General features: G+C 71.1%; 57 protein-coding genes (2 of these 57 only partly in view). 34 read left to right on the forward strand and 23 right to left on the reverse strand.

The genetic code is table 11. The features are described 5' to 3' along the window. The 3 genes in view from KOI35_RS10280 to KOI35_RS48845 are tightly spaced (at most 33 nt apart) and all read right to left on the reverse strand, a layout consistent with a single transcriptional unit that may run on beyond the window. Positions 1–251, reverse strand: partial view of a Dyp-type peroxidase gene (locus KOI35_RS10280; protein WP_215785925.1) — the start only. Its footprint begins 1,126 nt before the window's first position; only the first 251 of its 1,377 coding nucleotides appear in the window; it begins with the start codon at positions 249–251; the stop codon falls past the left edge of the window. Positions 252–256: 5 nt separating this feature from the next. Continuing rightward, positions 257–928, reverse strand: coding sequence for a hypothetical protein (locus KOI35_RS10285; protein WP_215785927.1), 672 nt, complete (start codon positions 926–928; stop codon positions 257–259). A 33-nt stretch (positions 929–961) separates the two neighbouring features. After that, positions 962–2,179 carry a PucR family transcriptional regulator gene (locus KOI35_RS48845; protein ID WP_215785928.1) on the reverse strand — a complete coding sequence of 406 codons (1,218 nt, stop codon included), beginning with the start codon at positions 2,177–2,179 and terminating at the stop codon, positions 962–964. A gap of 342 nt (positions 2,180–2,521) precedes the next feature. Here KOI35_RS48845 and KOI35_RS10295 point away from each other — a divergent pair, with 342 nt between their 5' ends. Together KOI35_RS10295 and KOI35_RS10300 are read left to right on the forward strand one after the other, a co-directional pair. Next, the gene (locus tag KOI35_RS10295; protein ID WP_215785930.1) at positions 2,522–2,716 is read left to right on the forward strand and encodes a hypothetical protein; all 195 of its coding nucleotides are present in this window, start codon (positions 2,522–2,524) and stop codon (positions 2,714–2,716) included. Then, positions 2,683–5,412 (forward strand): AAA family ATPase, encoded by a 2,730-nt coding sequence (locus tag KOI35_RS10300; RefSeq protein ID WP_308120890.1) that lies wholly within the window; start codon positions 2,683–2,685, stop codon positions 5,410–5,412. Before KOI35_RS10295 ends, KOI35_RS10300 begins: the two co-directional genes overlap by 34 nt. Here the strand turns inward: KOI35_RS10300 and KOI35_RS10305 are convergent. Both KOI35_RS10305 and KOI35_RS10310 read right to left on the reverse strand, forming a co-directional pair. Further along, positions 5,396–6,412, reverse strand: a complete 1,017-nt coding sequence (locus KOI35_RS10305) for an acetamidase/formamidase family protein (RefSeq protein ID WP_215785934.1) — start codon at positions 6,410–6,412, stop codon at positions 5,396–5,398. The two genes, KOI35_RS10300 and KOI35_RS10305, sit on opposite strands and share 17 nt — an antisense overlap. Next, positions 6,409–7,785 (reverse strand): APC family permease, encoded by a 1,377-nt coding sequence (locus KOI35_RS10310; protein WP_215785935.1) that lies wholly within the window; start codon positions 7,783–7,785, stop codon positions 6,409–6,411. The genes KOI35_RS10305 and KOI35_RS10310 overlap by 4 nt, the downstream gene beginning before the upstream one ends. Before the next feature lie 180 nt (positions 7,786–7,965). On the opposite strand from KOI35_RS10310, the gene KOI35_RS10315 reads away from it, so the two are divergent. Next, positions 7,966–11,784, forward strand: a complete 3,819-nt coding sequence (locus tag KOI35_RS10315; RefSeq protein WP_215785937.1) for a Pls/PosA family non-ribosomal peptide synthetase — start codon at positions 7,966–7,968, stop codon at positions 11,782–11,784. Beyond that, complete coding sequence (locus tag KOI35_RS10320) at positions 11,781–13,085, forward strand: M1 family metallopeptidase (RefSeq protein WP_215785940.1); 1,305 nt, start codon at positions 11,781–11,783, stop codon at positions 13,083–13,085. The genes KOI35_RS10315 and KOI35_RS10320 overlap by 4 nt, the downstream gene beginning before the upstream one ends. A 15-nt stretch (positions 13,086–13,100) precedes the next feature. Here the strand turns inward: KOI35_RS10320 and KOI35_RS10325 are convergent, their stop codons facing one another. The 3 genes from KOI35_RS10325 to KOI35_RS48850 are packed head-to-tail and all read right to left on the reverse strand — an operon-like array spanning position 13,101 to position 15,355. Beyond that, positions 13,101–13,565 carry an SRPBCC domain-containing protein gene (locus KOI35_RS10325; RefSeq protein ID WP_215785942.1) on the reverse strand — a complete coding sequence of 155 codons (465 nt, stop codon included), beginning with the start codon at positions 13,563–13,565 and terminating at the stop codon, positions 13,101–13,103. Next, complete coding sequence (locus tag KOI35_RS10330; protein ID WP_308120891.1) at positions 13,562–13,888, reverse strand: ArsR/SmtB family transcription factor; 327 nt, start codon at positions 13,886–13,888, stop codon at positions 13,562–13,564. Before KOI35_RS10330 ends, KOI35_RS10325 begins: the two co-directional genes overlap by 4 nt. Positions 13,889–13,927: 39 nt before the next feature. Then, positions 13,928–15,355: a GGDEF domain-containing protein gene (locus KOI35_RS48850; RefSeq protein ID WP_215785944.1), complete on the reverse strand. Its 1,428-nt coding sequence runs from the start codon at positions 15,353–15,355 to the stop codon at positions 13,928–13,930. Between the two features lie 104 nt (positions 15,356–15,459). Here KOI35_RS48850 and KOI35_RS10340 point away from each other — a divergent pair, with 104 nt between their 5' ends. Together KOI35_RS10340 and KOI35_RS10345 are read left to right on the forward strand one after the other, a co-directional pair. Further along, a complete protein-coding gene (locus tag KOI35_RS10340; protein WP_215785946.1) occupies positions 15,460–15,930 on the forward strand; it encodes a nucleoside deaminase in 471 nt (156 codons plus the stop codon). After that, the gene (locus tag KOI35_RS10345; RefSeq protein ID WP_246612871.1) at positions 15,927–16,325 is read left to right on the forward strand and encodes a VOC family protein; all 399 of its coding nucleotides are present in this window, start codon (positions 15,927–15,929) and stop codon (positions 16,323–16,325) included. Before KOI35_RS10340 ends, KOI35_RS10345 begins: the two co-directional genes overlap by 4 nt. On the opposite strand, the gene KOI35_RS10350 is transcribed toward KOI35_RS10345, so the two are convergent. The 4 genes from KOI35_RS10350 to KOI35_RS10365 all read right to left on the reverse strand — a co-directional run bounded on the left by KOI35_RS10350 (position 16,322) and on the right by KOI35_RS10365 (position 20,216). Next, positions 16,322–16,723, reverse strand: coding sequence for a hypothetical protein (locus KOI35_RS10350; protein ID WP_215785949.1), 402 nt, complete (start codon positions 16,721–16,723; stop codon positions 16,322–16,324). The genes KOI35_RS10345 and KOI35_RS10350 overlap by 4 nt on opposite strands. Before the next feature lie 65 nt (positions 16,724–16,788). Next, positions 16,789–17,292, reverse strand: a complete 504-nt coding sequence (locus KOI35_RS10355; protein ID WP_215785951.1) for an NUDIX domain-containing protein — start codon at positions 17,290–17,292, stop codon at positions 16,789–16,791. Between the two features lie 63 nt (positions 17,293–17,355). Next, the gene (locus tag KOI35_RS10360) at positions 17,356–19,512 is read right to left on the reverse strand and encodes a M36 family metallopeptidase (RefSeq protein ID WP_215785952.1); all 2,157 of its coding nucleotides are present in this window, start codon (positions 19,510–19,512) and stop codon (positions 17,356–17,358) included. A gap of 56 nt (positions 19,513–19,568) precedes the next feature. Beyond that, positions 19,569–20,216: a hypothetical protein gene (locus KOI35_RS10365; protein WP_215785954.1), complete on the reverse strand. Its 648-nt coding sequence runs from the start codon at positions 20,214–20,216 to the stop codon at positions 19,569–19,571. A gap of 241 nt (positions 20,217–20,457) precedes the next feature. Here KOI35_RS10365 and KOI35_RS10370 point away from each other — a divergent pair, with 241 nt between their 5' ends. Beyond that, positions 20,458–20,688 (forward strand): hypothetical protein, encoded by a 231-nt coding sequence (locus KOI35_RS10370; protein WP_215785956.1) that lies wholly within the window; start codon positions 20,458–20,460, stop codon positions 20,686–20,688. Here the strand turns inward: KOI35_RS10370 and KOI35_RS10375 are convergent. Continuing rightward, positions 20,685–21,458 (reverse strand): AfsR/SARP family transcriptional regulator, encoded by a 774-nt coding sequence (locus tag KOI35_RS10375; protein WP_215785958.1) that lies wholly within the window; start codon positions 21,456–21,458, stop codon positions 20,685–20,687. The two genes, KOI35_RS10370 and KOI35_RS10375, sit on opposite strands and share 4 nt — an antisense overlap. A 67-nt stretch (positions 21,459–21,525) precedes the next feature. On the opposite strand from KOI35_RS10375, the gene KOI35_RS10380 reads away from it, so the two are divergent. The 3 genes from KOI35_RS10380 (at position 21,526) to KOI35_RS10390 (ending at position 24,659) form a co-directional block, all read left to right on the forward strand. Continuing rightward, positions 21,526–22,461 carry a nucleoside hydrolase gene (locus KOI35_RS10380; RefSeq protein WP_215785959.1) on the forward strand — a complete coding sequence of 312 codons (936 nt, stop codon included), beginning with the start codon at positions 21,526–21,528 and terminating at the stop codon, positions 22,459–22,461. Beyond that, positions 22,458–23,171, forward strand: a complete 714-nt coding sequence (locus KOI35_RS10385; RefSeq protein ID WP_215785961.1) for an ElyC/SanA/YdcF family protein — start codon at positions 22,458–22,460, stop codon at positions 23,169–23,171. The genes KOI35_RS10380 and KOI35_RS10385 overlap by 4 nt, the downstream gene beginning before the upstream one ends. Positions 23,172–23,396: 225 nt before the next feature. Then, a complete protein-coding gene (locus tag KOI35_RS10390) occupies positions 23,397–24,659 on the forward strand; it encodes a sensor histidine kinase (RefSeq protein WP_215785962.1) in 1,263 nt (420 codons plus the stop codon). Here KOI35_RS10390 and KOI35_RS10395 read toward each other — a convergent pair. Beyond that, a complete protein-coding gene (locus KOI35_RS10395; RefSeq protein ID WP_215785964.1) occupies positions 24,595–25,389 on the reverse strand; it encodes an ABC transporter permease in 795 nt (264 codons plus the stop codon). The two genes, KOI35_RS10390 and KOI35_RS10395, sit on opposite strands and share 65 nt — an antisense overlap. A gap of 235 nt (positions 25,390–25,624) precedes the next feature. After that, complete coding sequence (locus KOI35_RS10400) at positions 25,625–27,928, reverse strand: putative bifunctional diguanylate cyclase/phosphodiesterase (RefSeq protein ID WP_215785966.1); 2,304 nt, start codon at positions 27,926–27,928, stop codon at positions 25,625–25,627. An 82-nt stretch (positions 27,929–28,010) separates the two neighbouring features. Here KOI35_RS10400 and KOI35_RS10405 point away from each other — a divergent pair, with 82 nt between their 5' ends. Continuing rightward, positions 28,011–29,147 carry a glutamate--cysteine ligase gene (locus KOI35_RS10405; protein WP_215785967.1) on the forward strand — a complete coding sequence of 379 codons (1,137 nt, stop codon included), beginning with the start codon at positions 28,011–28,013 and terminating at the stop codon, positions 29,145–29,147. Between the two features lie 92 nt (positions 29,148–29,239). Here the strand turns inward: KOI35_RS10405 and KOI35_RS10410 are convergent, their stop codons facing one another. From KOI35_RS10410 to KOI35_RS10420, 3 genes are read right to left on the reverse strand one after another with little or no spacing between them, the layout of a single operon-like run. Continuing rightward, complete coding sequence (locus tag KOI35_RS10410; RefSeq protein ID WP_215785968.1) at positions 29,240–30,874, reverse strand: DUF2334 domain-containing protein; 1,635 nt, start codon at positions 30,872–30,874, stop codon at positions 29,240–29,242. Beyond that, positions 30,874–32,034: a non-hydrolyzing UDP-N-acetylglucosamine 2-epimerase gene (gene wecB / locus KOI35_RS10415; protein WP_215785972.1), complete on the reverse strand. Its 1,161-nt coding sequence runs from the start codon at positions 32,032–32,034 to the stop codon at positions 30,874–30,876. The genes KOI35_RS10410 and wecB overlap by 1 nt, the downstream gene beginning before the upstream one ends. A gap of 18 nt (positions 32,035–32,052) precedes the next feature. Continuing rightward, positions 32,053–33,396, reverse strand: a complete 1,344-nt coding sequence (locus KOI35_RS10420; RefSeq protein WP_215785973.1) for a glycosyltransferase — start codon at positions 33,394–33,396, stop codon at positions 32,053–32,055. Positions 33,397–33,687: 291 nt separating this feature from the next. Between KOI35_RS10420 and KOI35_RS10425 the strand changes: the two genes are divergently transcribed. Both KOI35_RS10425 and KOI35_RS48855 read left to right on the forward strand, forming a co-directional pair. Further along, complete coding sequence (locus KOI35_RS10425; protein ID WP_215785974.1) at positions 33,688–34,563, forward strand: hypothetical protein; 876 nt, start codon at positions 33,688–33,690, stop codon at positions 34,561–34,563. Positions 34,564–34,682: 119 nt separating this feature from the next. Continuing rightward, positions 34,683–35,657, forward strand: a complete 975-nt coding sequence (locus KOI35_RS48855; protein WP_308120892.1) for an AraC family transcriptional regulator — start codon at positions 34,683–34,685, stop codon at positions 35,655–35,657. A 2-nt stretch (positions 35,658–35,659) separates the two neighbouring features. Here KOI35_RS48855 and KOI35_RS10435 read toward each other — a convergent pair whose 3' ends face one another. Next, on the reverse strand, positions 35,660–36,547 hold the full coding sequence (locus KOI35_RS10435; protein WP_215785976.1) for an NADP-dependent oxidoreductase: 888 nt from the start codon (positions 36,545–36,547) through the stop codon (positions 35,660–35,662). 48 nt (positions 36,548–36,595) lie between these two features. Between KOI35_RS10435 and KOI35_RS10440 the strand changes: the two genes are divergently transcribed. Beyond that, entirely contained in the window at positions 36,596–37,546 is a 951-nt protein-coding gene (locus tag KOI35_RS10440) for a PfkB family carbohydrate kinase (protein ID WP_215785979.1), read from the forward strand. A 45-nt stretch (positions 37,547–37,591) separates the two neighbouring features. Here KOI35_RS10440 and KOI35_RS10445 read toward each other — a convergent pair whose 3' ends face one another. Continuing rightward, positions 37,592–37,966, reverse strand: coding sequence for a DUF2255 family protein (locus KOI35_RS10445; protein ID WP_215785980.1), 375 nt, complete (start codon positions 37,964–37,966; stop codon positions 37,592–37,594). A gap of 128 nt (positions 37,967–38,094) precedes the next feature. Between KOI35_RS10445 and KOI35_RS10450 the strand changes: the two genes are divergently transcribed. Further along, the gene (locus KOI35_RS10450; protein ID WP_215785983.1) at positions 38,095–39,117 is read left to right on the forward strand and encodes a zinc-dependent alcohol dehydrogenase family protein; all 1,023 of its coding nucleotides are present in this window, start codon (positions 38,095–38,097) and stop codon (positions 39,115–39,117) included. Positions 39,118–39,153: 36 nt separating this feature from the next. Next, positions 39,154–40,194: an NAD(P)-dependent alcohol dehydrogenase gene (locus tag KOI35_RS10455; protein ID WP_215786551.1), complete on the forward strand. Its 1,041-nt coding sequence runs from the start codon at positions 39,154–39,156 to the stop codon at positions 40,192–40,194. Here KOI35_RS10455 and KOI35_RS10460 read toward each other — a convergent pair. Further along, on the reverse strand, positions 40,191–40,841 hold the full coding sequence (locus KOI35_RS10460) for an SDR family NAD(P)-dependent oxidoreductase (RefSeq protein ID WP_215785985.1): 651 nt from the start codon (positions 40,839–40,841) through the stop codon (positions 40,191–40,193). The two genes, KOI35_RS10455 and KOI35_RS10460, sit on opposite strands and share 4 nt — an antisense overlap. Positions 40,842–40,890: 49 nt before the next feature. Here KOI35_RS10460 and KOI35_RS10465 point away from each other — a divergent pair, with 49 nt between their 5' ends. The 4 genes from KOI35_RS10465 (at position 40,891) to KOI35_RS10480 (ending at position 44,182) form a co-directional block, all read left to right on the forward strand. Then, entirely contained in the window at positions 40,891–41,616 is a 726-nt protein-coding gene (locus tag KOI35_RS10465) for an SDR family NAD(P)-dependent oxidoreductase (protein WP_215785987.1), read from the forward strand. Positions 41,617–41,659: 43 nt separating this feature from the next. Continuing rightward, positions 41,660–42,550 carry a helix-turn-helix transcriptional regulator gene (locus tag KOI35_RS10470; RefSeq protein WP_246612872.1) on the forward strand — a complete coding sequence of 297 codons (891 nt, stop codon included), beginning with the start codon at positions 41,660–41,662 and terminating at the stop codon, positions 42,548–42,550. A gap of 91 nt (positions 42,551–42,641) precedes the next feature. Then, complete coding sequence (locus tag KOI35_RS10475) at positions 42,642–43,256, forward strand: hypothetical protein (RefSeq protein ID WP_215785988.1); 615 nt, start codon at positions 42,642–42,644, stop codon at positions 43,254–43,256. A gap of 50 nt (positions 43,257–43,306) precedes the next feature. After that, the gene (locus tag KOI35_RS10480; RefSeq protein ID WP_215785990.1) at positions 43,307–44,182 is read left to right on the forward strand and encodes a hypothetical protein; all 876 of its coding nucleotides are present in this window, start codon (positions 43,307–43,309) and stop codon (positions 44,180–44,182) included. Positions 44,183–44,197: 15 nt separating this feature from the next. On the opposite strand, the gene KOI35_RS10485 is transcribed toward KOI35_RS10480, so the two are convergent. Together KOI35_RS10485 and KOI35_RS10490 are read right to left on the reverse strand one after the other, a co-directional pair. Beyond that, a complete protein-coding gene (locus tag KOI35_RS10485; protein ID WP_215785992.1) occupies positions 44,198–44,776 on the reverse strand; it encodes a malonic semialdehyde reductase in 579 nt (192 codons plus the stop codon). Beyond that, positions 44,773–44,955: a 3-hydroxyacyl-CoA dehydrogenase NAD-binding domain-containing protein gene (locus KOI35_RS10490; RefSeq protein ID WP_215785994.1), complete on the reverse strand. Its 183-nt coding sequence runs from the start codon at positions 44,953–44,955 to the stop codon at positions 44,773–44,775. Before KOI35_RS10490 ends, KOI35_RS10485 begins: the two co-directional genes overlap by 4 nt. A gap of 86 nt (positions 44,956–45,041) precedes the next feature. Between KOI35_RS10490 and KOI35_RS10495 the strand changes: the two genes are divergently transcribed. From KOI35_RS10495 to KOI35_RS10555, 14 genes are all read left to right on the forward strand, one after another. Then, complete coding sequence (locus KOI35_RS10495; RefSeq protein ID WP_215785996.1) at positions 45,042–45,533, forward strand: MarR family winged helix-turn-helix transcriptional regulator; 492 nt, start codon at positions 45,042–45,044, stop codon at positions 45,531–45,533. A gap of 52 nt (positions 45,534–45,585) precedes the next feature. Further along, positions 45,586–46,095: a SigE family RNA polymerase sigma factor gene (locus tag KOI35_RS10500; protein WP_215785999.1), complete on the forward strand. Its 510-nt coding sequence runs from the start codon at positions 45,586–45,588 to the stop codon at positions 46,093–46,095. A gap of 17 nt (positions 46,096–46,112) precedes the next feature. Further along, a complete protein-coding gene (locus tag KOI35_RS10505; RefSeq protein ID WP_215786001.1) occupies positions 46,113–47,336 on the forward strand; it encodes a hypothetical protein in 1,224 nt (407 codons plus the stop codon). A gap of 24 nt (positions 47,337–47,360) precedes the next feature. Next, positions 47,361–47,537 (forward strand): hypothetical protein, encoded by a 177-nt coding sequence (locus tag KOI35_RS47240; RefSeq protein WP_246612873.1) that lies wholly within the window; start codon positions 47,361–47,363, stop codon positions 47,535–47,537. Then, positions 47,480–47,911, forward strand: coding sequence for a histidine kinase (locus KOI35_RS48340; RefSeq protein WP_308120894.1), 432 nt, complete (start codon positions 47,480–47,482; stop codon positions 47,909–47,911). Before KOI35_RS47240 ends, KOI35_RS48340 begins: the two co-directional genes overlap by 58 nt. Continuing rightward, complete coding sequence (locus KOI35_RS10515) at positions 47,874–48,152, forward strand: hypothetical protein (protein WP_215786004.1); 279 nt, start codon at positions 47,874–47,876, stop codon at positions 48,150–48,152. Before KOI35_RS48340 ends, KOI35_RS10515 begins: the two co-directional genes overlap by 38 nt. Positions 48,153–48,439: 287 nt before the next feature. After that, the gene (locus KOI35_RS10520) at positions 48,440–49,603 is read left to right on the forward strand and encodes a substrate-binding domain-containing protein (protein ID WP_215786006.1); all 1,164 of its coding nucleotides are present in this window, start codon (positions 48,440–48,442) and stop codon (positions 49,601–49,603) included. Then, the gene (locus tag KOI35_RS10525) at positions 49,600–50,352 is read left to right on the forward strand and encodes an ATP-binding cassette domain-containing protein (RefSeq protein ID WP_215786008.1); all 753 of its coding nucleotides are present in this window, start codon (positions 49,600–49,602) and stop codon (positions 50,350–50,352) included. The genes KOI35_RS10520 and KOI35_RS10525 overlap by 4 nt, the downstream gene beginning before the upstream one ends. Beyond that, entirely contained in the window at positions 50,349–51,422 is a 1,074-nt protein-coding gene (locus KOI35_RS10530; RefSeq protein ID WP_215786010.1) for an ABC transporter permease, read from the forward strand. The genes KOI35_RS10525 and KOI35_RS10530 overlap by 4 nt, the downstream gene beginning before the upstream one ends. Beyond that, positions 51,419–52,468 (forward strand): amidohydrolase family protein, encoded by a 1,050-nt coding sequence (locus KOI35_RS10535; RefSeq protein WP_215786012.1) that lies wholly within the window; start codon positions 51,419–51,421, stop codon positions 52,466–52,468. Before KOI35_RS10530 ends, KOI35_RS10535 begins: the two co-directional genes overlap by 4 nt. Continuing rightward, positions 52,458–52,766, forward strand: coding sequence for a NifU family protein (locus KOI35_RS10540; protein ID WP_215786014.1), 309 nt, complete (start codon positions 52,458–52,460; stop codon positions 52,764–52,766). The genes KOI35_RS10535 and KOI35_RS10540 overlap by 11 nt, the downstream gene beginning before the upstream one ends. Then, positions 52,763–53,971 carry a CaiB/BaiF CoA transferase family protein gene (locus KOI35_RS10545; protein WP_215786016.1) on the forward strand — a complete coding sequence of 403 codons (1,209 nt, stop codon included), beginning with the start codon at positions 52,763–52,765 and terminating at the stop codon, positions 53,969–53,971. The genes KOI35_RS10540 and KOI35_RS10545 overlap by 4 nt, the downstream gene beginning before the upstream one ends. A 13-nt stretch (positions 53,972–53,984) precedes the next feature. After that, a complete protein-coding gene (locus tag KOI35_RS10550) occupies positions 53,985–54,410 on the forward strand; it encodes a GlcG/HbpS family heme-binding protein (RefSeq protein WP_215786019.1) in 426 nt (141 codons plus the stop codon). Then, positions 54,407–54,883, forward strand: partial view of a hydroxymethylglutaryl-CoA lyase gene (locus tag KOI35_RS10555; protein WP_215786021.1) — the 5' end (the start) only. The gene runs 516 nt beyond the window's last position; 477 of the gene's 993 nt are visible here — the first part of the coding sequence; its start codon is at positions 54,407–54,409; its stop codon lies off the right edge, out of view. Before KOI35_RS10550 ends, KOI35_RS10555 begins: the two co-directional genes overlap by 4 nt.

Genomic DNA, 54,883 nt, shown 5'->3' on the forward strand with positions numbered 1-54,883 from the left:
GCCTGCGGGAACGAGTCGAGCGCCTCCCGCGACATGCCGAGAGCGGTCAGTCCCGCGTACGTGAGACCGAGGTTGATCGTGAAATGCTCGGGCCGGCGGGCCGCCTCGAGCATCGCGGCCAGCCACCGGCGCGCGGCCTCGCCGTCGTCGAAATGCACGAAGATGTGCCGCCCGCAGCGCATCTTGATCGGGGTGACCACGTTGGGCTGGATGTCGTCGAGCTCGCCCTTCAGGTCGGCGGCCGTCAGCATCCGGCTCAGCCCTTCGGCAGCCGGTCGGCGACATCCTCGTACTGCCAGTTGCCGGTGCCGGCCGCGGTGTCGATCGACGCGGCGTTGGCCAGGAACGGGGCCGGCTCGGCGAGGGCGGCCAGATAGGCGTCGACGGTCTCCTGCAGCGGGGCGTCGGCCTTGCTGACCGCCCGCTGGAAGTCCTGAGCCTTGCGGTACCAGTCGGCCAGCCGGCTGACCTGCGTGTAGCTGACCTCGGGGAAGCCGTCGTAGATGGCCAGCGTGCGGATCTGCCCGGCGGCGATGAAGCGCACGATGTCGCGGGCGGTGTCCTCGGGCCCGTCCGGGCAGCCCTGGCACTGACCCCAGACCTTGAGCAGGTTGTCGCGCCCGTTGTAGACGAAGTCGTCGAAGTACTTCTGCAGGTCGCCGTCGAACTGGGAGATGAAGAACAGCGCATAGCCGTCGAAGTCGGAGACCCGGGCCACGAACCAGCGGGCCGTACGGATCAGGCCCAGCTTGGCCGTGGTCGGCAGGAACCAGTCCTCGGTGAACTTCGAGGCCATCAGGGCCAGATCGGTCTCGGGCTTCAGCGGCCACATGCCGGTGAACTCGTGCACCTCGTTGGGACCGTCGCCGGTCATGGTCAGGCCCGGGTCGCGCAGGCCCCAGGTGTTTCCGGTGGCGTTCTCAGTCATGCCTCCAGGCTTGTCGCCGCACCGGACCATGGTCTACGTGCCGGTGCCCCGTGTGCCGTCGCGTTGACCGGGCACCGGACCATTGCGCCGGTCGGCCCACAGCGCGATGGTCAGCTCGGTGACGTCCTGCGGTGACGACAGCGACCGCCCGACCAGCTGCTCGAAGCGGGCCAGCCGCTGCCGCACCGAGTTGCGGTGCAGGAACAGCACCCGGGCGGTCTCGGCGGTCGACCCGTCGGCGTCGAGCCAGGCCTGGAAGGTGTCCAGCAGCATCCGGCGGTGGGCCGGCTCGAGCTCGTCCAGCCCGGCCAGCACGTGGCGGGCCACCCGGGCGGTGACCTCGGGGGCCGCGGCCGAGGCGACCGCGAGCGGATGCCGGTCGAACACGGTCACCGCCGCCGAGCCGGCCGAGGCCACGGCGGCGATCCGGGCGTAGTCGACGGCTCGCGCGGTCTCGTCCAGGCGCTCGAACACGGGGCTCATCCCGAAGCGGCCCCAGCTCTCGATGGCCTTCACGACGTCGTCGATGTTGTCGTCGCCGAGCGGCAGGGCGACGATCCCGGTGCTGGTGTCGGGCCGTTCGCGCCAGGCCGACCGGAATCCGGCCGTGTCCAGGGCCCGCTCGACCGCGGCCGGATCGCCGCCGCCGGCCGCGACCACCACCACGTACGGTCCGGTCCGGGGCAACCGGAGGAGCTCCGCCGCCTCCCACCGCGTGATCATGCCGAGCTCGGCCCCGCCGAACAGCGCTTCGATCAGGGCGGCCCGGGTCTCCCCGCGCTCGGCCGCCCGGAAGCTGCTCTCGGCCAGCCAGGCCGCCTTCTTGACCGCGACCTCCCGCTCGACGAACGCGAACATGTCGGACGCCAGGGCCACCAGCACGGTCGGCTCGAGCCCGCGGGTCGTCGCCAACTTCAACATCTGTTCCCACACGTACGCGGGCCGCGCCGTCTCCGCGAGCAGGGCGGCCGCCAGCGGCACCCCGTGCCGGGCCAGGGCCGCCCCCTCGGCCTGAGCGGCCGACTCGTCGACCTCGGTATCCGCGTCACCGGTGACGTGCCGCCGGTGCAGCGCGATCATCATCGCCTTGTGCCGGGCGGTGACGAGCGCGACGAGCTCCTCCTCGGTCAGGCCGCTCGCCCGCATCGTGCCGTCCGAGTCCATGACCAGCCGGGCGAGGTGCCGGACGATCGGCCCCTCCAGTTCGTAGAGTTCGTCGGAGAACAGGTGCAACGATTCGTCGAGCGTCACCCTGCCGATCCTACGGGCGTGAACAGGCCTTCTCGATGTGCGAGAGCACGACGAAAGCGCCGTCCTCGGCCCGGATCCTGGCGCCGAGCCCAACGGCGCGGTCGCGATACTCCGTTTTGCTGGTGCACGAGCCCAGCGCGGCGGCCAGCGACCCGGCGGTCAGGTCAGGGCCGCTCCGGCACCCCCTGCACCGGCCAGGGAACCCGCCGTCACGATAAGGATCCGAGCCATCTCCTAGGTATACCTAGGCCGTGTCACAGGCGCCGCCTAAACGTCTCTGAGCTGCGGAAATAGGTGGGTGCGACCGATGTGCCGAGGCGCCCGCCGACCGAGGATGAAGACATGTTGATGCACCCGGATTTCCTTCTGACCATGGCCAACGACCACCACCGCGAACTGATCGCCGAGCAGGACCGGCACCGTCTGCTCACCAGCGCCCGCGCCGCCCGCAAGGCCCGCAAAGCGCAGAACGGTCGCGGACAACCCACCGGTACCCTGGCGTCGTGCGAGCCACTCGCGGCGGTGCCGGCCCGGTGATGATCGGGCGTGAGGGCGAGCTGCGCCGGTTGGTGCGGCTCGCCTCTTCGCGTGAGCCGGCCGTCGCGATCGTCGCGGGCGAACCCGGCATCGGCAAGACCCGGCTGGTGCAGGAGCTGCTGGCCACTGTGCCGGCCGACACCGTGGTGCTGGTCGGTCAGGCCGAGCCGGGGTCGTTGTCCCGGCCCTACGAGGTGCTGCTCGACGCGATCGACGGCCGGCCGGTCGACGGCGATCAACTGGCGGCCGTCACCGACGCGCGGCGCAGCCCGGTCGAACGGCTGCACGCGGGCCTGGATCTGCTGGCCGGCCTGATCGGCGAGGCGCCCGCCGTCATCGTGTTCGAGGATCTGCACTGGGCCGACTCCGAGAGCGCGGCCCTGTTCGAGCGGATCGCCGACCAGCGCGGTCCGCGCCTGCTGATCGGCACCTACCGGCCCGACGAGGTGACCCACCGCCAGCCGGCCGCGGCCCTGCTGGCCCGCATGGAGCGCCGGCACGCGGTCACCCACGTCCGGCTGGACCGGTTCACCGCCGCGCAGACCGCCGCGTTCCTGGCCGCGGCGACCGGTGCTCCGGCGCCGTTACGGGCGGTGGCCGCGCTGCACCACCGTACGGGCGGAAATCCGTTCTTTCTCGAGGAGCTCCTGCGCGCCCTGCCCGGCCACGACCTCGAGCGGCTGGTCGACGAGCCCCTGCCGTGGAGCCTGGCCGACGTGCTGCGCCGCCAGGTCGACGACCTCGGCCCGGCCGTCCACCGCGTCGTCGAGGCGGCCGCCGTGCTCGGCCAGAGCATCCCGTTCGACCTGCTCGCCGACGTCACCGGCACCGGCGAGGACGAACTGATCGCCGCGCTGCGCGAGCTGGTGACGCGGGGCGTGCTGGTCGAGACCGGCGAGGACGAGTTCGCGTTCCGGCACGCGCTGCTGCGCGAGGCGATCGGCGCCCAGATGCTCGGCCGGCAGCGCCGCCGGCTGCACGAGGCCGCGCTCGACGTGCTGTTGCGCAGCGGCGGCTCCGATCCGGCGATGGTGGCCCACCACGCCCAGGGCGCCGGCCGCTATGACGATCTGGTCGCCGCGGCCCGTCGCGGCACTGCGCTCTACCTGTCGATCGGTTCCGCCTACCAGGCCCTGCAGCTGGCCGAGACGGGGCTGGGTGAGGCGCCGGACGACGGCGAGCTACTGGCCGGCGCGGCCCGCGCGGCGTGGCTGGGCGGCCTGCTCGACGACGCCCTGCGCTACGGCCGCCGGTGGCGTGACCTGGCCACCACCGCGACCGACCGGGCCGAGTCGCTCTATCTGCTGATCCGGCTGGCCTGGGAGTCTCGGCTGTACGACGAGATGCGCCCCCTGACCGCCGAGATCGAGACGTTGATCGCGCAGCTCCCGCCGGGCGCCGACCAGGCCCGGGCGATGACCGCGATCGCCCAGTCGACCTATCTGCGCGACGACCTCGACGCCGCCGTCCTGTGGTCCGATCGCGCGCTCGCCCTGGCCGCCGAGTTCGACCTGCCCGACGTGCGCCTGGCCGCGCTGCTGGAGAAGGGCTCGGCCCTCAGCGAGCGGCCGCTCGACTCGGCCGCGGGTCACGAGATCCTCTCCGGCCTGGTCGACGAGGCCGAGAAGGCGGGGGAGTGGGTGCTGGCCGCCCGGGCCCTCAACACGCTGGTCCAGGGTGTGCCGCCGACCTCGCCGACCGACTACGCCGAGATCCTGGAGCGGATGCGGGTCGACGCCGAACGCGCCGGGTTCGAGTCGATGTCGGTCGCCGCCTACTACCAGGGCCGGGCCCGGCTGGCCATGCGGGCCGGGGATCTGCGAGCGGCCATCGCGGCGCTCGAGGAGGGCCGCGACCTCGACCTGCACTACCGGCGCCGCGGCCGCTGGGCCGATTTCCACGGTGTCTTCCTGGCCGGGCTCTATCTCGAGGCAGGCGAGCTCGACCGGGTCGGGCCGGTCATCGCCGACCTGGCGGCGCTGCCCAACAACCCGCCGAACACGATCTCGGGCCTGGTGTTCCACCTCGCCTGCCGGCGCGGCGACCGGACCGGCGCCGAGGCGGCCCTCGACGACCTGGTCGCCGACCTGGCCCAGCTGACCTGGCGCAGCGGGGAACAGGCGCACGACCTGGTCTCGGCCGCACTCGAACTCGGCCTGCCGGTGTCCCGGCTCGACGAGATCGCCGCCGATCTGCTCGACGCCGAGGTGTGGGACGCCTACCGCACGCTGGTCGAGGCGCAGGTCGCGGAGGCGCACGGGCGGCACGCCGAGGCGCTCGAGGGCTACCTGTCCATCGTGGAGGCGCACATCCTGAGCCCGCCCCGGCGGGGCACCGTGCGGATCGGTGCCGCCCGCTGCCTGCTGGCGGCGGGCCGGGTCGAGGAGGCCACCGCGCAGGTCGAGGCGGCCGCCGGTCTGCTGGCCGACTGGGGCGGCTGGCGGGTGGCCCAGCTGGCGCAGATCCGCACCCGGCTCGGCCTCACCGACGCGCCGCCCGCGGTCACCGGTCCGGCCGCGCTGACCCCGCGCGAGCGCGAGGTGGCCGTGCTGATCAGTGACGGCCTGACCAACACGGAGCTGGCCCGCCGGCTCTACATCTCTCCGAAGACGGCCGCCGTGCACGTCTCCAACATCCTGCGCAAGCTCGGCATCGCCTCCCGCACCGAGGTCGGCGACATCATCGGCCGCGGCTGAACTCCGCAGCCGCCGTGCGCAGGCGGGAGTGCATTCCCTCGTACGCCTCGGCGCCGCCCAGATACCTTTTCCCGACCTTGGCCAGCATCGTGTAGTTCGGGTCGCACACGTTGCCCACCGGCGCCTCGCCGGCCTGGCTGATCAGCTGGTACGCGTCGAGCACGTCCAGCCCGACCAGCCCGGCGGTCCAGGTCACCAGGTCGTGCTGGCTCATCCGGTACGCGTCCTCGAGCGGCCGGGCCGACCCGGCCGACATGAGCGCCGTGTCGGTCTCGAACCGCGGTGTCGGCGTCGCCACGCCCTTGATCACGTCGAGGATCACCGTCGTGTTCATGGCCGCCTCGACGCCCGTACCGCAGACCTCGCCGTCTCCTTGCCGGCAGTGCCCGTCACCCAGCGCGAACAGCGCTCCCGGCACGTTCACCCCGAAGTACGCCGTCACCCCGGCCCGCAGCTCCGGCGTGTCCAGGTTGCCACCGTGCGCGTCCGGCACGATCGTCATGCGGCTCTCGAACGCGGCCGGGGCCACGCCCGCGGTGCCGTGCATGGGGTCCAGCGGCAGCTCGACCGTGTAGTCGCTGCGCCGCGCCCGGTAGCGCACTGTGCCCTTCGTGCGATCCACGTCGTAGCGCCAGACCAGCTCGTCCAGCGGCGCGTGCAGCATGGCCGTGGTGTGGGTGCCGGTCAGTGCCCCGAAGTGCGGAAACGTCGACGAGACGGCCCAGTCGCGGGCGGGCACGATCTCGACGAAGTGCACGGCCAGGGTGTCGCCCGGCTCGGCCCCCTCGACGTGGATCGGCCCGGTCACCGGGTTGAGATAGGGGAACTCGCACACCACCGAGGGCAGGTCGTCCACGTTCTGTACCCGCCCGCCGAAGCAGTCCTCGGTGTAGAGCTCGAGCACGGTTCCGGGTTTGACCCTCCGTACGGGCTCCCGCCCACCGAAGGTGTAGGACAGCTCGTCGGGCGCAGGGCGGTAGCTGACGACATCCACTTTCACTCCTCGGGCTCGTCCAGGCCGGCCAGTACCGGACGGCGGCCCGTGACGTAGAAGACGATAAGCACGATCACACCAACCCCGAGCCACGCGAACCCGAGAACCTGGGCGGCGATGTTCGCGTTGATCACTACGTAGAGCAGGATCAGGAACCCGATCACCGGTACGACCAGGTGCCGCCACCAGTCCCGGCTGCGCCGCCGCACGACGTAGTGCACGACGACGGCGACGTGCAACGCCAGGAACGCGGTCATCGCGCCGAAGTTGACCAGCGTCGAGAGCAGCGAGATCCCGTCGTCGCGGCTCGCCATGTAGAGGCCGAGAACGAGCGAGACCGCCGCCACGAGCAGGGTGGCGTTGGCCGGCACGCGGTGCCGCTCGTTGATCCGGCTCAGGAACCGCGGCATCTGCCGGTCGCGGGCCATCGCGTAGAGCAGCCGGCTGGTCGCGGCCTGAGCCACCAGCGAGTTCGCGAAGCCCCAGGCGATCGCGGTGGCCAGCGCGGTCAGACTGGCCAGCCAGCCGCCCCCGGCCACCCGGGCCGCGTCGTAGAACGCGGTGCCGTCGGGATCGCCGTCGGCCAGCAGCCCCGGCGCGTCCGGCACGAGCAGCGCGGCCACCCAGGTCTGCACCACGAACAGCGACCCGGCCAGCAGCAGCGCGCCGACCATGGCCCGGCCGATCTGGCGGGCCTCCTCGCGGCTCTCCTCGGCCAGCATCGAGATGCCGTCGAACCCGAGGAACGACAGCACGGCGATCGACACCGCCCCGAAGACGACCGACCACGAGAACGTGTCCGCGTCGAACAGTGGCCGCCACGAGAAGCCGTCGCCCTTGCCGTCGGCGAGCGCCACCACCCCGACGACCAGGAAGATCACCAGAATGACCAGTTCGGCGGCCAGCATGACCCGGTTGACCCGGGCCGTCATCTTGATGCCGAGATAGTTGACCGCCGTGTTGAGCAGGACGAAGACGACCAGCCAGAGCCAGACCGGCACGCCCGGCACGAGCGAGTGCATGGCGACGCTCGCCACCAGATAGAGCAGCCCCGGCACCAGCACGTAGTCGAGCAGAATCACCCACCCGGCCAGGAATCCGACCGGCGGGGCGATGCCGCGGCCGGCGTAGCTGTAGACCGAGCCGGCCATCGGAAAGGCGCGGACCATCTGGGCGTACGAGAGCGCGGTGAACATCATCGCGACCATGCCGACGACGTAGGCCAGGGCGACCATTCCGCCCGAACCGCTGTAGACGCTGCCGAAGATCCCGAACGGGGCGATCGGCACCATGAAGATGAGCCCGTAGATCAGCAGATCGGTGAAGCTCAGCGACCGGCTGAGCTCCTGCCGATACCCGAACTTCTCGAGGTCAGCCATAAGCACGAACGCTAATCGAAATACTTCGATCTCGTCACGGTCGGGTGTGTCAGTGGACACGTATTCGTCATCTGGGCGTCATTTTGCGTCCGCAACCCGTAGTTTTGATGGCTGCCCCGGGCGGCCGTATTGCCGTGCGCTTGGCGACGTTGGATTTAGTAGGGAGAGGGTGCACGCCCGGTGACGGTCACGACTGACCTGCAACTGATCGACCTGCCCGCGATCGACCTGACGCTGGAAGCGCCCGAGGCGGTGTTCCGCTCCCCGTCAGCGCCGGTCCGCCGCACACTCGTCGACGTTCTGGACGCCACCGTCGAGGCCCACCCGACCGCTCGTGCGCTCGACGCCGGCGGCCGCGTGCTCACCTACCGTGAGCTGGCCGACGAGGTCGAGGCGCTGCGGGTCGAGCTCACCGGGCACGGTATCGGGGCGGGCGACCGGGTCGGCATCCGGGTCCCGTCCGGCACCGCCGACCTCTACCTGGCCATCCTCGGCGTGATCGCGGCCGGTGCCGCCTACGTCCCGGTCGACGCCGACGACCCCGACGAGCGGGCCGAGCTGGTCTTCGCCGAGGCCGCGGTCTGTGCCGTGATCAGCGCCGACGGCGTCACGATGCGCGGCGAGCCGGCTGGCCGCCCCGAACGTCCGACCCCGACCGACGACGCCTGGATCATCTTCACCTCCGGTTCCACCGGCACCCCCAAGGGTGTGGCCGTCTCGCACGGCTCGGCCGCCGCTTTCGTCGACGCCGAGGCCCAGCTCTTCCTGGCCGACGAGACCCCGCTCGGCCCGGACGACCGGGTGCTGGCCGGGCTGTCCGTGGCGTTCGACGCCTCCTGTGAAGAGATGTGGCTGGCCTGGCGCCACGGGGCCTGCCTGGTGCCGGCCGCCCGGTCGCTGGTCCGCAGTGGCGTCGACCTCGGCCCGTGGCTGGCCGAGCAGCGCATCACCGTCGTCTCCACCGTGCCCACGCTGGCCGCCCTGTGGCCGGTCGAGGCGCTCGACGACGTGCGGCTGCTCATCTTCGGCGGCGAGGCCTGCCCGCCCGAGCTGGCCGAGCGGCTGGCCGTCGAGGGCCGCGAGGTCTGGAACACGTACGGGCCGACCGAGGCCACCGTCGTCGCCTGCGCGGCCCGGATGACCGGCGAGGGCCCGGTCCGGATCGGTCTGCCGCTGGCCGGCTGGGAGCTCGCCGTGGTCGACTCCACCGGCACCCCGGTCGCCATGGGCGAGACCGGCGAACTGGTCATCGGCGGGGTCGGCCTGGCCCGCTATCTGGACGCGGCCAAGGACGCCGAGAAGTTCGCGCCGCTGCCCTCGCTCGACTGGTCGCGCGCCTACCGCAGCGGCGACATCGTGCGCGCCGAGCCCGAGGGCCTGCTGTTCCTGGGTCGGGGCGACGAGCAGATCAAGCTGGGCGGCCGCCGGATCGAGCTGGGTGAGGTCGACGCGGCGCTGCAGGCCCTGCCCGGCGTGGCCGGTGCGGCCGCCGCCATCAAGAAGACCGCGGCCGGCAACCAGCTGCTGGTCGGCTATGTCGTGCCGCGCGAGGGCTACGACGCCGAGACGGCCGCGCTGCGCATCCGTGAGCAGCTGCCCGCCGCGCTGGTCCCGCTGCTGGCCGAGGTCGACGAGCTGCCCACCCGGACGTCGGGCAAGGTCGACCGGGCCGCGCTGCCCTGGCCGCTGGCCTCGAAGCACGGCGGCGACGTCGAGCTGTCGGCGACCCAGGAGTGGCTGGCCGGCGGCTGGGAGGAGATCCTCGGCCTGCGTCCGACCGCCCCCGACGCCGACTTCTTCTCGCACGGCGGCAGCAGTCTCAACGCGGCCCAGCTGGTGGCCTGGATCCGCCGCGAGCACCCGCAGGTGTCGGTGGCCGACGTCTATCAGAACCCCCGGCTGTCGCAGATGGCCGCGAAGCTCGAGGCGCTGCTCGGCACGACCGCCGTGGTCCGCCGCGAGGTCGTGCCCACGCCGTTGCGCGCCGGCTTCGTCCAGGCCCTGATGATGCTGCCGATGCTGGCCCTGGTCGGCCTGCGCTGGCTCACCGTGCTGGCCGCGCTGGGCAACGTGCTCGCCCCGTGGGCCCCGCACGTCTCGTGGTGGTGGATCGCCGCGTCCTGGCTGGTGCTGTTCAGCCCGCCCGGCCGCATCGCGGTGGCCGCGGCCGGAGCCCGGCTGTTGCTGCGCGGCGTCCGCCCGGGCAAGTATCCGCGCGGCGGCGGCGTGCACCTGCGTCTGTGGGCGGCCGAGCGGCTGGCCGAGCTGACCGGTGCGACCACGGTGGCCGGCGCGGGCTGGATGATCACGTACGCGAAGCTTCTCGGTGCCCAGATCAGCCCCGACGTCGACCTGCACTCCGCGCCGCCGGTGACCGGCCTGCTCAAGGTCGGCCGGGGTGCCGCCATCGAGCCCGAGGTCGACCTGTCCGGCCACTGGGTCGACGGCGACATCGTCCGCGTCGGCAAGGTCCGGGTCGGCGCGGGCAGCCGGATCGGTTCCCGCAGCACGCTCATGCCCGGCGCCCGGGTGGCCAAGGGCGCCCGGGTCGACGCGGGCACCACGGTCACCGGCGCCGTGCGGGCCAAGCGCAAGACGGACGGCGTGGCCTGGCCCGAGGCTCGTCCGCCGCGCCGGTCCCGGCTCTGGGTGGCCGTGTACAGCGTGACCGCCCAGTTGCTCGGCCTGATGCCGGTCGTGGCCGTGCTGCCCGCTCTGGCCCTGCTGGCCGGGCGCCCGACCGTCGCCTCGGCGCTGGTCATGGCGCCGCTGGCCGCCATCGCCTACTTCGTGACGTACGCGGTGCTCGTGCTGGCCGGTGTCCGACTGCTCAGTGTCGGGCTGCGGGCCGGTTTCCACCCCGTACGGGGAAGGGTGGCCTGGCAGGTCTGGACCACCGAGCGCCTGATGGGGATGGCCCGCATCGCCCTCTTCCCGATGTACGCGAGCCTGTTCACGCCGGTCTGGCTGCGCCTGCTCGGGGCCAAGATCGGCCGCGACGCCGAGGTGTCGACGGTGCTGGCCCTCCCGGCCATGACCACGGTCGACGACGGCGCGTTCCTGGCCGACGACACCATGGTCGCGACCTACGAGCTGAGCCACGGCTGGCTGCGGGTGGCCCCGGCCCGGATCGGCAAGCAGGCCTTCCTCGGCAACTCGGGCATCGCCGCCCCCGGCCGCTCGGTGCCCAAGCGCGGCCTGATCGGCGTGCTCTCGTCGGCCCCGCGCAAGGCCAAGAAGGGCTCGTCGTGGATGGGCTCGCCGCCGATGCCGCTGCGCCGCACGGTCGAGACGTCCGACGCCGCCCGCACCTACGCCCCGCCGCTGCGGCTCAAGCTGGCCCGGGCCGCGATCGAGCTGTGCCGCATCGTCCCGGTCATGCTGGCCGGTGCGCTGGCCGTCCTCGTGCTGGGCGCGCTGGCCCTGGTCTGGGAGTCGTTCGGGGCGTGGGCGGCCGTGCTCGCCGCGGGTCCGGTGCTGTTCGGTGCCGCGATCGTCGCCGCGCTGACCGCCACCGCCGCCAAGTGGCTGCTGGTCGGCCGGTTCCGGGTCACCGAGCACGCCCTGTGGACGTCGTTCGTCTGGCGCAACGAGCTCGCCGACACGTTCGTCGAGGTCCTCGCGGCGCCCCAGCTGCTGCGCTTCGCCAGCGGTACGCCCCTGCTGACCATGTGGCTGCGGACGCTCGGTGCGAAGATCGGCCGCGGTGTCTGGCTGGAGACCTTCTGGCTTCCCGAGTACGACCTCGTCCGGCTCGGGGCCGGTGCGACGGTCAACCGGGGGTGCGTTGTGCAGACCCACCTGTTCCATGATCGGATCATGGCCATGGACGAGGTGAAGTTGGACGCGGGCGCCACGCTCGGGCCGCACGGCATCGTGCTGCCCGGTGCGAGCATCGGGGCGCGCACCACGGTCGGACCGGGCTCGCTGGTCACCCGCGGCGATGCCGTGCCCGCCGACAGCCGGTGGATCGGCAACCCGATCGCGAACTGGACATGACCCCACCCGGGGCCGACCATTCGACCGACTCGTACCTCCCACGGAACGGGAACGGCGGCTACCGGGTTCTGCACTACGACCTCGAGCTCGACTACCGGGTCGTGTCGAACCGCCTGGCCGGCCGCGCGAACATCACCGCGCAGGCCGGCCAGACCCTGTCCCGCTTCAGCCTCGACCTCGGCCAGTTCCGGGTGTCCGAGGTCCGCGTCGACGGGCGGCGGGCCACCTTCACCCACCGGGCCGGCAAACTCCGGATCAAACCCGAGAAGGCCATCCCGTACGGGGCCACGTTCAAGACCGAGGTCCGGTACGGCGGTACGCCCGTCCCGATCTCCGGTCCGTGGGGCGACATCGGGTGGGACGAGCTGACCGACGGCGTTCTCGTGGCCAGCCAGCCCAACGGGGCGCCGTCCTGGTTCCCGTGCAACGACCGGCTCGAGAAGGCCACCTTCCTGGTCAAGCTCACCGCCGCCACGCCGTACACGGTGCTGGTGACCGGCGACCTCGTCGCGCGGCGGCGCGGGGCCGGGGCCACCACCTGGACGTACGAGCGGAACGAACCCACCGCGCCCTACCTGATGAGCGTCCAGATCGGACGGTACGAGCAGGTCGAGCTGGCCATGGGCGGGATCACCCAGCGGGCCGCCATCCCGCCCCGGCTGCGCACGGTGTTCCGGCACGACTTCGGCCGGCACGCGCAGATCATGAGCACCTTCGAGCGGCTGTTCGGGCCCTATCCGTTCCGTGAGTACGTCGTGGTGGTGGCCGACGACGATCTCGACGACCCGGTCGAGGCGCAGGGCATGGCCGTGTTCGGCCGCAACCATCTCGACGGCCGGCGCACCCACGAGCGGCTGGTCGCGCACGAGCTGGCCCACCAGTGGTTCGGCAACAGCCTGACGGTCGCGGACTGGCGCCACATCTGGCTCAACGAGGGCTTCGCCACGTACGCGGAATGGTTGTGGTCCGAGGCCTCCGGCGGCCCGTCGGCGCGCGCCTGTGCGATCAACTGGCACGGCCGGCTGCGGGCCCAGCCCGCCCATCTCACCGTGGCCAACCCGGGGGTGGGCCGCATGTTCGACCCGGCGGTCTACAAGCGGGGCGCCCTCACGCTGCACGCCCTGCGCGACCGGATCGGCGACGAGCCGTTCTTCGGCCTGGTGCGCGCGTGGACCGGCGAGCACCGGCACAGCACGGTCACCGGCGGCCAGTTCCGGGCCGAGGCCCAGCGCTGGTCGGCCACCCCGCTGGACGACCTGTTCACCGCCTGGCTCGACCGGACGGCGCTGCCGCCGCTCTAGGGCGCGTCTGGCGGACTAGGCTTGGGCGACCCGGGCCAGCTGGGTCGTCACCAGGCCCCAGCCGTCGGCGAAGCCCATCTCCTCGTGGCGCTTGCGGGCGGCCGGGTCGCCGTGCCGCACCAGGATGCGGTAGTCGGTGCCGTCCGGGTGGTCGGCCAGGGTGATCTCCGCGGTCAGGGCCACCGGCTCGGGGTTCGACGGCCGCCAGTCGCCGTCGAGCGTGTTGGTGAAGACAATCCGCTCGAGCTCCTCGGCCACCAGGAAGACCGACTGCAGGTGCGGAACGAATTCGACGCCGTCGTCGCTCATCCGGGTCACGATCGCACCGCCCGGCCGTACCTCGAGGCGGTCGACCCGGCACACCGCCGGGGCCGGGAGGAACCACCGGGCGAACCGGGCCGGGTCGGTCCAGGCGGCCCACACGGCGGCGCGCGGGGCGCGGATGACGCGTTCGAGGGTGAGGTCGAGATCGGGGTTCACGGGTTCTCCTCCAGGAATTGTTCGAGGCGGTCGGTGCGCTGCGACCAGACGGTGTGCTGTTCGGCCAGCCAGTCCTCGACCACGGCGAGGCGCTCGCGGTTGAGCACGCAGGTGCGCACCCGGCCCGCCTTGGTGGTGCGGATCAGGCCGGCCGATTCGAGCGTGCGCACATGTTTCATGAACGAGGGCAGCGTCATCGGGAACGCGCTCGCCAGGTCGCCGACGCTGGCCGGCCCCGATCCGAGGCGCCGGACGACGCCACGCCGGGTCGGGTCGGCCAAGGCGACGAACACGTCGTCGAGCTGCTCCGAATACTGTGCCACGCGGCTAAGTATTGCTCGCGTCAATACTTAGCGCAAGAGCTAAGTATTGACGACCACCCGGTCGCGGCCGCCCCGCTTGGCCGCGTACAGCGCCTGGTCGGCATCGTGGATCAGGGTGTCGGTGGCCGACGTGGAGGCCAGCCCGACCGAGACGGTCACCCGGTGATGGCGGCCGTCGCCGACCGGGATCGGCTGGTCGGCGACGCTGAGCCGGATGCGCTCGGCCACCCCGTACGCCTCCCCGGGGTCGCTCTGCGGCAGCAGGACGGCGAACTCCTCACCGCCGTAGCGGGCGACCAGGTCGCCTTCCCGCACCGCGCGGGCCAGTCGCCGGGCCACCTCGACCAGCACCCGGTCGCCCCCGTCGTGCCCGTACGTGTCGTTGACGAGCTTGAAGTGGTCGATGTCGAGCAGCAGCACGCTCAGCCCGTCCCCGCTCCGCTCGTGCCGGGCCGTCTCCGATTGCAGGGCCTGCACGAAGTAGCGCCGGCTGCGCAGCCCGGTCAGCTCGTCGGTGATGGCGGTCTGCCGGTGCGCGCCGACCAGGCCCGCCATCCGGCCCAGCACGAGCAGGATGACCACGATGCATGCGGTCGCGCCGACGACGATGTGCGGGGAATCGCCGCGATAGTGCTGCACGATCATGCTGATGGGCGCCAGAACGGCGGCCCCCGCGAGCAGCGCGAGGCGCCCCCACGTGGCGTCCGGGGTGACGGTGGCCGAGCGTTCCGCCATCCGGGGCAGGTCGGGGTGCAGCAGCGCCGCCGCGAACAGGAAACACCCGCACATCCAGATGGCGTCCAGGTAGTTGCCGGTGTGGTAGGTCCCGGCCAGCGCCTGGATGCTGTACGTGCAGTCCGCGTAGAGCAGGGTGCCCAGATAGCCGCCGATCAGCTTGAGCGGCAGCGTGCGCGGGCCGGCCCCGAGCATGAGCCGGGCGCCCACGGTGATCAGCATGAGGTCGCCGACCGGATAGGCGACGGCCACCGCCCACGAGAAATTGTCGGTCTGGATCCGTGCGGTCGGGACGATCACGAACTCGTACGTGAGGTAGGCGGCGCTGACCGCGACGATGGCGGCGTCGATCACGCTGGCCAGGTCCCACCCGGGGGTGCGCCGGCGGATGACGACCAGGAACGCCCCGGCGATGAACGGGAAGAGCGCCAGGTAGAAGAAGTCGGCGATGCTCGGGTAGGGCGCCGAGCCCTCGAGCAGCGAGATCGTATAGAAGATCAGGTCGCCGGTGACCGAGGACAGCCCGCCCGCGGCCACCAGCAGCAGCATGGTCCGCAGGTGCGGGTACCGCCGCGCGGCGATCAGCGCGGTCACCCCGAGGGTGCCGTTGGCGCTGGCGTAGACGACCACCGCGACGCCGTCCGACCACTGGCCCGGCAGCTGCAGGAGCCCGTAGTAGAGCAGCACGATGAGCGGCGCTACGCCGATGATCAGCCGCCAGGCCCTGGTCACCCTGTGATCGTCTCTTCTCAAGGGGGCGTTCAGGGCGGAAATCCGCACCTACCTCACGAAGGGCGGTGCTTGCTCCGGGGCCTCCGGGACGCCAGGGTGGCGGGATGACAACGGACGAGCATCTGCGGCGCTGTGTGGAACTCGCGGCCGAGGCCCTCGAAGCCGGCGACCATCCGTTCGGCTCGCTGCTGACCGGCCCGGACGGGACCGTGCTGGCCGAGGACCGCAACCGCGAGGTCAGCGCGAACGACCCGACCGCCCACCCCGAGTTCGCGCTGGCGCAGTGGGCCGCGGCCAACCTGACCGCCGGCGACCGTGCGGCCAGCATCGTCTACACCTCGGGCGAGCACTGCCCGATGTGCGCGGCCGCCCACGGCTGGGTCGGGCTCGGCCCGATCGTCTACGCCGGATCGAGCACCCAGCTCGCCGCCTGGCGGGCCGGCTGGGGTCAGGAACCGTCGCCGGTCGCGGTGCTGCCGATCGAGCGGATCGTCCCCGGCCTGCACGTCACCGGCCCGGTCGCGCCGTTCGACGAGCAGATGCGCGTCCTGCACGAGCGGGCGGCGAAGCGATGAGCGGCGAGGTGAAGCAGATGCGGCTGATCGTCGAGGTCGAGGACTTCGACGCCGCGGTGGCCTACTTCCGCGACGTGCTGGGGCTGGGGGAGGAGGCGGCGTTCAGCGGCGACGGCGACGAGCGGGTGATGATCCTGCAGGCCGGCCGGGCCACCCTCGAACTGGCCAACCCGGCCCACCGCCGCTATGTCGACGAGGTCGAGGTCGGCCGCCCGGTCGCGCCGCGCTTCCGGATCGCGTTCGAGGTCGCCGACGCTTCCTCCGGTACTGCGGCTGCTGCGGCGGCGGGAGCCGAGATCGTCGCGCCGCCCACCGAGACGCCGTGGCGATCACTCAACTCCCGCCTGGAGGTGCCCGGCGACCTGCAGATCACCCTCTTCCAGGAGTTGTCCTAAGCAGTGATCAGCCCGATCCCGGCTGCCACCAGCCCGATGGTCAGGCAGGCCGCGCCCGCCCAGAGCAGCGCGATCAGGCCGTTGGGCTGTTTCGGGTCCTTGCCGGCCACCGACAGGAAGAACCCGGCCGGCATCAGGATCGCGGCGAACAGCACGCCCGACGAGAGGGCCGACCAGGGCTGACCGACGTCGTTGGCGTCGGTCAGGATCAGGACGAGCAGACCGAGGATGACCAGCACGCCGGCGTGCGCGTGCCCGGCCCGGAAGAACGAGGTCTGCAGCGCGTTGGCCGGAGCCTGACCGCGCACCACACGCAGCAGGAACGTGCCACCGTAGGCGATACCGACGACCGTCAGGAGCACGACCCCGGCGGTGATCCGATGAGCGTCATCGAGCATGCCTTCACTGTGGACCCGCCCCGCCCGGTCCACAACCTACGGCCCCGCCGTGCCGGCATTCGCCTTTACAGCCCGAGTGCGACCGGGTCGGCGGGCGTCCCCGAGGTGAGCAGCTCGGTCAACGGCGTGACCAGGTCACGCGGCGAGAACAGGTCGGATCCGGTGTAGGCGGCGATCTCCGCCGGCGGCCACCAGCGAAACTCTGCGATGAACTCGGCGGCCAGCTGGTCGTCGCTGAACTCGCCCCGCGGCTCGAAACGCCCGGTCCGCACGAGGAAGTAGTCGTTGACGATGCCGTCGTACCCGCGCGCCACATCGGCCCCGACAACCACCTGATGCCAGACGTGCGGCGGATCGCCGGGGATCACCAGGCCGGTTTCCTCCAGCAGTTCCCGGCGCAGCGCGGTCATCCGGTCCTCGCCGGCTTCGACGCCACCACCCGGCGCGGCCCAGACGGCCAGTGCCCCGCCCGGAACCGCCGGATGCGGAAACACGAACCGGCACAACAGCACCCGTTCTTCCTCGTCGAGAATGATCGCGCGAACGGAGCTCCGAAGATTGAGCGGCATGCCCCGCATCCTGATCCCGGACGCGGGACGCCGCAAGCGTTGCTGGACTCGTCGCGGGCCGGGTCAGGGGACCACTTGCAGGGGCGGTCCGGACTCGAGGCCGAGCACCGTGCCTTGGATCAGGATGACCGCGGCAAGCAGCCGATAGTGCCCCGGCGCGGGCGCGGTGAACTCGAGCGTGGCGTGATGAACCGGCTCGCCCGGCCCCATCCGGTCGACGGTCGCGGTGAGAACCTGAGCACCGGTCTCGGTGGTGGCCACCACGTGAGCGAGAAAGGCCGGCCCGGCAGCCATCGTGCGGGCCGCACCCGCCCCGGCGAGCCCGAACGTCATCCGCGCCGACAGCCGGTCAGGTTCCGTGGGTGAGCGCCTCTCGAGCATGGCAAACCGCAGATCAAGAATCTCCACCCGTACGTCATCCACAGGCTCACCCGCCACGACGGTGTCCGGTGCGGGGCAGTCCACGAAATACTGGTGGCCGCCCTCCTCACCGAGCCCCGGATCGTGGTCCCCGTTGGTCGGCACCACGCTGCCCCGAACCTCGCCGTCCTCCCCCGGAAACACCGTGACGATGTACGCGGGATACGCCGTCCGCCGCGCGGGCGGCTCGAAGTCAGCGTGGATGTCATCCAGGCCGGTGCCCACACTGCTCGCCCGAGGTCCCATCCCAAACCGAGCAAACGCCGCCCACAGAACCTCTTCGTCGCCATCCCCACCCGCGCCGGCCGTGTCACCCGCGTTGCCCGCGCCGGCCGAGTTGCCCGCGCCGGCCGAGTTGCCCGCGCCGGCCGCGGTGCCGCTCGTGCCCGCCGTGCTGCGCATGTCACCCGCGCTGCTTGAGTCGCGTGTGCCGGCTGCTCTGCGTTCGTCGCTCAAGGCGGCCAGCATCGCGTCCCGCATGTCGAGGAATCCGGGGTTGGCGGGGGCGAGCTTGAGTGAGTCGACGACCAGTTGCATCGTGCGCTGGTCCGAGCCGAGCCTGTGCGCGATCTCGAGCAGCGTGGCGCACCAGATCTCGCCGATCGCATGGGCGTCGGTGTAGCGGCCCTGCCCGAGTTGGCCGAAGTCGCCGGGATGGTCGCCGTCGTAGCGGTGGCCGCGGATGCCGTCGGGCCGGTTCGTGGCCCAGGCCGCGATGACACCGGTGTCCAGCAGTCGGCAGGCGAAGAAGTCGCTCCAGCCCTCGGCCAGTCCGGCGCTCTGCGGCTCGTCCAAGGCGTGGCTGTTGCCGGCCCCGCCGACCAGCCGGCTCGTGACGACGTGGGTGTACTCGTGGAACATGATCGAGGCGTCCAGCGCGGTGTGCCGCCCGGTAGCGGCGACCGGGCCCAGGCGCAGCACCGGGCCGCTTCCGTCGGCCGTGGCGGGGTCGAGCGAGACATCGCCCGGCAGCGGGTCGGGATGGACCCGGACGTCCAGCGGGCCGAGGTCGGGGACGCCGAGCGCGGCGAACACGTCGCGGGCACTGGAGGCGAGCGCGAAAGCGTTGACGACCCACTGTTCCTCGCTGTCCGGATGCGGGTCGAAGGTGAGCGTGCCGTCGACGTGCCGTCCCAGCACCGGGACGCCGGAGTCACCGAACCGGGCGGTGACACCGGTGCCATTGGTGTCCTCGCCCAGGAGCCAGGGGCTGGGGGAGAGCGGACCCAGTCCGTACGCGGAAAGGGGCCTCGGGAAGGTGATCTGCTCGCGCGGGATGTCACCGTTGACAAGGAAGACCTTGCCGGTCGCCGTCACCGACAGCGCGGTCGGCCGCGCGTACAGGATGTCACCGGTGTCAGCGTCGACCAGGACGGTGGATCGGGGCAGGTCGACCAGCCACGCCAGGGTCAGGTCGCCGGTCGCGCGCGGGAACCAGGTCAGGCGCGCGATGACCGGGCCGGGCGTCAAAACCGTCGGGCGCTCAGCACCGTCGAGCCGCGCGACCACAACAGCCGGGCCGGGCCGCGCGTTGTCCCAGGCGGCGACAACGGCCGCCTCGGCCCGGAGCCGCGGGGTGACGGTCGCCGCGTCGTCGATCGGGATCGTGCGTCCGGCGGTGGACGTCGCGCCGGCCGGGTCGAAGCGTACGGCCAGGTCGGCGTGGAAGACCCGGACACCGAGGTGGTGCTGGTGCAGGTGGACCGTACGGGAGCCGGAACTTGTCGTTTCGACGGTCGGGTCGGCGAGGAGCTCACATGCCGGATGCAGGGCGAGAGCGCGGCCGATGATGCCGGTCATGGGGATCCTCCCGGGCGGAAGGCGGCCACCGATGACACCGGTGACCGCCTGGGCGCCTACTCGGCGTAGACGAGGTACCGGACGGGGACGTTCTCCAGCACCTTGAACGAGTCGAAATCGACGATCGTGCTGGCGAAGGCCGCGTACGGCTGGGACGCCCCGACGATGTCGGCCGTGAAGTTGGCCTCGAAGAGAATCGGGTCGGGACCCGGCTGCGGGGCCGTGAACCAGAACGGCAGCACGGTCAGCGTCGCGGCCGGCGCCCCGAACACGTCCTGGATGTGCGCGTCCGGGCCGTTGCTCACCGCGGTGAGGTTGATCTGCTCCATGCTGACCCGGTACGTCCGGTTGCTCAGCTGCTTGGTCGGCGGGACCGCGAAACCGTGCGGGACGTCCACCGTCGAGTTGACGAACAGGAACGCCAGGATGAGCGCCGGTTCGCCGCCGGCCAGGATGCGGCTGGGCTGGTACGGCGGCGGGCCACCGAACTGGATCGGCGTGGTGGCCAGCAGGTCGAAGGCCACGTACGGCCCGACCGTCGGCTGCCCGATGTCGACGCTGCCCGTAGCCGCCCGGTTCTCCAGGGCGGCTACGACCTGTCCGGCGTACTTCTCGCCGAGCTCGGCCGCTTTCTGCACCATGTCATCGGTGACCTGCGGCATTGACGTGCCTGAGTGAGCCAGGAGCTGCTCTTGTGTGGTCATGGTCCGGGACCCTCCGTCCTCGAAGTCCGTGCGGGAGCACGGCTGCTCGTGGACAGTTCCAACCCGTGCTTAGCCGCGCTGGTCACAGCGCTTAACCGCGGGCCCGGTCGGATTTAAGCGCCCGCCGCACGTTTGGCACATCCAAGGCGTTTTGCCTGTACGCGGTGGGGGAACCCACTCAGCCCCGTCGAAGTCGCCGTGGGGATGTCAGCCTCCCGACACGACATTCGAGGAGCGCGCCATGGCACGACCGCACGAGATGGTGGTGACCGGGTCGAGCGAGTCCGGAGCCGAGGAGTGGAGTTGCCACAGCTGCGGACGGCGGGTGCTGCTGCGCTGGCCGCCGCATCACGAACGTGTCGTCCTCGACCCCGGTGACGAGGGTGTCGTCCACGTCGGCGGCCGGGTCGGCGGATGGCTCAACGCCCGCGAGCTGCGCTGGCTGAGCGACAACGGTATCGCCTGGGCCTAGACGGTCTCGTGGCGCCGGATCCGCTCGTAGAGCTCCTGCGTGGCCGGGCTGGGTGACACGCCGAGTTCGGCCCGCAGCGCGGCCGTGCACGCGCGGTGCTGCAGGAGCGCCAGGTGCGGATAGCCTTGCCGGCTGTGGCAGCGCATCAGCCGCCGGTGCACCCGCTCGCGGCACGGATCCTGATGCAGCAACCGGGTGCACAGCTCGGCCGCGGCGGCGTACCGACCGGCCTCGAAATAGCGGTCGCCGAGCCGGTCGAGCACCTCGAGATTGGTCAGCCGTAATCGTTCCCGCAGCAGCACGGGCCACTCCTCGTGCCGTACGTCGGCCAGGAACCCGCCGCGATAGAGCCACGCGGCCGTCTCGTACCGCCGGGTCGCGTTCTCGAAATCGCCCGCCGTCTCGAGCCGCTGGCCGTCGCCGACCAGTTGCTCGAACTCGTCGGCGTCGAGCCAGAGCCGCAGGGCCGGGTTCAGCCGGTACGCGTTCGCCCCGAACTCGATCACCGGCCGGTCGGTCGCCGCCCGGAACGCCCGGCGCAGGGTGTGCACGGCGACGTTCAGGCTGTTGCGGGCCGCCTGCGGGGTGGCCCCCGGCCAGAACAGGTCCATCAGCATGTCCCGGGTCGGCCACGGCTGCCGGTGAGTGAGCAGGTAGGCGAAAAACGAACGCGTTCGTCCACCCCGCCACGGCTCGATCGGCACGTCGTCGACCGCCGCGCGGAACGTGCCGAGCAGGTGGACGGCGAGAACCGGCCCGTCTTGGCCCATGCCTCATGATGCGGCCGGTCCGGCGCGTTCGGCCGGGTCGGATCAACGACCGCTCTACCATCCACGGATGGCCATCCCCGTCATCCTCGACTGCGACCCCGGTCACGACGACGCGCTCGCGCTGATGTTGGCGACAGGCGATTCCCGCGTACGCCTCCTCGGCATGACCACCGTGGCCGGCAACCAGACGCTCGACAAGACCACCCGTAACGCGCAGCGGATCCTCGCCCTGGCCGGCGCCACCGACGTCCCGGTCGCCGCGGGCAGCGCCCGTCCGCTGGTCGGCGAGCTGACCGTGGCCGCCGACATCCACGGCGCGTCCGGGCTCGACGGTCCCGACCTCTCCCTGCCCGTGGCCGACCTGGCCGACGTGACCGCCGTCGAGCTGATGCGGCGGCTCATCACGGCGTCGCCCGAGCCGGTCACGCTGATCGCCACCGGCCCGCTGACCAATGTGGCGCTGCTGCTGCGCACCCATCCCGAGGTCGCCGCGCGCCTGCACCGCATCGTCTTCATGGGCGGCTCGACCGAACGGGGCAACACCACGCCGTACGGGGAATTCAATATCCTGACCGATCCCGAGGCGGCCGACATCGTGCTGCGCTCGGGCCTGCCGCTGACCATGGTCGGCCTCAACGTGACCCATCGGGCCCTGGCCACCACCGAGATCATCGAGGCGTTCCGGGCCCTGGGCACCACGCCCGGGCGGGTCAGTGCCGAGCTGATGACCTTTTTTGCCGGGGCCTACCGCCGTACGTTCGGCTTCGAGCACCCGCCCGTGCACGATCCGGTGGCGGTCGCGCTCGTCCTCGACCCGACCATCGTCACCACCGTCGCCGCGCCGGTCGCGATCGAGCTCACCGGCACCCACACCCGCGGCGCGACGGTCGTCGACCTGCACGGCCGTACGGGCGCCGCGGCCAACGTCGACGTAGCCGTGGACATCGACGTCGACGCCTTCTGGCGGCTCCTGCTGAGCGCGGTCGCTACGCTCCAACCATGATCGTCTCGGCCGCGAACACGCTGGTGGACTTCTGCGCGCTGCGCGACATCGACACACCGGACGACGGCCGCTACGACGTGGCCATCCTCTTCGGCGGCAGCATCCTGGCCGGCGCCGAGGCCTTCGCCCGGACAAACGCCGACTGCCGCATGATCGTCGGCGGCCAGGGCCACTCCACCGACGCCCTGTGCCGGAGCACCGGCTGGCCCGACGCGGACGGCTTGACCGAGGCGGCCATCTTCGACCGATACCTGCGCACCGAGTACGGCTTCCGGGCCGACCTGCTGGAACACGAGTCGACCAACTGCGGCAACAACGTGCGCAACGCCCTGTCCCTGCTCACCACCGAGGGCGTCCCGCACACCCGAATCCTGATCATCCAGGACGCCTCGATGCAGCGCCGCATGGACGCCGGCTTCCGCCTGCACGCCCCCGACACGCAGGTGGTCAACTACGCCGCCCACCGCACCCATTTCGACGCGGCGGGCGCTTTCACCGACCCACCGCGCGGTATGTGGCCTCCCGCCCGCTACCTGTCCCTGCTGATGGGCGAGATCCCACGCCTGACGGACGACACGAACGGCTACGGCCCCGTGGGCCGCGGTTTCATCGCCCACGTAGACGTGCCACCCACTGTCGCCGACGCTTACACAGCCCTGCTCAACGCCGGCGCCGGCGCCCCTCGCTCCGCCGACCAACGCTGGGCGTGACCTAGCCAGGCCCACCCGCACGTCAGAAGGCCACCCCGTCCGCGGCGCCGTCCGCACGGTGCCCGTTTGTTGGTTGCGTGTTCGCACGCTGCGCGTTTGCGCGTTGACCGTGCGGTTGGCCGCGCGATTGTCCGTGGCGGACGGGCGACGGTGGACGTAGCACCACTGTTGGTTGTCAGGTCTGCCGGATCGAATGGAGGGTGTCGCCGGGCGGAGCATGGCCGCATGCCTAATGTGCGGGCGCTTGGGAGCGGGCTTCTGGTCGCGGTGTTGGGGCGGGATCGGGTTCGGCCTGGTCATGCTGCCGTTCTGAGCTGGGCGTTTGTCTTGGCGGGGCTGGGCTGCGCGGTGGTTGTCTGGCACGGGCTCGGCGGGGTTGCGCTGGACGATCCGACTACGTTGGTTCGGCTGGCACTCGTAGTCGGCGTGGCCGGTCCGCTCATGCTGTTGCCGCGGTGGCCGCTTGTTGCCTGGCGGATTGCTGTTGTGGGCACGCTGCTCAACCTGCCGGGCCAAGTTGCGCCGGATGGGCTGTCGTGGCCGTGGCATCCGGTGCAGCCGGTGATTCTTGGTGGGCTGGTGCTTGTTGTTGCGCTGGTTCATCGGTCGGCCACGGTGTTCTGGATTGCGATGCTGAGTGTGGCGACCACGATCGCTCATCTTCCCGCGGAGCGGGCGCGCGTTCTGGTTGCCGCGATCATCGTGGTTGCGGTGGCCGGCGATCAGGTGCGGCGGCGGTTCGAGGTGTATCGCCGCCGGGCGGTGCGGCTTGATGCCCAGCTCGTTGCCGAGCGCGAACGGGCCGAAGTTGCGCAGGAGCGGCATGCCGTGCTCGCGGAACGGCAGCGGATTGCCCGTGAGATGCACGATGTGGTCGCTCACCACATGTCCATGATTGCTGTGCGGGCCGAGACTGCGCCCTACCGGCTGGGCGATGAGCCGGACGACCGGGATGCCGAGTTCGTTGCGATTGCCGGTGCCTCGCGGTCGGCTCTGCAGGACATGCGGCGTCTGCTCAGCGTCCTGCGTAGCGACTCGGCCGACACCGCATCGCCGCCGTCACCGGGGATGGCCGACATTCTCGCCATGACCGAGGCGGCACGCGCGTCTGGCCTGGATGTCGCGCTCGACCAGGACTCGGGGACGGTTCCGCCGCTGGTCGGCCGGACCGCCTATCGCATCGTGCAGGAAGGGCTGTCCAACGCCACTCGCCACGCGCCCGGTGCGGCCATCCGGGTCCGGCTGTCCGTAGATGAGCGAGCACTGCACATAGTTGTCCGCAACGCCCCTGGCGAATCGCTGACGAACGAGCGTTCGCGTACCGCCGACGGCCTGGGCAAAGCTGCGGCCGGACCGTCGAGAAGTGAGAGCGGCGGCCACGGAATCGTCGGGATGCGGGAGCGTGTCCGCGCGCTTGGCGGGACTATTTCGGCTGGGCGGTGCGACGACGGCGGCTTCGAGGTTCGGGCTGAGCTGCCGCTCGCGTGATCAGGCCGGCCGCGACCAGCTCGACCGTTACGGCGGCGGCAATCGCCTCTACGGCCAGCAGGGCTAGCAGCACCAGCAACTGGGTCGCGCCGGCCTGGATGGCGGAACCGCCGCCCAGCATCACGCCGACGAACGCGCCGGGCAGTGTGACTAGGCCGACCGTCCGGGTCTGGTCGAGCGCGGGCACCAGCGCTTGACCCGCGGTCGGGCGGACGACCTCCAAGGCGGCGTCGCGGGGCAGGAAGCCCAGGGCCAGGGCCGCCTCGTACTCGCCGTGCCGGTCGCGCAGTTCGTCGAGGGCGCGGCGGCCGGCCAGCGACGTCGCGGTCATCGCCCCGCCGATCAGGATGCCTGCGATCGGCAGCACCGCGACCTCGGTCAGCGGCATGGCGCCGGTGGCCACGATGAGCGCCCCGGCCGGTAGCGCCCCGGCGGCGATCGGGAGGATGACCATCCACCCGAGCCGGAGTGTGCTGACCCGGCGGGCCGAGGTCAGCGCGGCGACCAGCACCATCAGCACGATGAACCCGGCCGTGGCCCACCATGACCGCAGCACCGCGGCGATGAGCAGCGAGACCAGCCCGAGCTGCGCGACCGCCCTGAGCGAGGCCGTGACGACGGCCCGGCTGACACCGAGCCGCCCGATCACCGCGGCCGCCACTGCTACCAGCACCAGCGCCGCCAGCACCACACCGAGCACCGGCCCGACCGATACCGTTCCTTGATTCACTACGCCACCCTGGCACCTCCGCGACGCAACGGCGAGCGCCGGGAGTGGCTGAGCGCCGGGAGTGGCTGAGCGCCGGGAGTGGCTGAGCGCCGGGAGTGGCTGAGCGCCGGGAGTGGCTGAGCGCCGGGAGTGGCTGAGCGCCGGGAGTGGCTGAGCGCCGAGAGCGGCCGACCGCCGAGAGCGGCCGACCGCCGACCGCGACGAAGAGGCGACCGCCGAGCGCGGCCGAACCGAGCTATGCGTCAGCGGAGGCGGAGGCGGAGGCAGAGGTGGAAGCGGAAGCGGAGCTGGTCGCCGCCGCCGTGTGGTGGGTCACGTATTCGAGGACGTCGGGCGCGGCCAGCGGTTTTGCGTACAGGAAACCCTGCCCGGTGTGACAGCCCAGCCGCTGCAGTTCGGCCGCCTGGTCGGCCGTTTCGATGCCCTCGGCCACCGTGGTCAGGTCGAGGATCCGGGCCAGGCTGATCACCGCCTCGGTGATGGCCGAGCCCTTGCTGGTGTTGTCGAGCTCGGCGACGAAGCTGCGGTCGATCTTCAGGATGTCGACCGGTAGGCGGCTCAGGTATTGCAGGGACGAGTATCCGGTGCCGAAGTCGTCGATTGCGATGCGGATGCCGTGGGCGCGCAGGGTTTCCAGGGCGGGGATCGCGACGCGGTCGTCCACGATGGCCGACTCGGTGATCTCCAGGACCAGGCGGTGCGGGGGCAGGCCGGTGCGGTCGAGCACGCCGAGGACCGCGGCGACCAGGCCGGTGTCCTGCAGTTGCCGGGCCGAGAGGTTGACGCTCGCGTACGCGTCGCCGGGCCAGCCGTGCGCCTCGCGGCAGGCCTGTTCGAGCACGTACAGGCCGACGCCGTTGATCGTGCCGGTGCGTTCGGCGATCGGGATGAAGTCGAGCGGGGCGACGATGCCGCGCAGCGGGTGGTGCCAGCGGACCAGGGCCTCGGCGCCGATCGGGTGGCCCGTGGCCAGGTCGATCATCGGCTGGTAGAGGACCCGCAGCTGGCCGCTGGCGACCGCGTTCTCCAGGTCCTGGCCCAGCGCGTCGTCGTCGGCCCGGCGGTCGAGCATGCCGGGCCGGTAGATGACCAGGTCGTGCTGGCCGGCCCGCTTGGCCTGATACATCGCGACGTCGGCGCGGTGGCGGAGGTCGTCGGCGGTTTCACCGACATCGGCGAGAGCGAGAGCCGCGCCGATGCTGGCCCGGGCGGTGACGGTGCTCTCGCCGACCCGGACCGGGTTGTCGGCCGCCGTGGCCAGGATGCGGCGGGCCAGGGCCACCGTGTCGGCTTCGGTGGTCACGTCGTGCTGCAGCACCACGAACTCGTCCCCGCCGATCCGGCAGGCCACGTCGGTGCTGCGGATGCTGCTGCGCAGCGTGGCCGCGAACTCGAGCAGCAGCAGGTCGCCGGTGTTGTGGCCGTAGGTGTCGTTGACCGCCTTGAACCCGTCGAGGTCGATCAGCAGCAGCGCCACCGGCTCGCCCCGGCGCAGCGCCTGGCTGAGCCGCCGGTGCAGGCCGACCCGGTTGGTCAGGCCGGTCAGCGGGTCGGCGGTCTCGTGCTGGCGGCTGTCGTGCAGCGAGACGATCTGGCGGACGGCGACGCCCGCGGTGACCACGGCCAGGCCGAGCACCAGGCCGCCCCAGGTGGTGATCTGGCCGTCCCGGACGGTGACCGCGACCAGCAGGGCCAGGCCCGCGGCGACCGCGCCGTACGGCAGGTAGGAGAACCAGGCCGGAGCCCACGGGCGGTGCGCGACGGTGTCCGCGGCGGGCCGCCCGGCCAGCCCGCTCTGCCACATCGCGGCGAGCATGATGCAGGTCATCGCCACGACGTTGCTGATGGTGGCGTGCAGGGGGCCGGTGGCGTGGTTGCCGTCGTCGCCGATCGCGCTGAACAACGCGTCGGAGATCAGGAACAGGCTCAGCCCGCCGGTGAAGAGGGCCACCGGACGCGTACGCCGGTTGAGCCCGCCCCGCAGCACCACGGCTGAGACGCCGATCAGCAGCAGCAGGTCACCGAGCGGGAAGGCGATCGTCAGCGGCCAGCGCGACCAGTCGTGGGTGGTGACGATCCGTGATTGCAGCACGAAGTCCCAGACGTACATGAAGCCGCAGCCCAGCACGGCCGTCGCCTCACCGGCCAGCCCGGCCCGCTGCCAGCCGCGCAGCCGCTGCGCCGGGAACGCCAGCGCCGCCAGAGCGAACGTCGCGTACATGGCCATGCCGCAGACCGACCCCACCCAGAACCAATACGCCCGGCCCGAGCTCGTGGCCTCGCCCATGGCCGCGTTCGTCGCCGCCGCGAGCACGTTGCCCGCGGCCACCAGGCGCCACGCGGCTCGATCGCCGCCCCGCGCGGCCCGCAACGCGAAGATCGCACCGACCAGGTTCAGGGGACCCAGGGTCGCCGCCGTCAACATCTGCCGCTCGGCGGGCAACAGCACCGCGAGCACCTGCAGCACCACGACGCCGGCCACCATCGCCGCGGCACCGAGCCGGATGCCGGAGCGCCGGGGAGGCGAGCTGACCGTCACCCCCTTCTGTTCGGCATCGATCCGGCCGCACTAAGGGCGTAATAGGATGAGCGGCACGGTCCGCGAGCGCGAAAGACACTGCATGCATATCGATTTCGCCCGGTCGCACAGGTCGCGTCTCGGGATCGAATGGGAGCTCGCGTGCGTCGACCGGCGCAGCGGTGAGCTGTCGCCCGCCGCCCCCGAGCTGCTGGCCCGGCTGGGCCGCACCGAGGGCTTCCCGCACGTGACGACCGAGCTTCTCACCAACACGATCGAGCTGGTCAGCGCGCCGCATGAGCGGGTCGCGGACGCCGTGGCCGACCTCACCGGGCTGGTCGAGCGGGTCGGCGCGGTGGCCGAGCCGCTGGGTGTCGACCTCGTCTCGTCCGGCACCCACCCGTTCAGCCAGTGGTTCCAGCAGCAGGTCACCCCGGGTAAGCCCCGCTACGACACGCTGATCGACCGCACTCGCTGGTGGGGCCGGCAGATGATGATCTGGGGCGTCCACGTGCACGTCGCCGTGGAGGACCGGCGCAAGGTCTTCCCGATCGTCGACGGCCTGATGACCTATCTGCCGCACTTCCAGGCGTTGAGCGCATCGAGCCCGTTCTGGGCGGGGGAGAACACCGGCTACGCGTCGAACCGGGCGCTGATGTTCCAGCAGTTGCCGACGGCCGGTCTGCCGCCGCAGTTCACCGACTGGGCCCAGTTCGAGGCGATGGTGGCCGACCTGCGGCACGTCGGCGTCGTCGAGGAGCTGACCGAGCTGCGCTGGGACATCCGGCCCGCCCCGAAGTGGGGCACGGTCGAGGTCCGGGCGTTCGACGGCATCTCGACCGCTCGCGAGATCGGCGCGCTCGCCGCCCTCACCCAGTGCCTGGCCGAGCACTTCTCGCGCGAGCTGGACGCCGGCCGCGAGGTGCCGAGGCTGCAACCGTGGTTCGTGCGCGAGAACAAGTGGCGGGCCGCCCGCTACGGCATGGACGCCATCATCATCCAGAACGCGGTCGGCGACGAGCGGCTGGTCACCGACGACCTGGCCGAGCTGCGGCCGGCCCTCGAGCCGATCGCCGCCGACCTGGGCTGCGCCGGCGAGCTCGACGACCTGCGCGTGATCATCGAAGGCGGCGCCAGCTACCAGCGTCAGTTACGGGTCGCCGCGGCCAACGACGGCAGCCTCAAGGCCGTGGTGTCGTCGCTGGTCCGGGAGCTACGCGAAAACGCCGCCCGCGCATAAAAGCGCGGGCGGCGAAAATTCTTCTTCAGATCGGGGACTACCGGCCGATCATCGAGTTCGCGGAGACAAGGGAGTACCCCTCGGTTCGGGGACTACCGGCCGATCATCGAGTTCGCGGAGACAAAGGAGTAGCCCTCGGACTTCACGCCGGTGACGACCTGCTTGAGGTAGTCGGTCCCCAGGTAGGGGTGGTAGAAGAAGCTGGCGACGCCGTCGCGGACGACCAGGTTGCGCTCGGCCGAAGCGAGCAGGTCGCTCGGCAGGCGGGCCGGGTGGTTGTTGAACGACTCGGGCTCGACGTTGCCGATGTTCTCGGGGATGACGACCGAACCGTAGACGTCGCGGACCACGTACGGGAAGAACTGGCCGAACTGCCGGCTGTAGTCGTACTTGGCCCCGGTGAGCACGCCGGGGAAGTAGAGACCACGGTCGTAGCGCAGGCCGAAGATCGAGTTGATCGTCTGGTAGTCGACCGCGCTGCCGGCGTAGTGCGGGAACTCGAAGATGGTCGGGGTGCCGAGGCCGGCCGCCGCGAAGACCAGGCCCGAGGCCACCACGCGGCTGGTCGTCCAGGCCGCCGAGTCGCCGGGCACCGGGCCGTCGTAGATCACGTTGTTCGCGCTGTCCACGTGGGCCATGTAGAACTCGAAGTCGTTGGCGCTGACCCCGTCGTACGGGTTGGCGACGTTGCCGTACTGGTGCGTGTAGCCGTGCATGAGCAGCGTGCCGCCCTTGCTCTGCATGTACTTCAGCGCGGCGACGACCTTCGGCTTGTTCAGCAGCGTGTAGTCCTGCGCCTTGCCGCCGTTGTTGACACCCTTGGGGTCGCGGTAACGCGGGTAGACGGCGACGGTGAACGGCACGGACTGCGACGACAGGTAGTCGGCGACCGCCTTGAGCTCGGCCGGGTCGGAGTCGGGGCCGACGTCCTCGATGCGGACCAGGGCGCGGTGCTGCTCGCGGGCCACGCCGGTGGTGCCGAGCGAGTCGAACAGCAGGTCGGCGAACGCCAGGTAGCGGTCGTCGTGGGTGACGTACGAGAACGGGATCTCGCCGACGTAGGTGAAGTTGCCCGACGTGATCGCCCACGGGAAGGTCGACCCGTCCGGGCGTACGGCGGAAGCCAGGGTCTTGACCTTCGACGCGTCGGTGATCGACAGGTTCATGATGCCGGACTTGTTCAGGTGGTCGCGGGTCAGCTTGGCGTTCTTGTAGTCGACCTCGGTGACGTCCGCGAAGTCGAACCCGCCGCTGGTGAAGCCGTGGTCGACGGCGAACGAACCGGTCGCGGTCAGCTGCCAGATGTTGTCGTAGATCCAGGTGACCGGCTTGGTCGTGGCGGCGACGTCAGTGAGGAACGCGGCCGGGATCGGCTCGTCGTAGGTGGAGCCGACGTAGACCACGGCCGTGTAGGCGTTCAGGTCGCCGGCCTTGTACGAGCCGACCGGCGCGGCCGTCCACGTACCGAAGTGCGAGGTCAGGTTGGCCGTCTGGGTCGCGTAGACCTCACCCAGCCAGCCGTACTCGCTGGTGGTGTCGTACATGATCAGGGTCTTGGCGGTGCCACCGCCGGGGGCGGCCTTGCCGGACTTGGCGGCCGGCAGCGCGGTGACGACGGCGGCGGCGACGGGCTTGACCGCGGCCTCGGCGCCCATCGAGTTGACGGCGAAGGCTCCGAGCGCCACGACGGCGACGCCGGCCGAGAGGAGGGGCTTGGTGAAACGCATCAGCGGGACACTCCGATCATGGCAACGGGGGAGCTGGTGAGGTCGAGCAGGGCGGCGGTGGCGTGCGCGGTGCGGGCGGCGGCCAGGCCGTCCCCGTACGGGTTCCCGCCGGCCGTCATCGCGTCGCGGCGGGCCCGGTCGTCGAGCAGGGCGGACGCTTCGGCCACGATCACCGCGGTGTCCGAACCGACCAGCTTGGCGCAGCCGGCCTCGAGCGACTCGACACGCTCGGTGACGTCCCGCAGCACCAGGGCCGGGACGCCGAACGAGGGCGCCTCCTCCTGGATGCCGCCGGAGTCGGTGAGCACCAGGTAGGCCTCGGACAGCAAGCGGGACAGGTCGGGGTAGGGCAGCGGGTCGGTCACGGTCACCCGCGGCATCCCGGCCAGGCCCGCCTCGACCTGGGCCCGGACGGCCGGGTTGGGGTGGCTGGGCAGGATCACGTCGATGTCCGGGTACTTGACGACCAGCTCGCGGACGCCGGCCAGGATCCGGTCGAGCGGCGCGCCCCACGATTCGCGGCGGTGGGCGGTGACCAGCACGAGGCGGTTGGTGCTGCCGGTGCGTGCGGCGGCGACGGCCTGGTTCTCGTACGGGAGCATCCGCCCCGCCACCGCCAGCGTCGCGTCGACCACGGTGTTGCCGGTGACGAAGACGTCCTCGCCGGACACGTTCTCGTCGAGCAGGTTCATCGCGGCGAGCGGGGTCGGCGCCAGGTGCAGCGACGCGATCTGGGCGACCAGCTTGCGGTTGGCCTCCTCGGGGAACGGTGACTCGATGTCGCCCGAGCGGAGACCGGCTTCCAGGTGTACGACCGGAATCCGTCGCCAGAACGCGGCCAGTGCCCCGGCCAGGCTCGTCGTGGTGTCACCCTGCACGATCACGGCGGCCGGCGGGCGGACCTCCCAGAGCGCGTCGAGCTGGCGCACCATCTCGGTGAACAGCTCGGCCTGGCTGCCGGTGGTCCGCTCGACGGTGAGCGTGATGTCGGGGGTCAGGCCGAACGCGGCCAGCGACTGGGTGACCATCGTCGGGTGCTGACCGCTGGCCAGCAGCACCGGCTCGACCAGGCCCTGCTCGCGCATGGCGGTGACGACGGGGGCGAGCTTGACGGCCTCGGGGCGGGTGCCGCCGATCAGGTGGACTTCGGGGAGCGACATGTGGGGGGTCTCCTGTTTCTAAGCGGCCAGAGCCAGATCAGGTGCGGGAGCGGGGAGTTCTTCTTCGGCGAGACGTTCGGTCTTGGCCCAGGCCTGGCGGCCGGTGGCCTGGCGGGCGATGGCCCGGTAGGTGGCGACGAGACCGAGGAGCAGGAACGCGGGGTAGGCCAGGGCGGCGATGAAGAGCCGCCGGACGGTCTCGTCGCGGAGCCGGTAGCGGTGCACCAGCGCCCAGACGAAGCCGGGGAACCAGGTGACGCCGAGCCAGACGCCGGCACTGGCCAGCAGGTCGTGCCACCGCGGCAGGAACGGGAACGGGTGGCCGAGGGCCAGGCCGGCCGCGGCGACCGCGACCGCCGCGGTCATGAAGACCGTGACCAGCGCGTTGATCCACGGGGAGAACAGGTAGTGCAGCACCTCGGCCAGCGAGGTCAGGCCGATCCGCTTCGAGGTGACCAGCGAGCGCAGGTAGCGGGCGCACTGCAGGTTGCCCTGGGCCCAGCGGGTGCGCTGCCGGGTCAGCCGGCGGACGTCGACCACGGCCTGCTGGGTGACCGAGGCGTGCGAGGTGTAGCGGATGCCGACGCCGTCCAGGTGCATCCGCAGGCCCAGCTCGAGGTCCTCGACCAGGCAGGCCGACCAGGGCGCGTCGCCCAGGGCCAGCAGCGCCGACAGCCGGGTGAACTGGCCGTTGCCGCCGAGGCCGACGGTGTCGAGCCGGTCGCGCAGCGTCTGGCAGGCGTTCACGATCGTCGCGAACTCCAGATCCTGCACTGCGCCGAGGAGCTTGTTGCGGTTGCGGATGCGGACCTGCACCTGCACCGCGCCGATGGCCGTGTCGCGCAGCATCCGGGACACCTCGAGCAGGATGTTGCGGCTGCCCTGGCCGTCGCCGTCGATGATGCCGAGGACGACCTTGTCCGGGCTGATGCCGGCCTGCGCGGTCTGCTCGGCGATGTAGCGGTAGGCGGCGTTGAGCGCCTCGCCCTTGCCCTTGCGGGCCTCCGGCAGTTCGCGGCGCATGACGTGCAGGCGGGGGTGGTCGATCGCGGCCAGCACGTCCGGGGTGCCGTCGTCCGAACCGTCGTCGACGACCAGCACGCGGGCCAGCGTGTTACCGGGGCCGCTCAGTCCGAGCGCGGCCTTGACCGTGTTGCCGACGACGACCTCTTCGTTCAGCGCCGGCACGATGATCCAGAAGTGCTCGGGGGTGCCGTCGCCGTTGCGCAGCGACCTGGCCACCACGTCCCGGCGGCGGGAGGCCACGTAGCGGACCGCCAGCGTCACCAGCGCGACCGTCGAGATCGGCCAGGACAGCATGACCGCGTAACCGGCGACGAGGACGAACCATCCTGCCGTCATCGGTCACCTCCACCTTGTCACTCGTTGTGATGTCGCCCGTCTGCGGAAGACCGCGTTTCGGGCACATCTGGACAATACGAAGTGACGCAGCGTGAAACAAGGTCGGTTGACCGAGCGTCACAGCAACTCGTCCAAACGGCCTAACTCAGACATCTCAGGCAGATGTTTAGGGTCGAAACCGGGCGTTCTCCGCGAAGTTAGAGCCAGCCGGCGGCGGGCCACGATGTCACTCCGCGTGTTGTTCGCGTTCCGGACTGCGGTGCCGGTGCGGTTTCACTTAGCGTGGCTGTCATGGACTTCCACGCCGCCACCGACTTCGTGACGACCCACGCCCGTACGCTCGAGCGCCGTCGCCTGTCCCGCCTGCTCGGCGACGACCCGGCCGACGGGGTGCTCGCCGCCCTCGACGGCTTCGGCAATCCCGGCGGCGGGTACGGCTGGGCCCTGGAGCCCGACCTGCGCTCCGCGACCAGTCAGCCCGTGGCCGCCATGCACGCCCTCGAAGTGCTGGCCGAGGTCGGCGACACCGGCGGCCGCGGTCCCGGGTTGTGCGACTGGCTCGCCGCGATCAGCCGGCCCGACGGCGGGGTCCCGTTCGCGCTGCCCTACTCCGACACCGAGGGCAGCGCCGGGCACTGGGCCTCGGCCGACCCGGCCGCCTCGTCCCTGCAGATGACCAGCCAGCTGGCCGCGCAGGCGCACCGCCTGGCCCGGCATCACGCCGAGATCGCCCGGCACCCCTGGCTGGCCGCGGCCACCACCTACTGCCTCGACGCGATCGAACGGATGGGCCCGGAACCGGCCGCGCACGAGCTGATGTTCGTCATGCAGTTCCTGGACGCCGTCGCCGAGAGTGATCCGCGCGCGATGCCGCTGCTGGAGAAGACCGCTCAGCTCGTACGCGTCGACGGGCCCACGCCGGTCGCGGGCGGCGCCGAGGGCGAGGTGCTGCACCCGCTCGACTTCACCCCGCATCCGGGCGCGCCGTCCCGCGCCTTCTTCCACGCCGGCGCCATCGCCGCCGATCTCGAGCGCCTCGCCGGCACGCAACAGCCGGACGGTGGCTGGGCCATCAGCTTCGCCCCGCGCGGCCCGGCGGCCGCCCTGGAATGGCGCGGCTACGCCACCGTGCAGGCCGTCGCGACCCTGCGCGCGAACGGCGTCTGAGGTTGCGAATGCGAACGTAATCGTCTATGTCTGACCGGAAAACGTAAGTGGTTCGCCGGCGTTTCCGCTGATATGTTGGGCGACGTTCCATTCCGTTCCAGGCAGGGTGTCCCTTTTCAGTGCAACCGTCCATTGAGGTCGAGTCAATCGCCCTCGAAACTAGCGACTCCGAGGTCGCCGCGGAATTCGCCAACGGGATTGCGCCACATCAGGCGAAAATCACCTTCGACAATCCGCGCGAAGTGAAATTTCGTTTCCGCAGCGCAACGGTCGGGGAATTCGGCGCCGATATCGCACACGCCTCCGGTGTGCGGTATCTCTCCACCGGCGACCCGATCGACTACCTGCTCGGCGGCGTGATCCTGGACGGTACGGTGCGCCTGCGGTCGGGCCGGCAGGAGGCCCGGCTGGCCCGCGACGACGCGTTCCTCTACCCGATCGGGGCCGCCTGCACCGGCGACGGCCACGGGCCCGCGCTGGCCGACGTGCGGGTGCCGATGGACGTCATCCGGGAACTGGCCGCCGAAACCACCGGCCTGGAACCGGATTTCACGTCGCTCGCCCCGGTATCGCCGGGGATGGGACGGTACTGGTCGGCCGTCGTGGCCGGCGTCACCCGCCAGCTGGCCGTGCCCGGTCTGGTCCTGCCGGCGCTGCTGGCCGAGCAGATGCTGCGCTTCGTCGGGGCCGGGGCGCTCGCCGTCTTCCCGAACACGACAATGACCGCGGCCCGCTTTCCGCCGGCCGGCCGAACAACGCCCGCGGTCGTTCGCCGGGCTCAGGCGTGTATCGAGGCGAACGCTGATCAGCCATTACGCCTGTCCGACGTCGCGGCCGCCAGTGGGGTGGGCGTGCGGGCCCTTCAACTCGCGTTCCGGCGGCACCTCGGCACCACCCCGATGGCCTATTTGCGGCGCGTGCGGCTTCAGCACGTACGGGTCGATCTGCGGGCCGCCGTTCCCGGAGACAATACGACCGTGGCGGCGACCGCGCGGCGCTGGGGTTTCGGCAATCTGAGCCGTTTCGCGGGCGAATACCGCGACGAATTCGGCGAGCTGCCGAGCCGTACTCTCGGCAGCCGCCCGCGCGCCTAGGATCAGACTTCCAGCAGCACCTTGTCGCGCAGTTCACCACGTTCGAGCCGGGCGTGCACCGTGGCCGCCTCGCTCAGCGGTGCCACCACCTGCGGGCGCAGGGTCAGCTCGCCGGACGCCAGCCGGTCCATCACCGACCGCAGCGCGGGGACGACACCCGCCGCGACGATGTTCGACAGGGTCACGCCCAGTTGCGGACCGCGCGGGTCGGACAGGGTGATGACCCGTCGCGGCCCACCGGCGAGCGCCACCGCGGCGGCGAGGTCGCTGCGCCCGGAGGCGTCGAACACCGCATCCGCCGGGTGCGCGAACGGATCGGCGTAGTCGACCGGTGTCGCCCCGAGCGGACCGACGAGCGCGAAGTCGGACGGGCGTACGGCGGAAACGACTTTCACCCCGCGGGCCACGGCGAGCTGGGTCGCGATCAGGCCGACCGAACCGGCCCCGCCCAGCAGCAGCATCGTCTCGCCCGGACGGACGGCGAGCTCGTCGACGACCCGTACGGCCGCCTCGCCCGACGCGGGCAGAGCCGCGGCGTCGGCCCAGGCCACCGTGGCCGGTTTGCGCACCCAGTAGTCGGCGACGGCCAGTTCGGCGTAACCCCCGAGACGCGGCAGCAGAACCGCCACCTCGTCCCCGGCCGCGACATCGGTCACATCGGGGCCGGTGCTCTCGACGACGCCCGCCGCCTCGAACCCCAGCACCGTGCCGGATGTGGCCGGAAACACCGCTTGCAGATGCCCGGCCCGGATCGCCAGATCGGTCGGCCCGACCCCCGCGAACCGCACCGCGACCCGGATCTGCCCGGGGCCCGGCGCGGGCACGTCGACGTCGGCGAGGCGCAACATCTCGGGCGGCCCGTAGCCGTCGAGGACAACCGCTCTGGTCATAGGACGGACACTATGCCGCGCCCGGCCGAGCCGAGGGATCCTGTGACGATGGACATCGTCGGCATCGGCGCGCTCAACCTCGACCTCATCGTCGACTCGGCCTCGGTCGCGGGGGTGGCGGCGCGCTGGGAGCCGGGCATCGAGCATCGCGTCGACGATCCGGCGATCATGTCGGCGCTGCTCGACGAGGTGCGGGTGGCCCGGCCGGCGATCGCGTTCGGCGGGTCGGCCTTCAACTCCATCAACGCCCTTTCCCGTACGGGGTCAGGCCTGCGCCTGGGCTACGTCGGCGTGGCCGGGCGTCCGGCCGCGCCCGGCTTCTCGGTGCTCGACCGGCTCGACGAACTCGGTGTCGACCGCCAGTTCGTCCGCCGCGACGACGAACACCTGGGCGGCGTCTGCGTCTCGCTGCTCAACGACGGCGAGCGGACTCTCATCACGCACGCGGGAGCTAACCGCCACCTGACGCTCGACGGCGTGGTGCCCTATCTCACGCGGAGCCGCCTGATCCACGTCACGTCCTTCTTCGACGACCGCAGTCCCGCCCTGCTCCGGGCCGTGCTGGCCGACGTCAAGCGGCTTGCCCCGGCCGTACTGGTGTCGGTCGACCCCGGACACGTCTGGTCCGCCTCGACCGACCCGGACGTGGCCGGCATCCTCCGGCTCGCCGACTACGTGCTGGTCAACCGGCGCGAGCGGGACGCGCTGGCCCACCTCGAGCTGGACGAGACGATGCTGGTCAAACGCCCGGACGGCATCGAGATCGTCCCCGGCGGCAACGTCGCGCACGAGCCGTTGCCCGCCGGCGAGATCGTGGACGCCACCGGCGCCGGCGACGTGTTCGCGGCCGGGCCGCTGCTGATGCTCGCCCGCGACCCCGGCCGCCTGGCCGACGGGGTGGCGCTGGGCCTGCGGCTGGCCCGGCACAGCCTGCGCCACCCCGGCGACACGGGCCACGACGGCTTCGCCGCGCTGAGAAGCGGCATGCTCGGCGAGTGAGCGACCACGTCGGCCGGGGTCTGGCCGCAGGCCGCGCTCGACCTGCTACGCCGGGTCCAGGCGGATCGTCAGGCCGGCGACCGCCGGGCCGACGACCGAGCCGACGATGCGCGGGCCGTAACGGTCGTATTTGCCGTGGTAGGCGCGGTCGAGACCGGCGCCTGTGGACGGGTCGGCGTCGGCGAAGGTGACGTCGCGCTCGACGCCGGCCGCTCGCACCCGGCCGGCGCCGCTGGAACGCGCCCGCCGGTACCAGCCGTTGCCGGAACCGTAGGCGCTGCGGACGTACAGGGCGTCGCCGTCGCGGACCACCCAGATCGTCACGTACGGGCGCAGGCTGCCGTCCGCGCGCCGCGAGCTGAGCTGCAACTCGTCGGCGTCACCGATGCGACGCAGCTCGCCGGGATCCCAAGAAGTCATGCACCAAACGTAGGCACGCCCCGACCGGCGAAGGAGGTACTGCCGGTACACCCCATGACAGGAACTCCCCGGGGATCGGGTGCTGCGCTTTGCTCGTACGGGAAACGATTTTGTTGAGGAGAAGCATCATGCGTGGAGCTGTCCTGCACGGGCCCGGCGACGTCCGGGTCGAGAACCGGCCGGATCCGCGGATCGAGCAGCCCACCGACGCCGTCCTCCGGCTGTCCGCCACCTGCGTCTGCGGGTCGGACCTGTGGCCGTACCGGGGAATCCAGAAGATGGACGGCCCGGCGCCGATGGGCCATGAGTACGTCGGCATCGTCGAGGCCGTCGGCGCGGAGGTGACCAGTGTGCGGCCGGGGCAGTTCGTGGTCGGCTCGTTCTGGGCCTCCGACAACACCTGCGAGATCTGCCGGGCCGGCTACCAGTCCGGTTGCGTGCATCGGGTGCCGATGGGTTCGCTCGGCTCCCAGGCCCAATACCTGCGGGTGCCCCTGGCCGACGGCACCCTGGTCGCCACCCCGGAGGTACCCCCGGCCGAACTGATCCCGAGCTATCTGGCCGCCTCGGACGTGCTCGGCACCGGCTGGTTCGCGGCCACCGCGGCCGAGGCCGGACCGGGAAAGACGGTGGCGGTGGTGGGTGACGGCGCGGTCGGGCTGCTCGCCGTGCTGGCGGCCAGGCAGCTGGGCGCCGAACGGGTCATCGCGATGAGCCGGCACGAGAGCCGGCAGAAGCTGGCGCTCGACTTCGGCGCGACCGACATCGTTGCCGAACGCGGTGACGAGGGAGTCGCGCGCATCAAGGAGCTGACCGGCGGACTGGGCGCGCACTCGGTGATCGAGGCGGTCGGCACCCAGGAGTCGATGATGCAGGCGATCCGCTCGACCCGGCCGGGCGGGCACGTGGGCTACGTCGGCGTCACCCACGACGTGAACCTGCCCGGCATGGAGATGTTCTTCTCGCTGGTGCACCTGCACGGCGGTCCGGCCCCGGTCCGCCGGTTCCTGCCCGATCTGATCGAACTGATCGGCGACGGCACCATCGAGCCGGGCCGGGTGTTCGACCTCGAGCTGCCGCTGGAGCAGGCCGACGACGGCTACCGCGCGATGGACGAGCGCCGCGCCGTCAAGACGCTGCTCCGCCCGTAAGATCCTGTTTCACGAACTTCGTCGTAGGAGAGAACCATTCTTACCGTCAACGCCATCGCGGCACCCTCGGCCACCGGCTCGCTCGTCCGCACGACGATCGAGCGCCGTGACGTCGGCCCGCGCGATGTTCTGATCGAGATCCGGTACGCCGGCATCTGCCACTCCGACATCCACACGGTTCGCGGCGAGTGGGGCGACGTGGCCTACCCGCTCACCGTCGGCCACGAGATCGTCGGCCGGGTGGCCGAGGTCGGCGCCGAGGTCACCCGGCACGCCGTGGGCGACCGGGTCGGTGTCGGCTGCATGGTCAACTCGTGCCGCGAGTGCGAGAACTGCCGGGCCGGCATGGAGCAGTACTGCCTGCCGGGCAACACCGGCACGTACGCCGCGGTCGATCGCGACGGCACCATCACGCAGGGCGGCTATTCGACCCACGTGGTGGTCGACGAGGACTTCGTGCTGCGGGTTCCCGAGGCCATCCCGTACGAGAAAGCCGCCCCTCTGCTCTGTGCCGGCATCACCACCTATTCGCCGCTGTCGCACTGGAAGGCCGGGCCGGGCACCCGGGTCGCCGTCGTCGGCATGGGCGGACTGGGTCACATGGCCGTCAAGATCGCGGCGGCCAAGGGGGCCGAGGTGACGGTGCTGTCGCAGACGCTGGGCAAGAAGGACGACGGGCTGGCCTTCGGCGCGGCGCACTACTACGCCACCAGCGACCCGGACACGTTCGACAAGCTGAGGAACACGTTCGACCTGATCGTGAACACGGTCAGCGCGCCGATCGACATGCACGCCTACCTGTCGATGCTGCGCCTGGACGGCACCCTGGTCAGCGTCGGAGCGCCGCCCGAACCGCTGCCGGTGCAGGTGTTCACCCTGTTCGGCAACCGGCGGTCGTTCGCCGGGTCGGGCATCGGGAGCATCGCCGAGACCCAGGAGATGCTCGACTTCTGCGCCGAGCACGACATCGCGCCGGAGATCGAGCTGATCACCGCCGGCGAGGTCAACGCGGCGTACGACCGGGTGCTCAAGTCCGACGTGCGCTACCGCTTCGTGATCGACATCAACACCCTCTAATCGAGGGGAGCGGCGAACGTCCGGAACTCCCCGCGCCCGACGTGCTGCGCCCACACCAGATCGGCCAGCACGCCGGGCTCGTGGGACGGCTCGCCACCGCCGATGCCGCGCGGGATGATGACCTGGGCCACGTGGATCCCCTCGGGGCGCAGGGCATCATGCAACATTTCCGCGTACGCGGACTCGGCGGCGAACGCTACCGACGTGCCGGTGACGGCGGCCCGGGGCCGGACGGCGCTCGCCCCGTTCACCAGGACGATCGTGCCGCGACCCAGCGCCCGCATCCCCGGCAGCACCTGGTGGACCGCCGTGACCGGGCCGTACACGCTGGTCTCGATCGGTCCGATCAGGTCGCCGGCGGTGGTGTCGAGCACCGGCAGCATGAACTCGCGGGCCGGCCTGGGGCTGTACTGCAGCACCTCGACCGGCCCCGCTTGGGCGAGCGCGTTGCTCAGCGAAGCCGGATCACGCACATCGGCCGTGAATCCGGCGGCGGTGACACCCGACTCGCGCAGCTCGGCGGTCAGCCGGTCGAGGTTGTCCCGGCTGCGGGCGATCAGCGCCACGGAGAAGCCCTCGCGGCCGAAACGCCGGGCCACGGCCAGACCGAGGCCGGGTCCGGCGCCGATGATGGCGATGCTGGTCATCACATGCTCCTGGGGTCGGTGTCCTCGACCGTACGGGGATGATCGGAGCATGACACGTGTCTTCATCACCGGCTCGGCGGACGGGCTGGGCCGGCTGACCGCCGCGACCCTGCTCGGTGACGGGCACGAGGTGATCGTTCATGCGCGGAGCGAGGAGAGGCTTTCCGCCGTACGGGATCTGCTCGCTCTCGGTGCCGCCGGCGTGACCGGTGATCTGGCCGACCAGGAGCAGACGCGTTCGGTGGCCGACCAGGTCAACCGGCTCGGACCGGTCGACGCGGTGATCCACAACGCGGGCGTCTACCACGGCCGGTCGATCATGGCGGTCAACGTCGTGGCGCCCTATCTGCTCACCGCGCTGATCGACCGCCCGGCCCGGCTCGTCTATCTGACCAGCGGCATGCAGAGCGGCGGGCACGCCGACGTGAGCGCGGTCGGGACGGGGAGCTCCTATTCCGACAGCAAGCTGTTCGTCACCACTCTCGCGCTCGCGGTGGCGCGGCTCTGGCCCGAGGTGCGCAGCAACGCCGTCGACCCGGGCTGGGTGCCGACGAAGATGGGCGGACCGGGTGCGCCGGACGACCTGCGGCTCGGACATCTGACTCAGGAGTGGCTCGTCACCTCCCCCGTGGCTTCTACCGGCGGCTACTGGTACCACCAGCGGCAACGCGACCCGCACCCGGCGGCTCGTGACGTCGCTTTCCAGCAGAGCTTGCTGGACGAGCTCGCACGGCTGACCGGCACGCCGCTGCCCCTCGGCGCTGGGGGGTCATGACAGGGCCAGGCTGACGGCGGTGAAGGGGCCTAACCTGGGGTGCATGGCGATCGACAACCGCAGCGAGGTGCGCGACTTCCTCACGTCCCGCCGGGCGCGGATCAGCCCCGAGCAGGCCGGCATTCCGGCGTACGGGTCCCGTCGCGTCGCCGGTCTGCGCCGCGGTGAGGTGGCCGCGCTGGCCGGGGTGAGCGTCGAGTACTACACGCGCCTCGAGCGGGGCAATCTCGGCGGGGTCTCCGAAAGCGTGCTCGACGCGCTGGCCCGGGCTTTGCGGCTCGACGACACCGAGACCGCGCACCTGCACCAGCTGGCCCGGACCGCCGCGCCCGTCCCGGCCCGCGCCCGCGCCGCTGCCCGGGCCCGTCGCAGTGGACCGCCCGTGATCCGGCCCGCGGTGCGCCGGGTGCTCGACTCGATGGCCGGCGTCCCCGCGTTCCTGCGCGACTACCGCTACGACATCCTCGCGATGAATCCGCTGGCCCGGGCCCTCTACGCGCCGATGCTGGCCGCGAACCCCGAGCTGCCGGTGAATTCGGTGCGCTTCATCTTCCTCGACCCGGCGGCCCAGTCGTTCTACGCCGACTGGACCGACACAGCGCGCTCCTCGGTCGGCGCGCTGCGGACGGCCGCCGCCCGACATCCGGACGACCAGCGGCTGATGACGCTGATCGGCGAGCTGTCGATGCGCAGCGATCCGTTCCGCGGCTGGTGGGCGGCGCAAGACGTGTTCGTGCACCGGCACGGCACCAAGCGGTTCCGGCATCCGGTGATCGGGGAGCTCGAGGTGGCGTACGAGGGGCTCGAACTGCCCGGCGACGACGAGCTGACCGTCGTGACGTATTCCGCCGAGCCCGGCACGCCGTCCGGCGACGGGCTCGAGCTGCTGGCCGCCTGGTCCGCGACCCATGAGCAGGCGGAGATCAGCGGATAGGCGAGCCAATTCATCGATGCCCTTGACTGTCGTAGCCCCAGCCGGAACTCTGAACAAACCTTACTGATCAGAGTTCACGGAGGTTCGGGACATGCGGAAGCCGATGCTCGCGGTGGCCCTCTCGTTCGCGGCGCTGGTCGCGTCGGCCGGTGCGGCGCCGGCGAGTGCGGCCCGGCCCGGACACGGGCCCGCGCACGAGTGCGCGACCCCGTCGATCGACCGGTTGCAGCAGTGGCTGGCCAGCGGCGAGGGCACCACGATCCCGGCCACCGGCAGCATGCTGGTCCCGGCCCGCGGCGGGCGGGACTACGCGGCCCGGATCGAGTTCGTCGGTGCCGAATGGCACGTGGCCGTGGTCTGGCTCGGCAACGAGTTCGAGGCCCAGGCCGACCTCTCCCGGTCGGCCGGGTTCCGGCTCACCTACAGCGCCACCGACGACCTTTACGTGCAGCTGCGCCCGGCCTCGGTGTGGAGTGGCGGCGCCCAGTGGGCCACGAAGATTCCGTCGACCCACGGGCGTACGGTGACCCGGTTCTTCAGCCTCCGCCCGTCGGCCTGGAGTTTCGTGCCCGAGCTGGGCGAGCCGGCCCACCCGTTCGCCACCGCGGTCGGCGAGGCGCGCGGCCTGGTCTTCGTCGGCAAGACCGCCAACAAGATCGAGTTCCGCGGGCTGCGGATCGACCGGTACACCCCGCCCTGCCTCTGACTTTCCGGAACGGCTGAACTCGGCTCGAGGCGGCCGGAAGAATTCCCAGCATGCGCGTCGCCGCCGTCGTCTTCGTGGTTGCCGCCTGTGTCGCCGCTTTCGGTGCGGGCACGGGCGACACCGCGTTGCAGCAGCTGGCCGGCATGGTGACGATGGTGGCGCTGGCCGTGTGCGCCGCGCTGGCCGGCCGTTCCGTGCCGGGGAAGCTCCGGCTGGCCCTGGTCGCCTTCAGCCTGCTGCTGGCCGCCTCGGCCGTGGTCACTCTGCTGGCCGACCGCCTTCCCGTTCCCGATCTGCCGATCGACCCCATCGGCGGTTGTCCGACCGCCACGCCCGAGGCGACCGGCTACTGGCAGGACCAGCTCGCCTACGCCCGCCGGGCCGAGTTCCTGCGCTTCTTCGCCTTGGCGTGCGCTTTCCAGGCCGTACGGATGCTGCCCCGCCCGCCGCACCCCCGCTCCCGGCTCCGGCGTCTCATCCTGGCGTTGCCGCTCATCCCGTACGCGGCGATCGGGCTCTACCCGTTCCTGTCGGCCTCCGACGTCGCCGCCCTGCGCGGGCCCACCGCACCCGGCGTGCTCACCCTGGCCGCGGCGGTGGCGATCGCCGCGGTGGCCCCGACCCGCCTCGGCGAGCGCCCGGCCCACAGCCTCCCGCTCGTCGCCGGCGTCATCCTCACCGTGCTGCCCGCGATCGCCGCCGTCGGGACGCTGGCCTCCGCGTACGGGCAGATCCCGCAGCCGCCCGGCCCCGGCGTGCCCGCGCTGTGCTTCACCGCGGTGACCGTGTCCCCACCCGTGGCCGTGGACTTCTACCTTATCGGGATCACCGCACTGTTCCTGGCCGGCCCGGCCCTGTTCGCCTGGTCGGTGCTGCGCACGTGGCGGGTTTCCGAGCCGGCCGATCCCGAGCCGGCCGCTCGGTAGAGCAGGTCGTGCGGGTCAGGCCCAGCGCACCACGTCGTCGTGGCTCAGGCGGGGGAGACGGGGGAACCACGGGTTCTCGCCCGGGTGACCGATGTTGACCACCAGGATCGAGCGGTGCCGGCCGTCCGGGAAGAACTCGGCGTCCATCCCGTCCGGGTCGAAGCCGCTCATCGGTCCGGCGGCCAGCCCGGCCGCGCGGACGGCGAGGATGAAGTAGCCGGCCTGCAGGGTGGCGTTGAACGTGCCGGTCCCGTTCCGCTTCTCCGCGTCGGCCGCGAAGACGTCCTTCAGCTCGGGCCGGAACGGCAGGACGCGCGGGATGTGTTCGTGGAACCGGGTGTCCAGGGCCAGCACCGCCACCGCGGGCGCCGACGCCGTCTTGGCCCGGTTGCCCTCGTTCATGTGCTTGACCAGCCGGTCGCGGCCCTCGCCGGGGCGCACGTAGAGCACCCGCAACGGCTGGGTGTTGGCCGACGTGGGCGCCCACCGGGCCAGTTCCCAGATGGCCGACAGTTCGGCGTCGCTCACCGGGATGTCGGCGAACGTGTTGGCGGTGCGGGCGCCGGAGAACAGCAGGGCGTCGAGGCTGGTCACCGGGTCACCTCGACCAGGTTGCGCAGCACGTGCGGGCCGGGCGCCTCGATCAGCCGGCCACCCTCGTCGATGCGGCCCAGTCGCACGGGGGCCAGGCGGACATCGAGGCCGGCCCGGGCGAAGAGCTCGGCCAGCGCCGACCCGACGTTGCCGGTGCCGACGATTGCGGTGGTGGTCATGACCCGCCTCCAGGGATGGTTAACGTGTGAACCAAACCGTAGGCAGGCGGTGGTTCACATGTCAACCAACGGCTAGAGTGACGGACATGACCGAGGTGCGATGGCTGGACGAGCGCGAACAGCGGGCCTGGCGGAGCCTGATGGTGATGCAGGACGGGCTGTCCGAGTTCCTCGATCGCCAGTTGCGCACCCGCTGCGGGCTCTCCGACGCCGACTACCAGGTGCTCGCCCACCTGTCCGAGGCGCCGGACGGGCGGCTGCGGCCGTTCGCGCTCGGTGGCCTGCTGCGCTGGGAGAAGAGCCGGCTGTCGCAGCACCTGGGCCGGATGGAGAAGCGTGACCTGGTCGTGCGCGAGCGCTGCCTCACCGACCAGCGCGGTTCCGTCGTCGTGATCACCGGGCGGGGGCGTGAGCTGATCGAGGTGGCCGCGCCGCAGCATGTGGCCGACGTTCGCAGTGCGATCATCGACCTGCTCACCCCGGCCGAGATGCGGACCCTCGAGGCGGTCGGCGACAAGGTGCGGGCGCGGCTCGAGCAGCTGGAATCAGGAAATCCGGGAATCGACCCAACCGAATGAGACCGGCCCGCCGTCGGATACGCAGTGACGGCGACAGGGAACGGGGCGGCGGATGCCGGACGGTTCGGACAGTGAGTATCTGGCCTTTGTGGACGGCCGGATAGCCGGTCTGCGGCGGGCGGCCTATCTGCTCTGCGGGGACTCGCACGCGGCGGACGACATCGTGCAGGAGACGCTGACCAAGCTCTACACGCGCTGGTCGCGGATGGGCCATGTGGAAAACCTGGACGCGTACGTCAACACGGTGCTGGTCCGGGTCTTCCTGGACGAGCGCCGCCGCGGCTGGTGGCGCGTCGCGCTGCTCGACTGGTTGCCCGAACGGGCCGCCGCCCCGCAGGCACCGGTGCCGGTCGAGGAGCAGTCCTTCGTCCGTACGGCGTTGATGGCGCTCGCCCCACGCCAGCGCGCGGTCGTCGTGCTGCGCTTCCTGTGCGACCAGCCGGTGAAGGACGTCGCCCAGTATCTGGGGGTCTCCGAGGGCACGGTGAAGAGCCAGACCTCGCTCGCCCTCGACCGGCTGCGCCAGCTGTTCGATGCCGCCACCGTCCAGGACCGGCGATGACCGAGGAAACGAGAGACATGACCGATAATGACCACGCCGTACGGATCCTGCGGACGTTGCCCGACCAGCCCCCGGCCCCCTCGACCGTCGATGTGGCCCGCACGATGACCGAGGGCCGGCGCCGACGGCGGATGCGCCGCTGGGCGGCCGGCACGGCGACGGCAGCGGTGACCGTGGTCGCGGCGGCCGGGGCAACCGTGTTGATGCGGGAGACGCCACCCGCCCCGGCACCACCGGTAGCCGGCCCGTCGACGAAGGCCACCCCGTCGCCGAAAGCCGGCCCGGTGGTGCCGGTCCCGACCGGCTGCCAGGTGACCAAGCTGCCCACCAGCGGCGTCACCAAGGCCCTGACCACGGCCGGCGACCCGAGCGGCCGCTATCACGCCGGGCGCGTCTATCCCGACGGCGCGTCCGTGCGCACGGTGATCTGGGACAACGGGAAGCTGCGGCCGGTGCCCGCGATGCCCGGGCTCGACGCCAGCTTCGAGGACATCAACTCGTCCGGCGTCGCCGTCGGCTACAGCTTCGACGACGCCGGAGAGCAGGCGTACGTGCTGCAGGGCACCCGGGTGACCCGGCTCGCCGGAGGCCGGGCCGCCGCGGCCGCGATCAACGACGCGGGCGTCATCGTCGGCACGCTGGGCGAGAGCCGGTCGGCCGGCTTCCCGGCCCGGTGGTCGTCGCCGTCGGCCACCCCGGTCAAGCTGCCGATGCCGTCCGGGTTCACCGGCGGTGACGCGGTCGCGGTGGGGGAGGACGGTACGGTCGTCGGCCGGATCTATCGCCCCGACACTGACGGCACGGGCTACCTCTGGCTCGCCGACGGCACCGCCCGGCTGATGCCGATGCCGACCGTCGACGGCGCCGAGGCGACCGCCTTCTGGCCGGAATCGATCAGCGGCGACGGGGTGTTCGGGCGGGCGGTGCGGGACGACGGGGAGGCGCGCACCTTCGCCTCGTACCGGTACCGGATCTCGACCGGGAAGTACGAGCCACTGCCGGCCGAGCTGGGCCCGCCGGCGATCGGCGCCACCAACGGCCGGGTGCTCGGGACGACCAACGACAACGCGGCGGTCATGATCGCCGGCACCGAAGTCGTCAAGCTGCCCAAGTACCAGGGTCTCAAGGAGTACGTGGTGACCAGCCTGAGCGCCGACGGCAAGGTGGCCTCCGGTTACTCCACCGACACCACCCCGGAGGAAGCAGTGGCCAACCGTCCCCTGACATGGACCTGCCGGTAGGAACCCGTCACTATCCTCGCCGTCATGGTGCTTTCCGGACGGCGGGTGGACATGATCGTGGCCGCGGCGGTGGCCGGGCTCTCCACCTGGTGGTGGCACCAGTTCCGGTTCGGCGGGCTGGTCTTCGGGCTGCTGGCCGGGCGGTGCTGCTCGAGCGTCGCCGCCGGCCGCTGCCGGTGCTCGCGGCCGTGGTGGTGCTGACCGGGGCCGGGCAGCTCTCCGGCTTCGCCGCCGTGGTCTGGGCGGCCGCGCTGACCATGCGTTTTGTGCGGCAGCAACGGGTCACCGCGGCCGAGCGCCGGGACGCCGCCGAGCGCGAGCGGACCCAGCTGACCCGGCTCGCCGTGGCCGAGGAGCGGGCCACGATCGCCCGGGAACTGCACGACATCGTGGCGCATTCGCTGTTCCTGGTCACCGCGAGCACGGACGTCAGCCTGCTCCCGCCCGAGCTGGTCGACGTGGTGCGGGCACAGCCGGAGATCGGCGCGGTGCGTCCCGACGTCCAGACCGACGGCGGCCTCTCGATCCTGCTCGACCTTGCAGGCCGATCCGGCGCCCGGCGTCTCCGACGATGACGCCCGGGCCGCCCTCGACCGGGCCCTGCTCGGCTTCCCCGAGGCGGTCGTCTACGACAAGGCGCAGTACGTGCAGTGCCTGAACGCCCGGCTCGACCAGGGCGGGCCGACCCTCGTGATCCCGTGGGAGCGGCTGGCCGTGCTGGTCGCCGTGGCCGTGCTCGCGGCGCTGACCGCCTCGGTGCTACCGGCCCGGCGCGCGGTCCGCCACTCGGTCACCGCGAACCTCGCCGCCGAGTGAGCGGCCGAGCTTGCCGCCGACCTCGCCGCCGGGTGAGCGGCCAAGCTTGCCGCGACGTTAACGCAGGATGCATGCATACAATCGGCCGCACCTGGATACGTACGGGAAGAGGGTGGTTTGTGGCTTTTAAACGGCTCTGAGCTGCGACTTCATCTCATGGAAACAGCCTATTGACCGTGCCCTGGATCACATGCCAGTCTGCGATTGCGTACAACTGGCGCCGACAAAGGGGTGGCACGGTGGTCGAATTCTCGAGAGCCGGGAGACGGCTCCGTCTAACTAGCGCGATGATCGGACTGGCCGGCCTGCTGCTCACCGCGAGCGCCTGCGGGGGCGGCGACGACAGCGGGGACAGCGGCGCGGCCGGTCCGGTCAACGACGCGTACACGCAGCAGGCGGCCGAGCTGATCAAGACCGGCACCAACGGCATGCTGTATTTCGAGGGGGCAGAGAAGGACATCACCCTCGACAAGATCAAGCCCTACCAGGACTGGTCGGGCCCGACCCAGTCGGTCAAGCCGGCGGCCGGCGCCAAGATCGACGTGATCGTCTGCAACATCGGCACCTCGTGCGAAGAGGTCGGCAAGAAAGTCCAGAGCATCGCCCAGGGCCTGGGCTGGACCGCCGAGATCCTGGACGGCCAGGGCAGCCCCGAGGGCTTCCAGAAGGCGTTCTCGACCGCCGCCGCCAACAAGCCGGACGCGGTGATCACCATCGCCATCCCGGAGAACCAGGTCGCCGACGGCATCGCCGAGCTGCACAAGTCCTCGATCCCGGTGGTCGGCGTCTCGGCCGTGGCCGAGGGCGGCGCCGAGAGCTTCGACGCCCACGTGTCCAGCCGCGAGACGTTCCAGGCGGTGCTCGAGGTGACCAAGGCGATCGCCGACTCGGGCGGCAAGGCCAAGGCCGTCTTCCTGTGGGATGTCGGCTATCCGCACCTGGTCGAGGCGCTCAACACCAGCAAGAAGGTGTTCGAGGGCTGCACCGGCTGCCAGCTGCTGGAGGTGCGCGAGCGGACCCTCAAGCAGGCACTCGACCCGATCGAGATGCAGAACATCACGACCTCGCTGCTCCAGAAGTACGGAAACGATCTGCAGTACATCTTCACCCCGTACGGAAACGGGGTGGAGAGCATCACGGCCGCGCTGCAGGCGGCCGGCCGCACCGACGTCAAGGTGATGAGCAAGAACGCCGAGCCCGAGCGCCTGGCCGCGGTGGCCAAGGGCACCCAGTTCGCCGACTTCGGGGCGGTGCGCGGCTGGAACGCCTACGCCGCGGTCGACCAGGTCAACCGGCTGCTGGCCAAGCAGGAGCCGCTGCCCGACGCCGAGCAGGGCATCCCGGCCACGGTCTTCGACAAGACCAACGCACCGCAGGACGGCAAGGTCAACTGGGACAGCTACGTCAACTACGCCGAGCGGTACACGCAGATGTGGAGCGCCGCGCAGTGACGGCGCCGGTGCTCGAGGTGGCCGGGGTGTCCAAGTCGTACGGACGGGTCCGGGCGGTCACCGACGTCTCGTTCGAAGTGCAGCCCGGCGAGATCCTCGGCGTGGTGGGCGACAACGGCGCCGGCAAGTCGACGCTGATGAACATGGTCAGCGGCGCGGTCGCCCCGGACACCGGCGAGATGCGGATCGGCGGGTCCGCGCTCAGCCCGCACACGATCGGCCACGCCCGCGCCCAGGGCGTCGAGATGATCTATCAGGACCTCGGCCTGTCCGACAACCTGAGCATCGTCGAGAACGTCTTCCTGGGCCGGGAGTGGACCTCCGGCCCGCGCGGGGTTCCGGTTCTGCGGAAAAGAGCAATGCGTTCCCGTACGCGGGAAGTGCTGGAGAGTCTGGGAATCGACCTGCACGACATGGACGTGCTGGTCGAGGGCCTCTCCGGCGGTCAACGGCAGATGGTCGCCATCGCCCGCGCCCTGGTCACCGCGAACACCCCACGGGTGATGGTGATGGACGAGCCCACGGCCGCCCTCGGCACCACCGAGTCGCAGGGCGTCAACGAGCTCATCGTGCGGCTGCGCGACCAGGGCTACGCGGTGATCGTGATCAGCCACCGCATCCCCGAGGTGCTCGAGCTGGCCGACCGGCTGCTCGTCATGAAGGGCGGCCGGCGCGTCTTCCACGGTGACACCGCGACGCTCGACGTCGAGCGGTGCGTGCAACTGATCGTGCAGGGGGATCAGGCATGACACTTCTGAAGGAGCGGGCGAAGGTACGGCAGAGCGCCGACCGCTCGGCCGCCGGGCTCGGGGAGCGCCTGGTCGACGGGGTGGGCCGGTTCGGGCTGATCGGCCTGCTGGTCCTGGTGATCGCGCTGTTCTCGGCGCTCAGCCCGGACACGTTCTTCACCACCACCAACTTCCGCCTGATCCTGGTCAACCAGACGGTCACCGTGCTGGTGGCGCTGGCCGCGACGATCCCGTTGCTGGCGCACTATCTGGACGCGTCGGTCGGCCCGATGCTCGGCCTGGCCCAGGGGCTCTGCGTCTGGCTGGTCGTGAACGGCACGCCGATCGGGATCGCCGTCGTCCTGACTCTGCTGGCCGGCGTCGTCGTCGGACTGCTGAACACGCTGCTGGTGCTCAAGTTCGGGATGACCTCGATCATCGCAACGCTGGCCTCGGGCAGCCTGCTGGTCGGCCTGCTCTACGCCATCACCGGTGGCCGGGTCATCTTCGAGAACGTGCCCGACGGCTTCACCACGATCGCGCGGGGCGACCTGTTCGGCATCCCGCTGCCGCTGATCTACGTGACGCTGATCGTCCTGGTGCTCGAGTTCCTGGTCGTGTGGACGCCGTTCGGGCAGCGGCTCTACGCGATGGACGGCAACCTGCGCGGTGCGGCCCGGGCCGGCATCAACGTCAATTCCTATGCCGTACGGGCGTTCGTGGGCGCCGCCGTGCTCTCCTCGGCGGCCGGCATCCTGCTCGCCTCGCGCATCGGTTCGGCCCAGCCCACGGTCGGCCAGCAGTTCCTGTTGCCGGCGTTCGCGGCCGCCTTCCTCGGCGCCGCGGTGCTGCGCCCGGGCCGGGTCAACGTGCTCGGCACGGTCATCGCCGCCTACTTCGTCAGTTTCACCATCGCCGGCCTGCAGCACCTGGGCGCGCCGACCTGGATCGAATTCATCTTCAACGGCCTGGCCGTCATCGCCGGTGTCTCGCTGGCCGCGTTCGCGGTCAAGCGCCGGCGGCAGCTCGCCGTACGCCACGTCGAGCGCCTCGAACAGGGCGCCGGCCACACGGAGGGAAGGGCAGCATGAAGGACGACTTCTTCGTCTTCGACAACGCGATCCACATGTACAAGCTCACCGAGGACAACGTCGACTTCCAGCACGGCGGCATCGAACGCACCAACGCGCTGGTCGAGTACGCCAAGAAGTTCTCCGGGCCGGGCTACCCGTACGACGACATCACCGGCCGCGAGCTGGCCGTCGAGGACGCGTACCGGCTGATGTTCGACGAGTCGGACACCGACATCGCGATGGCCCAGACCGTGCCCAGCCACGGTGGCTGGAAGCTCGGATTCTCGCCGGCCGAGAACAACTGGAAGCTCAAGGAGGCGTACCCCGACCGGGTCCTTTTCTGCGGCGGCGTCGACCCGATCACCCACGGCCACTACGGCGCCGTGAACGAGGCGATCCGCCAGATCAAGGAGTGGGGCGCGGTCAGCTTCAAGTTCTATCAGGCGCACTCCGGCGGTGTGCACTGGCAGATCGACGACCGCCAGGTGGCCTACCCGCTGTGGGAGGCGCTTCTCGAGAACGGCGTCAACAACGTCCAGTTCCACAAGGGACTCGCGTTCAACACCCAGCACATCAAAGACCTTCAGCCGTACGACCTGGAGCGCGCGGCCCAGGACTTCCCGGAGATGAACTTCATCGTCCACCACCTGGGCGACCCGTTCATCAACGAGACCATCAACATCGCCGCCCGCTACGAGAACATCCACCTCGCGCTGACCGCCTGGATCAATCAGTATCCGGTCGCGCCGCGGGCCGCCCTGCACGCCATCGGCAAATGCCTGATGCACGTCGGGCCGGACCGGCTGCTGTGGGGTTCCGAAGCGTTCGTGTGGCCCAAGGTGCAGGCCTACATCGACCTGTTCGCCGGCATGGAGATGCCCGAGGACCTGCAGGACGGCTACGGCTATCCGCCGCTCACCCACGAGGTCAAAGCGAAGATCTTCGGGCTCAACTTCGCCAAGCTGATGGGCATCGACGTCGACGTCAAGCTCAAGGAGCTCTACGGCAACGGCAAGAAGAAGGGCAAGAAGGCGACCAGGAAGGCGGCGCGTCATGGCAAGTGAGCGCAAGAAGGTCGCGAAGCGCGCCGATCAGGCTCTCGAAGGCAAGGTGCGTCAGCTCGTCGAGGCGCACGGCGGCGGCATCACCGTGGACGTCTCGTCCGAGGGCAACGCCCACATCACTTTCCACGGGCGGTGTGCGGCCTGCCCCTCGGCGCCCGTGACCATGGGCTCGCTCGTGCGGCCCACCCTGCTGCAGGTCGAGGGGGTGCGTTCGGTGTCGCGCGACAGCACCGTTTCGCCGTACGCGGAAGCCCGGATCCTCAAGATGTTCGGCCTCGACGACAAGGAGTGCTCATGACCTCGGACTTCGCGGACGGCCCGCTCACCGGAGTCCGCGTCGTCGAGGCCGGGGTGCTGCTGGCCGGCCCGTTCGCCGCCCAGCTCCTCGGCGACTTCGGGGCCGAGGTGATCAAGGTGGAGGACCCGTCGGCCGGCGACCCGATGCGGCAGTGGGGGCGCGAACGCCCGTACGGGAAATCGCTCTGGTTCCCGGTCGTCGCCCGCAACAAGAAGTCGGTCACCTGCAACCTGCGGGTGCCCGAGGGCCAGGCGATGATGCGCGAGCTGCTGCGCACGGCCGATGTCTTCGTGGAGAACTTCCGCCCCGGCACGCTCGAACGCTGGGGTCTCGGGCCGGACGAGCTGCACGAGCTCAACCCGAAACTGGTCGTGGTGCGGGTGACCGCCTTCGGCCAGGACGGGCCCTACTCGAGCCGGGCCGGCTACGGCTCGATCGGCGAGGCCATGGGCGGCATCCGCTATGTCACCGGTGACCCGTCCACCCCGCCGAGCCGGATCGGGGTCAGCCTGGGCGACTCGCTGGCCGGCACGTTCGCCGCCCTGGGCGCGATGATGGCGCTGCGGGTGGCCGAACGCACCGGGCAGGGCCAGGTGGTCGACAGCGCCATCTACGAGTCGGTGCTGGCGATGATGGAATCGCTCATCCCCGAGTACGCGATCGGCGGCTACACCCGCGAACGCACCGGCTCGATCCTGCCGAATGTGGCCCCCAGCAACGCCTATCCGACCCAGGACGGCGGGACCATCCTGATCGCGGCCAACCAGGACACCGTGTTCCGGCGACTGGCCGACTGCATGGGCCGGGCCGAACTGGCCGAGGACCCGCGATACGCCACCCACGCGGCCCGCGGCGAGAACCAGGTCGCCCTGGACGAGCTGGTCGCCAAGTGGACCGAGAAGTTCGACCAGGCCCCGCTGCTCGAGATGCTGCACGCCTCCGGGGTGCCGGCCGGCTCGGTCTACACGGCGCGGGAGATGCTCTCCGACGCCCACTTCGCCGCCCGTGAGGCGATCGTCGAGCTCGACCACCCCGAGTTCGGCGCGTTCCCGATGCACAACGTCGCCCCGCGTCTGTCGTCGACGCCGGGCCGGCTCCGCTGGGTGGGTCCCTCGCTGGGCGAGCACACGGACGACGTGCTGCGCTCGGTTCTCGACTTCGACGACGACCGGATCGCCTCACTCCGCGCCGCGGGCGCCATCTGAATTGGGGATTGCCATGCCTAAGAACGTCATCAAGAAGCCGTCGATCTCGGCCGCGGCCGCGCGCGCGATGATCGCCGCCGCCACCGCCAAGGCGGGCGAAATGGGTTTCGCGGTCACCGTGGCCGTGGTCGACGAGAGCGGGGTGCTCAAGGCGTACGAGCGGATGGACGGCGCCGTCCACGTCAGCGTGCAACTGGCGCAGGACAAGGCGTTCACCGCGATCGGCTTCGGGCTCAGCACCGACGGCTGGTACGACTTCATCAAGGAGGACGGGCCGCTCGCGATGGGTGCTCCGGCCGGGATCGACCGGCTGGTCACCTTTGGCGGCGGCTACCCGGTGAAGGTCGACGACGTGGTGGTCGGCGGGATCGGGGTCAGCGGTGGGCACTACACGCAGGACATGGAGGTCGCGCAGGCCGGCCTGAAGGCGCTCAGTTGACCGTCGAGATCGTCGAGGTCGGCCCGCGCGACGGCCTGCAGAACCATCCGGCCGTGGTGGCGACGGCGGACAAGGTTTCGCTGGTGGAGCGGGCGGTCGCGGCCGGCACGTCCCGGGTCGAGGTGACGAGCTTCGTCAACCCGGCCCGGGTGCCGCAGCTGGCCGACGCCGATGCGGTGATGGACGGCGTGCGGTCGGTGCCCGGGCTGACCCGGATCGGGCTGGTGATGAACTCGCGTGGGCTCGACCGGGCCCTCGCGGCGGGGGCCGACGAAATCAATTTCGTGGTGGTCGCGAGCGACACGTTCAGCGTCCGCAATCAGGGGATGCCGTTCTCGTCCTCGGTCGCTCTGGTCCGGTCGTTGCTGCCCCGGGTTCACGACGCCGGCTTGCGGGCCTCGCTCACGGTCGGGGCCACGTTCGGGTGTCCGTTCGAGGGTTCGGTGCCACTCGACCGGGTGCTGGGGATCGTT

This window comes from Paractinoplanes bogorensis, assembly GCF_018829635.1.
Classification (GTDB): Bacteria; Actinomycetota; Actinomycetes; order Mycobacteriales; family Micromonosporaceae; genus Actinoplanes; species Actinoplanes bogorensis.

Bases quoted from the DNA above. Each gene is read 5' to 3' on its own strand.
- KOI35_RS10285 (WP_215785927.1), bottom strand. From the start codon at position 928: ATGACTGAGAACGCCACCGGAAACACCTGGGGCCTGCGCGACCCGGGC.
- KOI35_RS10295 (WP_215785930.1), top strand. From the start codon at position 2,522: ATGTTGATGCACCCGGATTTCCTTCTGACCATGGCCAACGACCACCAC.
- KOI35_RS10310 (WP_215785935.1), bottom strand. From the start codon at position 7,785: ATGGCTGACCTCGAGAAGTTCGGGTATCGGCAGGAGCTCAGCCGGTCG.
- KOI35_RS10320 (WP_215785940.1), top strand. From the start codon at position 11,781: ATGACCCCACCCGGGGCCGACCATTCGACCGACTCGTACCTCCCACGG.
- KOI35_RS10340 (WP_215785946.1), top strand. From the start codon at position 15,460: ATGACAACGGACGAGCATCTGCGGCGCTGTGTGGAACTCGCGGCCGAG.
- KOI35_RS10345 (WP_246612871.1), top strand. From the start codon at position 15,927: ATGAGCGGCGAGGTGAAGCAGATGCGGCTGATCGTCGAGGTCGAGGAC.
- KOI35_RS10350 (WP_215785949.1), bottom strand. From the start codon at position 16,723: ATGCTCGATGACGCTCATCGGATCACCGCCGGGGTCGTGCTCCTGACG.
- KOI35_RS10355 (WP_215785951.1), bottom strand. From the start codon at position 17,292: ATGCCGCTCAATCTTCGGAGCTCCGTTCGCGCGATCATTCTCGACGAG.
- KOI35_RS10360 (WP_215785952.1), bottom strand. From the start codon at position 19,512: ATGACCGGCATCATCGGCCGCGCTCTCGCCCTGCATCCGGCATGTGAG.
- KOI35_RS10365 (WP_215785954.1), bottom strand. From the start codon at position 20,216: ATGACCACACAAGAGCAGCTCCTGGCTCACTCAGGCACGTCAATGCCG.
- KOI35_RS10370 (WP_215785956.1), top strand. From the start codon at position 20,458: ATGGCACGACCGCACGAGATGGTGGTGACCGGGTCGAGCGAGTCCGGA.
- KOI35_RS10375 (WP_215785958.1), bottom strand. From the start codon at position 21,458: ATGGGCCAAGACGGGCCGGTTCTCGCCGTCCACCTGCTCGGCACGTTC.
- KOI35_RS10380 (WP_215785959.1), top strand. From the start codon at position 21,526: ATGGCCATCCCCGTCATCCTCGACTGCGACCCCGGTCACGACGACGCG.
- KOI35_RS10385 (WP_215785961.1), top strand. From the start codon at position 22,458: ATGATCGTCTCGGCCGCGAACACGCTGGTGGACTTCTGCGCGCTGCGC.
- KOI35_RS10390 (WP_215785962.1), top strand. From the start codon at position 23,397: ATGCCTAATGTGCGGGCGCTTGGGAGCGGGCTTCTGGTCGCGGTGTTG.
- KOI35_RS10405 (WP_215785967.1), top strand. From the start codon at position 28,011: ATGCATATCGATTTCGCCCGGTCGCACAGGTCGCGTCTCGGGATCGAA.
- KOI35_RS10410 (WP_215785968.1), bottom strand. From the start codon at position 30,874: ATGCGTTTCACCAAGCCCCTCCTCTCGGCCGGCGTCGCCGTCGTGGCG.
- wecB (WP_215785972.1), bottom strand. From the start codon at position 32,034: ATGTCGCTCCCCGAAGTCCACCTGATCGGCGGCACCCGCCCCGAGGCC.
- KOI35_RS10420 (WP_215785973.1), bottom strand. From the start codon at position 33,396: ATGACGGCAGGATGGTTCGTCCTCGTCGCCGGTTACGCGGTCATGCTG.
- KOI35_RS10425 (WP_215785974.1), top strand. From the start codon at position 33,688: ATGGACTTCCACGCCGCCACCGACTTCGTGACGACCCACGCCCGTACG.
- KOI35_RS10435 (WP_215785976.1), bottom strand. From the start codon at position 36,547: ATGACCAGAGCGGTTGTCCTCGACGGCTACGGGCCGCCCGAGATGTTG.
- KOI35_RS10440 (WP_215785979.1), top strand. From the start codon at position 36,596: ATGGACATCGTCGGCATCGGCGCGCTCAACCTCGACCTCATCGTCGAC.
- KOI35_RS10445 (WP_215785980.1), bottom strand. From the start codon at position 37,966: ATGACTTCTTGGGATCCCGGCGAGCTGCGTCGCATCGGTGACGCCGAC.
- KOI35_RS10450 (WP_215785983.1), top strand. From the start codon at position 38,095: ATGCGTGGAGCTGTCCTGCACGGGCCCGGCGACGTCCGGGTCGAGAAC.
- KOI35_RS10460 (WP_215785985.1), bottom strand. From the start codon at position 40,841: ATGACCAGCATCGCCATCATCGGCGCCGGACCCGGCCTCGGTCTGGCC.
- KOI35_RS10465 (WP_215785987.1), top strand. From the start codon at position 40,891: ATGACACGTGTCTTCATCACCGGCTCGGCGGACGGGCTGGGCCGGCTG.
- KOI35_RS10470 (WP_246612872.1), top strand. From the start codon at position 41,660: ATGGCGATCGACAACCGCAGCGAGGTGCGCGACTTCCTCACGTCCCGC.
- KOI35_RS10475 (WP_215785988.1), top strand. From the start codon at position 42,642: ATGCGGAAGCCGATGCTCGCGGTGGCCCTCTCGTTCGCGGCGCTGGTC.
- KOI35_RS10480 (WP_215785990.1), top strand. From the start codon at position 43,307: ATGCGCGTCGCCGCCGTCGTCTTCGTGGTTGCCGCCTGTGTCGCCGCT.
- KOI35_RS10490 (WP_215785994.1), bottom strand. From the start codon at position 44,955: ATGACCACCACCGCAATCGTCGGCACCGGCAACGTCGGGTCGGCGCTG.
- KOI35_RS10495 (WP_215785996.1), top strand. From the start codon at position 45,042: ATGACCGAGGTGCGATGGCTGGACGAGCGCGAACAGCGGGCCTGGCGG.
- KOI35_RS10500 (WP_215785999.1), top strand. From the start codon at position 45,586: ATGCCGGACGGTTCGGACAGTGAGTATCTGGCCTTTGTGGACGGCCGG.
- KOI35_RS10505 (WP_215786001.1), top strand. From the start codon at position 46,113: ATGACCGATAATGACCACGCCGTACGGATCCTGCGGACGTTGCCCGAC.
- KOI35_RS47240 (WP_246612873.1), top strand. From the start codon at position 47,361: ATGGTGCTTTCCGGACGGCGGGTGGACATGATCGTGGCCGCGGCGGTG.
- KOI35_RS10520 (WP_215786006.1), top strand. From the start codon at position 48,440: ATGATCGGACTGGCCGGCCTGCTGCTCACCGCGAGCGCCTGCGGGGGC.
- KOI35_RS10530 (WP_215786010.1), top strand. From the start codon at position 50,349: ATGACACTTCTGAAGGAGCGGGCGAAGGTACGGCAGAGCGCCGACCGC.
- KOI35_RS10535 (WP_215786012.1), top strand. From the start codon at position 51,419: ATGAAGGACGACTTCTTCGTCTTCGACAACGCGATCCACATGTACAAG.
- KOI35_RS10540 (WP_215786014.1), top strand. From the start codon at position 52,458: ATGGCAAGTGAGCGCAAGAAGGTCGCGAAGCGCGCCGATCAGGCTCTC.
- KOI35_RS10545 (WP_215786016.1), top strand. From the start codon at position 52,763: ATGACCTCGGACTTCGCGGACGGCCCGCTCACCGGAGTCCGCGTCGTC.
- KOI35_RS10550 (WP_215786019.1), top strand. From the start codon at position 53,985: ATGCCTAAGAACGTCATCAAGAAGCCGTCGATCTCGGCCGCGGCCGCG.